The 57,671-nt window shown below is 39.1% G+C and carries 59 protein-coding genes (2 of these 59 cut by a window edge); 34 read left to right on the top strand and 25 right to left on the bottom strand.

All coding sequences use genetic code 11. The features are described 5' to 3' along the window. Positions 1 to 1,982, bottom strand: the 5' portion of a protein-coding gene (rbbA, locus tag LDM93_RS02230; RefSeq protein ID WP_223890375.1) for a ribosome-associated ATPase/putative transporter RbbA. The gene continues 745 nt to the left of window position 1, outside the view; 1,982 of the gene's 2,727 nt are visible here — the first part of the coding sequence; its start codon is at positions 1,980 to 1,982; the stop codon falls past the left edge of the window. Further along, a complete protein-coding gene (locus LDM93_RS02235; protein WP_223890377.1) occupies positions 1,979 to 2,980 on the bottom strand; it encodes an HlyD family secretion protein in 1,002 nt (333 codons plus the stop codon). The genes rbbA and LDM93_RS02235 overlap by 4 nt, the downstream gene beginning before the upstream one ends. A gap of 358 nt (positions 2,981 to 3,338) precedes the next feature. On the opposite strand from LDM93_RS02235, the gene LDM93_RS02240 reads away from it, so the two are divergent. The 4 genes from LDM93_RS02240 to trpB all read left to right on the top strand — a co-directional run bounded on the left by LDM93_RS02240 (position 3,339) and on the right by trpB (position 5,571). Beyond that, positions 3,339 to 3,854 carry a flavin reductase family protein gene (locus LDM93_RS02240; protein ID WP_223890378.1) on the top strand — a complete coding sequence of 172 codons (516 nt, stop codon included), beginning with the start codon at positions 3,339 to 3,341 and terminating at the stop codon, positions 3,852 to 3,854. Between the two features lies 1 nt (position 3,855). Further along, positions 3,856 to 4,056: a hypothetical protein gene (locus LDM93_RS02245; protein WP_223890379.1), complete on the top strand. Its 201-nt coding sequence runs from the start codon at positions 3,856 to 3,858 to the stop codon at positions 4,054 to 4,056. A gap of 28 nt (positions 4,057 to 4,084) precedes the next feature. Then, positions 4,085 to 4,279 carry a hypothetical protein gene (locus tag LDM93_RS02250; RefSeq protein WP_223890380.1) on the top strand — a complete coding sequence of 65 codons (195 nt, stop codon included), beginning with the start codon at positions 4,085 to 4,087 and terminating at the stop codon, positions 4,277 to 4,279. A gap of 83 nt (positions 4,280 to 4,362) precedes the next feature. Continuing rightward, positions 4,363 to 5,571 (top strand): tryptophan synthase subunit beta, encoded by a 1,209-nt coding sequence (gene trpB, locus LDM93_RS02255; protein WP_223890381.1) that lies wholly within the window; start codon positions 4,363 to 4,365, stop codon positions 5,569 to 5,571. Here the strand turns inward: trpB and LDM93_RS02260 are convergent. Further along, entirely contained in the window at positions 5,549 to 6,031 is a 483-nt protein-coding gene (locus LDM93_RS02260; protein ID WP_223890382.1) for an SRPBCC family protein, read from the bottom strand. The two genes, trpB and LDM93_RS02260, sit on opposite strands and share 23 nt — an antisense overlap. Before the next feature lie 143 nt (positions 6,032 to 6,174). Here LDM93_RS02260 and LDM93_RS02265 point away from each other — a divergent pair, with 143 nt between their 5' ends. The 18 genes from LDM93_RS02265 (at position 6,175) to LDM93_RS02350 (ending at position 21,018) form a co-directional block, all read left to right on the top strand. Beyond that, complete coding sequence (locus LDM93_RS02265) at positions 6,175 to 6,942, top strand: SDR family oxidoreductase (protein WP_223890383.1); 768 nt, start codon at positions 6,175 to 6,177, stop codon at positions 6,940 to 6,942. A 10-nt stretch (positions 6,943 to 6,952) separates the two neighbouring features. Further along, the gene (locus LDM93_RS02270) at positions 6,953 to 7,375 is read left to right on the top strand and encodes a nuclear transport factor 2 family protein (RefSeq protein WP_223890384.1); all 423 of its coding nucleotides are present in this window, start codon (positions 6,953 to 6,955) and stop codon (positions 7,373 to 7,375) included. Positions 7,376 to 7,379: 4 nt separating this feature from the next. After that, positions 7,380 to 7,670 (top strand): HNH endonuclease, encoded by a 291-nt coding sequence (locus LDM93_RS02275; protein WP_223890386.1) that lies wholly within the window; start codon positions 7,380 to 7,382, stop codon positions 7,668 to 7,670. Then, the gene (locus LDM93_RS02280) at positions 7,667 to 8,935 is read left to right on the top strand and encodes an MFS transporter (RefSeq protein WP_223890387.1); all 1,269 of its coding nucleotides are present in this window, start codon (positions 7,667 to 7,669) and stop codon (positions 8,933 to 8,935) included. The genes LDM93_RS02275 and LDM93_RS02280 overlap by 4 nt, the downstream gene beginning before the upstream one ends. Positions 8,936 to 8,960: 25 nt before the next feature. Further along, positions 8,961 to 9,380 (top strand): isoprenylcysteine carboxylmethyltransferase family protein, encoded by a 420-nt coding sequence (locus LDM93_RS02285; protein WP_223890388.1) that lies wholly within the window; start codon positions 8,961 to 8,963, stop codon positions 9,378 to 9,380. An 82-nt stretch (positions 9,381 to 9,462) separates the two neighbouring features. Beyond that, positions 9,463 to 9,978 (top strand): lipocalin family protein, encoded by a 516-nt coding sequence (locus tag LDM93_RS02290; RefSeq protein ID WP_223890389.1) that lies wholly within the window; start codon positions 9,463 to 9,465, stop codon positions 9,976 to 9,978. After that, positions 9,975 to 11,210, top strand: coding sequence for an NAD(P)/FAD-dependent oxidoreductase (locus tag LDM93_RS02295; protein WP_223890390.1), 1,236 nt, complete (start codon positions 9,975 to 9,977; stop codon positions 11,208 to 11,210). Before LDM93_RS02290 ends, LDM93_RS02295 begins: the two co-directional genes overlap by 4 nt. Beyond that, on the top strand, positions 11,207 to 11,947 hold the full coding sequence (locus LDM93_RS02300; protein ID WP_223890391.1) for a DUF1365 domain-containing protein: 741 nt from the start codon (positions 11,207 to 11,209) through the stop codon (positions 11,945 to 11,947). The genes LDM93_RS02295 and LDM93_RS02300 overlap by 4 nt, the downstream gene beginning before the upstream one ends. Position 11,948: 1 nt before the next feature. Continuing rightward, positions 11,949 to 13,175 (top strand): cyclopropane-fatty-acyl-phospholipid synthase family protein, encoded by a 1,227-nt coding sequence (locus LDM93_RS02305; protein WP_223890392.1) that lies wholly within the window; start codon positions 11,949 to 11,951, stop codon positions 13,173 to 13,175. Continuing rightward, positions 13,172 to 13,723 (top strand): DUF3833 domain-containing protein, encoded by a 552-nt coding sequence (locus tag LDM93_RS02310; protein WP_223890394.1) that lies wholly within the window; start codon positions 13,172 to 13,174, stop codon positions 13,721 to 13,723. Before LDM93_RS02305 ends, LDM93_RS02310 begins: the two co-directional genes overlap by 4 nt. A 77-nt stretch (positions 13,724 to 13,800) precedes the next feature. Further along, positions 13,801 to 14,283: a glutathione peroxidase gene (locus tag LDM93_RS02315; RefSeq protein WP_223891020.1), complete on the top strand. Its 483-nt coding sequence runs from the start codon at positions 13,801 to 13,803 to the stop codon at positions 14,281 to 14,283. Positions 14,284 to 14,362: 79 nt separating this feature from the next. Next, positions 14,363 to 15,181, top strand: coding sequence for a TIGR01777 family oxidoreductase (locus tag LDM93_RS02320; protein WP_223890396.1), 819 nt, complete (start codon positions 14,363 to 14,365; stop codon positions 15,179 to 15,181). A 78-nt stretch (positions 15,182 to 15,259) separates the two neighbouring features. Then, entirely contained in the window at positions 15,260 to 16,198 is a 939-nt protein-coding gene (hemH, locus tag LDM93_RS02325; RefSeq protein WP_223890397.1) for a ferrochelatase, read from the top strand. Further along, entirely contained in the window at positions 16,198 to 17,619 is a 1,422-nt protein-coding gene (locus tag LDM93_RS02330) for an NAD(P)/FAD-dependent oxidoreductase (protein WP_223890399.1), read from the top strand. The genes hemH and LDM93_RS02330 overlap by 1 nt, the downstream gene beginning before the upstream one ends. After that, positions 17,612 to 18,619 carry a sensor histidine kinase gene (locus LDM93_RS02335; RefSeq protein WP_223890400.1) on the top strand — a complete coding sequence of 336 codons (1,008 nt, stop codon included), beginning with the start codon at positions 17,612 to 17,614 and terminating at the stop codon, positions 18,617 to 18,619. The genes LDM93_RS02330 and LDM93_RS02335 overlap by 8 nt, the downstream gene beginning before the upstream one ends. Continuing rightward, complete coding sequence (locus LDM93_RS02340) at positions 18,600 to 19,295, top strand: LytTR family DNA-binding domain-containing protein (RefSeq protein WP_223890401.1); 696 nt, start codon at positions 18,600 to 18,602, stop codon at positions 19,293 to 19,295. Before LDM93_RS02335 ends, LDM93_RS02340 begins: the two co-directional genes overlap by 20 nt. A 146-nt stretch (positions 19,296 to 19,441) precedes the next feature. Then, the gene (gene proB / locus LDM93_RS02345; protein ID WP_223890402.1) at positions 19,442 to 20,215 is read left to right on the top strand and encodes a glutamate 5-kinase; all 774 of its coding nucleotides are present in this window, start codon (positions 19,442 to 19,444) and stop codon (positions 20,213 to 20,215) included. A gap of 221 nt (positions 20,216 to 20,436) precedes the next feature. Beyond that, positions 20,437 to 21,018 (top strand): hypothetical protein, encoded by a 582-nt coding sequence (locus LDM93_RS02350; RefSeq protein WP_223890403.1) that lies wholly within the window; start codon positions 20,437 to 20,439, stop codon positions 21,016 to 21,018. A gap of 41 nt (positions 21,019 to 21,059) precedes the next feature. On the opposite strand, the gene LDM93_RS02355 is transcribed toward LDM93_RS02350, so the two are convergent. From LDM93_RS02355 to LDM93_RS02370, 4 genes are all read right to left on the bottom strand, one after another. Further along, positions 21,060 to 21,467 carry a PGPGW domain-containing protein gene (locus LDM93_RS02355; protein WP_223890404.1) on the bottom strand — a complete coding sequence of 136 codons (408 nt, stop codon included), beginning with the start codon at positions 21,465 to 21,467 and terminating at the stop codon, positions 21,060 to 21,062. Positions 21,468 to 21,496: 29 nt separating this feature from the next. Then, entirely contained in the window at positions 21,497 to 22,492 is a 996-nt protein-coding gene (locus LDM93_RS02360) for a dihydroorotate dehydrogenase-like protein (protein ID WP_223890405.1), read from the bottom strand. A gap of 2 nt (positions 22,493 to 22,494) precedes the next feature. After that, the gene (nifJ, locus tag LDM93_RS02365) at positions 22,495 to 26,064 is read right to left on the bottom strand and encodes a pyruvate:ferredoxin (flavodoxin) oxidoreductase (protein ID WP_223890407.1); all 3,570 of its coding nucleotides are present in this window, start codon (positions 26,062 to 26,064) and stop codon (positions 22,495 to 22,497) included. A 194-nt stretch (positions 26,065 to 26,258) separates the two neighbouring features. Beyond that, positions 26,259 to 26,492 carry a hypothetical protein gene (locus LDM93_RS02370; RefSeq protein WP_223890408.1) on the bottom strand — a complete coding sequence of 78 codons (234 nt, stop codon included), beginning with the start codon at positions 26,490 to 26,492 and terminating at the stop codon, positions 26,259 to 26,261. Between the two features lie 220 nt (positions 26,493 to 26,712). On the opposite strand from LDM93_RS02370, the gene LDM93_RS02375 reads away from it, so the two are divergent. Both LDM93_RS02375 and LDM93_RS02380 read left to right on the top strand, forming a co-directional pair. Continuing rightward, positions 26,713 to 27,576, top strand: a complete 864-nt coding sequence (locus LDM93_RS02375) for a hypothetical protein (protein WP_223890409.1) — start codon at positions 26,713 to 26,715, stop codon at positions 27,574 to 27,576. Between the two features lie 292 nt (positions 27,577 to 27,868). After that, on the top strand, positions 27,869 to 28,246 hold the full coding sequence (locus LDM93_RS02380) for a hypothetical protein (protein ID WP_223890410.1): 378 nt from the start codon (positions 27,869 to 27,871) through the stop codon (positions 28,244 to 28,246). A 187-nt stretch (positions 28,247 to 28,433) separates the two neighbouring features. Here LDM93_RS02380 and LDM93_RS02385 read toward each other — a convergent pair whose 3' ends face one another. Genes LDM93_RS02385 through LDM93_RS02410 form a run of 6 tightly spaced genes read right to left on the bottom strand, consistent with a single transcriptional unit; the run spans position 28,434 to position 34,614 of the window. Further along, positions 28,434 to 29,576: a hypothetical protein gene (locus tag LDM93_RS02385; RefSeq protein WP_223890411.1), complete on the bottom strand. Its 1,143-nt coding sequence runs from the start codon at positions 29,574 to 29,576 to the stop codon at positions 28,434 to 28,436. After that, positions 29,548 to 30,219: an ABC transporter ATP-binding protein gene (locus LDM93_RS02390; protein WP_223890412.1), complete on the bottom strand. Its 672-nt coding sequence runs from the start codon at positions 30,217 to 30,219 to the stop codon at positions 29,548 to 29,550. The genes LDM93_RS02385 and LDM93_RS02390 overlap by 29 nt, the downstream gene beginning before the upstream one ends. Continuing rightward, positions 30,216 to 31,445 (bottom strand): ABC transporter permease, encoded by a 1,230-nt coding sequence (locus LDM93_RS02395; protein WP_223890414.1) that lies wholly within the window; start codon positions 31,443 to 31,445, stop codon positions 30,216 to 30,218. The genes LDM93_RS02390 and LDM93_RS02395 overlap by 4 nt, the downstream gene beginning before the upstream one ends. Continuing rightward, positions 31,438 to 32,658, bottom strand: coding sequence for an ABC transporter permease (locus LDM93_RS02400; RefSeq protein WP_223890416.1), 1,221 nt, complete (start codon positions 32,656 to 32,658; stop codon positions 31,438 to 31,440). The genes LDM93_RS02395 and LDM93_RS02400 overlap by 8 nt, the downstream gene beginning before the upstream one ends. Before the next feature lie 6 nt (positions 32,659 to 32,664). Then, complete coding sequence (locus tag LDM93_RS02405; protein WP_223890417.1) at positions 32,665 to 33,396, bottom strand: outer membrane lipoprotein-sorting protein; 732 nt, start codon at positions 33,394 to 33,396, stop codon at positions 32,665 to 32,667. A 42-nt stretch (positions 33,397 to 33,438) separates the two neighbouring features. Next, positions 33,439 to 34,614 (bottom strand): YbfB/YjiJ family MFS transporter, encoded by a 1,176-nt coding sequence (locus tag LDM93_RS02410; protein ID WP_223890419.1) that lies wholly within the window; start codon positions 34,612 to 34,614, stop codon positions 33,439 to 33,441. 169 nt (positions 34,615 to 34,783) lie between these two features. Here LDM93_RS02410 and LDM93_RS02415 point away from each other — a divergent pair, with 169 nt between their 5' ends. The 4 genes from LDM93_RS02415 (at position 34,784) to LDM93_RS02430 (ending at position 39,172) form a co-directional block, all read left to right on the top strand. Then, entirely contained in the window at positions 34,784 to 36,655 is a 1,872-nt protein-coding gene (locus tag LDM93_RS02415; protein ID WP_223890421.1) for a bifunctional diguanylate cyclase/phosphodiesterase, read from the top strand. A gap of 88 nt (positions 36,656 to 36,743) precedes the next feature. Further along, complete coding sequence (amrS, locus tag LDM93_RS02420) at positions 36,744 to 37,754, top strand: AmmeMemoRadiSam system radical SAM enzyme (protein WP_223890423.1); 1,011 nt, start codon at positions 36,744 to 36,746, stop codon at positions 37,752 to 37,754. Further along, complete coding sequence (gene amrB / locus LDM93_RS02425) at positions 37,751 to 38,557, top strand: AmmeMemoRadiSam system protein B (RefSeq protein ID WP_223890425.1); 807 nt, start codon at positions 37,751 to 37,753, stop codon at positions 38,555 to 38,557. The genes amrS and amrB overlap by 4 nt, the downstream gene beginning before the upstream one ends. Beyond that, complete coding sequence (locus tag LDM93_RS02430; RefSeq protein ID WP_223890426.1) at positions 38,558 to 39,172, top strand: protein-L-isoaspartate O-methyltransferase; 615 nt, start codon at positions 38,558 to 38,560, stop codon at positions 39,170 to 39,172. A 56-nt stretch (positions 39,173 to 39,228) separates the two neighbouring features. Here the strand turns inward: LDM93_RS02430 and LDM93_RS02435 are convergent, their stop codons facing one another. The 3 genes from LDM93_RS02435 to LDM93_RS02445 all read right to left on the bottom strand — a co-directional run bounded on the left by LDM93_RS02435 (position 39,229) and on the right by LDM93_RS02445 (position 40,618). Then, positions 39,229 to 39,846, bottom strand: coding sequence for a cation transporter (locus LDM93_RS02435; RefSeq protein WP_223890427.1), 618 nt, complete (start codon positions 39,844 to 39,846; stop codon positions 39,229 to 39,231). An 18-nt stretch (positions 39,847 to 39,864) separates the two neighbouring features. Next, on the bottom strand, positions 39,865 to 40,086 hold the full coding sequence (locus LDM93_RS02440; RefSeq protein WP_223890428.1) for a GDCCVxC domain-containing (seleno)protein: 222 nt from the start codon (positions 40,084 to 40,086) through the stop codon (positions 39,865 to 39,867). 121 nt (positions 40,087 to 40,207) lie between these two features. Continuing rightward, the gene (locus tag LDM93_RS02445) at positions 40,208 to 40,618 is read right to left on the bottom strand and encodes a hypothetical protein (RefSeq protein WP_223890429.1); all 411 of its coding nucleotides are present in this window, start codon (positions 40,616 to 40,618) and stop codon (positions 40,208 to 40,210) included. A 114-nt stretch (positions 40,619 to 40,732) separates the two neighbouring features. Here LDM93_RS02445 and LDM93_RS02450 point away from each other — a divergent pair, with 114 nt between their 5' ends. Both LDM93_RS02450 and LDM93_RS02455 read left to right on the top strand, forming a co-directional pair. Continuing rightward, positions 40,733 to 41,551, top strand: a complete 819-nt coding sequence (locus LDM93_RS02450; RefSeq protein ID WP_223890430.1) for a Sir2 family NAD-dependent protein deacetylase — start codon at positions 40,733 to 40,735, stop codon at positions 41,549 to 41,551. 150 nt (positions 41,552 to 41,701) lie between these two features. Next, a complete protein-coding gene (locus tag LDM93_RS02455; RefSeq protein WP_223890432.1) occupies positions 41,702 to 42,133 on the top strand; it encodes a ComF family protein in 432 nt (143 codons plus the stop codon). 90 nt (positions 42,134 to 42,223) lie between these two features. Here the strand turns inward: LDM93_RS02455 and LDM93_RS02460 are convergent, their stop codons facing one another. Then, on the bottom strand, positions 42,224 to 44,956 hold the full coding sequence (locus LDM93_RS02460; protein ID WP_223890433.1) for a cation-transporting P-type ATPase: 2,733 nt from the start codon (positions 44,954 to 44,956) through the stop codon (positions 42,224 to 42,226). Positions 44,957 to 44,979: 23 nt separating this feature from the next. Next, positions 44,980 to 45,450 (bottom strand): phosphate-starvation-inducible PsiE family protein, encoded by a 471-nt coding sequence (locus LDM93_RS02465; protein ID WP_223890434.1) that lies wholly within the window; start codon positions 45,448 to 45,450, stop codon positions 44,980 to 44,982. 402 nt (positions 45,451 to 45,852) lie between these two features. Here LDM93_RS02465 and katG point away from each other — a divergent pair, with 402 nt between their 5' ends. Beyond that, positions 45,853 to 48,027 (top strand): catalase/peroxidase HPI, encoded by a 2,175-nt coding sequence (gene katG, locus LDM93_RS02470; RefSeq protein WP_223890435.1) that lies wholly within the window; start codon positions 45,853 to 45,855, stop codon positions 48,025 to 48,027. Between the two features lie 74 nt (positions 48,028 to 48,101). On the opposite strand, the gene LDM93_RS02475 is transcribed toward katG, so the two are convergent. Then, on the bottom strand, positions 48,102 to 48,530 hold the full coding sequence (locus LDM93_RS02475; protein WP_223890436.1) for a rhodanese-like domain-containing protein: 429 nt from the start codon (positions 48,528 to 48,530) through the stop codon (positions 48,102 to 48,104). 155 nt (positions 48,531 to 48,685) lie between these two features. On the opposite strand from LDM93_RS02475, the gene LDM93_RS02480 reads away from it, so the two are divergent. Then, a complete protein-coding gene (locus tag LDM93_RS02480) occupies positions 48,686 to 49,966 on the top strand; it encodes a nitrate/nitrite transporter (protein WP_223890437.1) in 1,281 nt (426 codons plus the stop codon). Between the two features lie 48 nt (positions 49,967 to 50,014). Here LDM93_RS02480 and LDM93_RS02485 read toward each other — a convergent pair whose 3' ends face one another. Together LDM93_RS02485 and LDM93_RS02490 are read right to left on the bottom strand one after the other, a co-directional pair. After that, positions 50,015 to 51,379 carry a class I SAM-dependent methyltransferase gene (locus LDM93_RS02485; RefSeq protein WP_223890438.1) on the bottom strand — a complete coding sequence of 455 codons (1,365 nt, stop codon included), beginning with the start codon at positions 51,377 to 51,379 and terminating at the stop codon, positions 50,015 to 50,017. Between the two features lie 3 nt (positions 51,380 to 51,382). Continuing rightward, the gene (locus tag LDM93_RS02490; protein ID WP_223890439.1) at positions 51,383 to 52,393 is read right to left on the bottom strand and encodes a rhodanese-like domain-containing protein; all 1,011 of its coding nucleotides are present in this window, start codon (positions 52,391 to 52,393) and stop codon (positions 51,383 to 51,385) included. A gap of 146 nt (positions 52,394 to 52,539) precedes the next feature. Between LDM93_RS02490 and LDM93_RS02495 the strand changes: the two genes are divergently transcribed. Next, positions 52,540 to 52,908: a helix-turn-helix transcriptional regulator gene (locus LDM93_RS02495; RefSeq protein ID WP_223890441.1), complete on the top strand. Its 369-nt coding sequence runs from the start codon at positions 52,540 to 52,542 to the stop codon at positions 52,906 to 52,908. Positions 52,909 to 53,027: 119 nt separating this feature from the next. Here the strand turns inward: LDM93_RS02495 and LDM93_RS02500 are convergent, their stop codons facing one another. From LDM93_RS02500 to LDM93_RS02510, 3 genes are all read right to left on the bottom strand, one after another. Further along, complete coding sequence (locus LDM93_RS02500; RefSeq protein ID WP_223890443.1) at positions 53,028 to 53,819, bottom strand: ABC transporter ATP-binding protein; 792 nt, start codon at positions 53,817 to 53,819, stop codon at positions 53,028 to 53,030. Further along, positions 53,819 to 54,634, bottom strand: a complete 816-nt coding sequence (gene ntrB / locus LDM93_RS02505) for a nitrate ABC transporter permease (protein WP_223890444.1) — start codon at positions 54,632 to 54,634, stop codon at positions 53,819 to 53,821. The genes LDM93_RS02500 and ntrB overlap by 1 nt, the downstream gene beginning before the upstream one ends. A 224-nt stretch (positions 54,635 to 54,858) precedes the next feature. Beyond that, complete coding sequence (locus tag LDM93_RS02510; RefSeq protein WP_223890445.1) at positions 54,859 to 56,250, bottom strand: CmpA/NrtA family ABC transporter substrate-binding protein; 1,392 nt, start codon at positions 56,248 to 56,250, stop codon at positions 54,859 to 54,861. Between the two features lie 158 nt (positions 56,251 to 56,408). On the opposite strand from LDM93_RS02510, the gene LDM93_RS02515 reads away from it, so the two are divergent. Continuing rightward, entirely contained in the window at positions 56,409 to 57,116 is a 708-nt protein-coding gene (locus LDM93_RS02515; protein ID WP_223890446.1) for an ABC transporter permease, read from the top strand. Here LDM93_RS02515 and LDM93_RS02520 read toward each other — a convergent pair. Beyond that, positions 57,113 to 57,671: the 3' portion of a M14 family metallopeptidase gene (locus tag LDM93_RS02520; RefSeq protein ID WP_223890447.1), read on the bottom strand. 473 nt of this gene lie beyond the right edge of the window; only the last 559 of its 1,032 coding nucleotides appear in the window; its start codon lies beyond the right edge, outside the window; it ends in the stop codon at positions 57,113 to 57,115. The two genes, LDM93_RS02515 and LDM93_RS02520, sit on opposite strands and share 4 nt — an antisense overlap.

The raw sequence follows: 57,671 nt of genomic DNA on the forward strand, positions 1-57,671 counted from the left end.
GGCATAGTTCCGTCAATCCATACCCCGATCTCAACAGATTTGCCTCGTTTTAGCTCCCGTCCGAATCCAGGCGGGATTTCAAGTGCCAGAGAGATTTCTCCTTGACGCATTCTTTGATCAAGCTCATAGGATGATCTGATCTCAGTTTGTTCTTCAAAGTAACGTGATCCTGAAAGATTCTGAATATAAGAGCGACTCTGGGGTGTTTGGTCCCTGTCCAGTACAGCAAAATGCAGGTCCTCTACATCCATATTGATCCCATATCCAAGAGTGAACATTAACAAAATGGTTCCAAACAGAGCAAAAACAAGTCTGACCGGATCCCGGATCAGCTCCAAAGATTCACGGTAAGTGTAGCCCAAAAGGCGCAACCAACTAAAAAAACGGTTCTGAGGTTTTGACTGAGGGAATGATGCTTGCAAGTGGGTACTTTTTTGTAATGCCTTGCTCTCTTCCGCCTCTTCAAGGTAGTCAATAAAAGCATCTTCAAGATTTTCCTTATTCCTTGCACGAATTAACGCTTCAGGGGTATCACTGGCCAGTACGCGCCCTTGATGCATCAATGATATCCGGTCACATCGTTCCCCTTCATTCATAAAGTGTGTTGAGACAAAGATCGTTACGCCTTGATTGCGTGAAAGTCCAATGAGCAATTCCCAAAAACGGTCACGCGAGACCGGATCTACACCGGAAGTGGGCTCATCAAGAATCAGTATTTGAGGGTTATGGACAACAGCTACTGCCAAAGAGAGACGTTGTCTTATACCAAGAGGAAGGTCCATAGTATGAGTATCAGCATAGTGTTCCAAATCAAAATGATCTATCATCTCTTCTATACGAGGTTCAACTTCAGTTTGCGGAAGGTGAAAAAGCTGTGCATGCAGTTTCAGATTCTGTCTGACCGTCAGTTCTGAGTAAAGTGAAAATCCTTGGGTCATGTACCCAACCCGATGACGTGTAGAGAGATCTTGAACATCAATGGGCTGACCAAAAAGCCATGCTTTACCTTCTGATGGATTGAGCAGTCCAGTAAGCATCTTCATGGTTGTCGTTTTACCACAGCCGTTCGAGCCGAGAAATCCAAAGATCTCTCCACGCTCTATACTAAAGCTCACATCATCTACAGCAGTAAAATCACCAAAGCGGATCGTAAGTCCCTTTGCGATGATAGCTTCTTCTCCATGCTCATTTATGATATCGGTCCGTGGCGGGACGACAAGAGTTTTATATCCACGGCGCTTTGACTCAGGCAATAAAGCAATAAAGGCATCATCGAGATTATCGGTACTGGTCTTTTTATACAACTCATCCGGCGTACCTGTAGCCAGAAGTTTTGCATCATCCATCGCAACTATCCAATCGAAGCGCTCCGCCTCTTCCATATATGCTGAGGCAATAATAACACTCATTCCTTCCCTACGCTTTCTCATACGCTCCACCAGTTCCCAAAATTGGCGGCGTGAAAGCGGATCTACACCTGTTGTCGGTTCATCCAGAATCAGTAGATCCGGGTCATGAATAAGCGCACAGCAAAGTCCGAGTTTCTGCTTCATACCGCCTGATAACTTACCTGCCGGACGATCACGAAAAGGTGCAAGCCCTGTACTTTCAAGTAACTCATTTATTCTAGCTTGACGCTCACCCCTTCCTTGTCCAAAAAGACGACCGAAAAAATCGACATTTTCTTCCACTGAAAGAGACATATAAAGGTTTTTGCCAAGCCCCTGAGGCATATAAGCAATTCGAGGGCCTATTTTGCTCCGATGTTTTTTAAATCTCATATCTCCATCAAGAACTTTGACTGATCCCTCTTGTATTTTTCTCACACCTGAAATGAGTGCCAATATGGTCGATTTTCCCACCCCATCAGGCCCAATAAGCCCAACCATACAACCATTGGGAATATCTAAACTCACATTATCCACCGCCACTGTATTCCCATAACGATGACTTAAATTAAGCAGAGATGCTATCGGAGTCATGGTCTTGAACCGTTTCTATCTCTCATACGTAGTGAATCTGGCCAAGGCATCGTTTCGTTCAATCGTACATAAGCAACGCCCGGTAATCCGGATTTAATCTTATGTAAATGTCCCAGCAAGAGTTCAGGAGCTATTTTCACCTTGACACGGAACATCAATTTTTCTCTTTCGGTAGCTGTTTCGATCTCTTTAGGTGTAAACTGTGCTTCAGGTGAAATGAAACTTACTTTTGACGGTATAGGAGTATTCGGTAGCGCATCCAAAACAATACGTGCATCCGAACCGATATCGATAAGGCCAACCTGAGAGGTAGGCAGGAAAATAGTTATATATGTATCGATAAGATCAAGCACCACTAAAGCATTGCCTCCGCTTCCTATCATTTCCCCTTCTTCTACCAGACGGTAAAGCACTCTTCCCTTTACAGGAGAATAGAGTTTACTCTCCTGTAGTTGCACTTCTATACTCTCAGCCTGTGCTTTTGCTGCACTTATCGCTGCTTCATAGCTTGTCACTTGTGCTTTGGCTGCCATTAGCGCTGCTTCTGCCCTTTGGTATTCTGTTTCATCATCTTCAAACATAACCAAAGCGATACTCTTACTTTCAAATAGTGCTTTACTTCTTAAAAAATCATTCTCTTGATGTTTGAGATCTATCTCTTTTTGAGAGACTACAGCTTGAGCATACTTTTTATTTTGTCTGGCCTGTTCAACCCCTGCAAGTGCGACCTTATATCGTGCTTCAAGCTCTCTGGTATCAAGCTTGGCCAACAACTGACCCTTTTCAACCATATCTCCTTCTTTGACATAAATGTCTGTCAATCTCCCTCCATGCTTAGCAGTTATATTAACTTGTGTAGTTTCCAGTCTACCATTACCAGAGGCAATACCGTCATATTGGTCAGACTTATCCCAATATTTTGTCAACATAAGAACAGAAATGATCATACCTATAGTCACTACAACAAATAAAATTTTTTTCAACAGATTTATTTTCACTTCTTCTCCTCTGGCATCTTTTTAAATAGAATACACTTAATTATATACTATCTTAATTCCCTAAAAAATGAAAACCTTATAATCTAACATATTTTATAACGTTTCTCGCCGTAGCGACGTTTTCGAGGCATAAATTCTTCATCTTAAATAGAAAACCTTATAAAATGTTCCAATATGGATGGTATTATAAGGTTTTTTATTATGTCTTTAGTCTCTAAAATATGTAACGTATTTTATTGGATTTTAGAGTTTTTATTGGAGTAGACAATAGTAGAGTAGATATCTAGCATGAATCAACAAAAATACCCTACGAAATAATTTTATATCCGTATAAAATATGAGAAAAAATGAGGAAACCATGTTTAATATCTATGATAATTTAGAAAATGCAACACATTCACAACCTAGAGTGACCACTTTACTTGCTTGCCAAGATAATCTTATGCCTGCTTCATGGCATATGCCTATATCGAAGTCACCTTTTCGCTATGCTATAGCTGTACGTGAAGAGAACTACACCCATAATCTTTTAGAAAAACACCAAAGTTTCACACTCAACTTTTTAACATTCGAGTATTATGAGCTCGTCAATATGATGGGAAAGTTACATGGTGATAGCGAAAATAAATTGGCTAAAAGCGGGTTAGAAATAGAAGGTAAAGATATAAATAATAATGTATTACTCAGTGCTTCAGACTTCATCTATGAATGTGAGGTATGCGATACCTACAAAAACGGTGACCATACTATTTTTATAGCTGATGTCTTCAAAATACATGTCAATGAAAAGCAGAGTCAAAAGCCTATGCTATTTTCTGGTCGAGGAAGGTATGCAACATTAGGAAATACAGTTACAGCAAATAAAAGGGTATAGTATGACTATAGAAGAAATTGCATTTGAGTTAGAATTGGCAGGATTGAGGATTGAGGAACAAAGAATGCTACTCTCATCTATTAGAAGAAGTGGTTTTGATGCAAAGATGCTTGATAGAAAACTCATAGGTATGGGGTATGCGCCAGTATTTACCATATATGATGACGAAAATGATGCATATATAAGTAATGTAAAGAAATAAAAGTAAAATATATTAAAAGGAGTACAGTATGACGTTAGAAGAAATAGAATTTGAACTGGAGATGGCAGGATTGAGTAGAGAACAACAGGTGAAATTATTATCATCTGTTAAAATAGGTGGCTATGATGCAAAGGTACTCGATCAAAAACTAAGACTTATGGGATTTCCACCGATCTTCAGTATTTATGATGAGGATGAAGAAGAGAGTGACAACAAGTCTTAATCAGTTATTTATTGTTAACCGTCATAAAAAGACTACGAATATACTCCTAAAGCATTATAATATGCATATCGAAGGAGATATCTATGAAAGCGTACATACCAAAAGAATTTAGTTTTGACCCGGATGAGAGAGGTCACTTTGGAAAATTTGGTGGGCGTTATGTGTCTGAGACACTTATGCCCATACTCATTGAACTTGATGAAGTCTATAAAAAATACCGTTTTGATACAACATTTTGGGATGAAGTGAATGCACTCTACAAAGATTATGTAGGACGTCCATCACCTCTGTATAAAGCACAGAATATCAGTGATGAGATAGGTGCAGAAGTCTATCTCAAACGTGAAGACCTCAATCATACAGGTGCACACAAGGTGAACAATACGATTGCCCAAGGTCTTTTGGCTAAACGTATGGGAAAAACGAAGATCATTGCTGAGACTGGTGCAGGACAGCATGGAGTGGCAACAGCAACTATAGCTGCACTCATGGGTTTAGAGTGTGAGGTTTTTATGGGTGCAAAAGACGTAGAACGTCAACAACTCAATGTCTTTCGCATGAAATTACTGGGGGCGAAAGTCCATGCTGTAGAGTCTGGTAGTAGAACACTTAAAGATGCCATGAATGATGCTATAAGACACTGGGTCACCCATGCCAGAGATACTTTCTATGTCATAGGTACTGCGGCAGGGCCGCACCCTTATCCTTTGATGGTACGTGATTTTCAGGCTATCATCAGTTATGAAGCCAAAATACAACTCTTAGAACAGGCGAATACGCTACCTGATTATGTGTTTGCTTGTATAGGCGGAGGGTCAAATGCTTTAGGTATGTTTGCCCACTTTATAGAGGAAGAAAAAACAGAGTGTATTGGCATAGAAGCAGGAGGTAAAGGATTGCAAAGTGGAGAGCATGGTGCATCTTTGGCTTTGGGAAGACCAGGTGTACTTCATGGACAATTGAGTTATCTGTTACAAACAGATGAGGGTCAGATAGAAGAAGCTTACTCTATTTCAGCTGGACTTGATTACCCAGGTATAGGTCCTGAACACTCTTACCTTATGGAACAAGGTAAAGTGATCTATGACTCTGTCACTGATGACGAAGCGATGGATGCCTTTGTATGGCTTAGCCGTGCTGAAGGGATAGTCCCTGCATTTGAAAGTGCCCATGCTATCGCTTATCTCAAAAAGATGCCCAAAGAGACCATCAAAGATAAAACCATCATCATAAGTCTTTCCGGACGCGGAGATAAAGATATGATTCAGGCTATGGAACTTTTGAAACTGTAAGTGGATTTGTATTATTTGACAGATATGCCTTTGTCTGTGCATGTCTATAGGCAAACATTTGATTCATGTCACGTTTTACAAATGGTACTGCTAGTACACTTAGTGGCCAGAATGGAAGTGAAAAGGTAATTTTATCTTGTAAGATCGAATGTTTCTCATCAATAGCAATAAAATGATGTTCATGTCTAAACATTTTAAATGGAGAACGTGTAGCCACATCTATGATGAGATGAGGGTAGAGAACCTCTTCAAATGTTAATTCCCATACAAAAGACAGAAAACCTTTTTTAATTTTCAAAATGGCTTGGTTTCCTTTTTTGAGAGGTGTTTCGATTTTCACTATATCTACCTCTGTATCTTTAGGAGTGATCAGGGTAAGATTGTGCGTATCGGCATGAAAGTTAAATAGGGTTTCAACATTACATGGTAGAGATGTTTCATAGATTAATGTGTATTTCATAGCTATAAGTATGCCATCTTTTTATCTCTTAAACTATTATGAATTGACAATTTAAGACTACAAAGTTAGACATAAAAATCATAAACTTATAAAAAGTTCATAATTTTGATGTTACTAAATAAACCTCATAAAGGAGGGATAAAATGAAAAAGCGCATATGGATAGTTGGTGGAAGTAGTGGCATTGGCCTTGAACTGGTTAAAATCTGGTTGCAAGAAGGAAACTGTGTAATCTCTAGTGCTAGAAATGCCACTAATTCAAAAGAGCTTTTAGCACTCAAACAAATTTATGAAGAACAGTTGCAGATCATAGATGTAGATGTTACCTCCATTAACTCAGTCAAAAAAGCTGTAACACAGGCTTGGAAACGATTTGATGGTATTGATGTGTGGTTTTACAATGCAGCAGTTTATGAAGTGATGTCTACCAAAGAGTGGAATATCGAATATTTTGAAGCGATGATGCAAATCAACTATATGGGTGCAGTGCGTGTAATGAGTGAAATTTTGCCATATTTTGAGAAAAAGGGAGAAGGAAGGTGGATCTGGAATGCCAGTCTTTCAAGCTACTTTGGTCTACCTCTTGGGGGTGGGTACAGTGCACCTAAAGCGGCATTGCTAAACCTCGCTGAGTCTCTACAGCCTGAGTTGAATGTGAAGGGTATTGAACTGCAGGTGGTCAACCATGGTTTTGTGAAAACAAGACTCACACAAAAAAATAGCTTTGATATGCCAGAGTTGATGACACCAGAAGTAGCAGCACAAAATATTATCAAAGTAATAAAAAAACCATATCGTTTTGAGATACATTTTCCGTTTAAACTCTCTACCTTTTTACAAACATTGCGTTTACTTCCCTATAGGATCTCATTGGTATTGACTAAAAAAATGCTCCCTAAAGAGATTTCGTAAGGAGACTATGATGAACCAAGAGAAGTTGAGCCATTTTTTTGAAACGCTGAATGAAGGCGTTGACATTGAATCCTTTGGGATTATCTATGATGTTGATGTTGTCTTCAAAGATCCCTTCAATAAAGTAAAGGGTATCAGGGCAGTATATGAAATATTTGAACATATGTATCAGGCTCTGGATAAACCAAGGTTTATCATTAAAGAATATATAGACAGAGGAAATGTGGTCTATGTCAAATGGGATTTTATCTTTACATTCAAAGGTGAAAAAAATGAAAACAGGTTTGAAGGTGTAAGTCGCTTGCAAATAAATAACCAAGGAAAGGTTATATCGCATGTTGACTTTTGGGATGCGGCTGAGCATATGTATGAAAAGATGCCTGTAATAGGGACAATTCTTCGATTGATCAAGCGTAAGATTTCGAGAAGTTGACATTATGCAAAACTCAAAAACCTTTGGAACATGTGCCACCTGTTCTCGTCATACGGCATTGACAAAACACCACCTTATCCCTAAAAAGAGACATAAAAAAATCAAAAACAATTCTAGCGATGTATCGCTTGATGCTGTTATTTATGTGTGTCGTACCTGCCATGACGGTGTACATGATCTTTATGATGAACGTACGCTTTCTAAAGAGTATAATACCCTTGAGAAAATTTGTGCGGATGAGAGATTGCGTAAACATTTTATGTGGGTATCAAAATGTAAAAAGGGTGTACAGTGAAACAAGAAAAACTCACATATTTTACCTTGGTCTCCTACGCTTCAACAGCTATACCCCTTGCTATGTTAGGACTTCCACTGTATATCTATCTGCCTACCTTTTATTCACAGAGTGTAGGATTGAGTGTGACCATTGTAGGAGTTATACTTTTTATTGCACGACTCACGGATGTTATCACTGATCCGCTTGTAGGACTCTACAGTGATAGACTTCAAGGTAGATATGGAAAAAGAAAACCTTTCATACTTATAGGTTCATTGATCTTAACCATAAGTTTTTATGCACTGATACATCCACCTAAAGATCAGAATGAACTATGGCTTTTTAGTTTTTCAATATTGGTTTATTTAGGATGGAGCATTGTATCCATACCTTACCTTGCATGGAGTGCTGAGATCACTTCTGACTATCATGAAAAGACCCGTCTGAGTGGAGCAAGAGAGCTTTTTACTATACTCGGTGCATTGGTAGCACTTCTCGTACCTTACCTTTATAGTGTTTCAGAGTCTGCTGATAAAAGTTTGAGTATCTTATATACTGCATTTCTGGTAGCTCTGATTTTGATGCTTCCTCTTACCCTTACGGGTATTAAAGAAAGTAGAGTAAAACCTACCAAGCACATTAGATTTAGAGAGATTAAAACACTCTGGCAGAAAATACCTGCACTTAGCCGGCTTCAATCAGCTTTTACCCTTAACTCTCTGGCGAATGCTCTTCCTGCAACACTCTTTTTGTTTTTTGTTCAGCTTGTCTTGGAAGAAGAATCAAAAACAGGTCCACTGCTTTTACTCTATTTTGCTTCAGGTATAGCAGGGCTACCTTTTTGGACTATGTTAGCCAGAAAGATAGGCAAAAGAAAAAGCTGGCTGGCTTCTATGGTACTTGCTTCCACTGCCTTTGTTTTTGTTCCATTTCTCGGTAGTGGTGATCTTGTATGGTTTGCCTTTATTACTTTTGTTTCAGGCCTCTCTTTAGGTGCAGATATGGCATTGCCATCTTCCATTCAGGCAGATGTGGTACAAAAGTTAGAAAAACAAAAAGCCTCCTATGCAGGCATACTGTTTGGCATCTGGGCAATGTTGACCAAGTTTGCACTTGCACTTGCTGTGGGTATAGGGTTTATCATATTAGGGGCAGTGGGGTTTGATCCCAATGCACCTACACCTATAGCCTTGAGTACACTTGCATTACTGTATGGTGGTGCACCCGTTTTTTTCAAAATGATCGCATTTTGGATCATGAAAGGTTACCGTGAAATATCCTAACCTTAGTCCATCAATTTTATTTGTAATGACATTTATTTCAGGTATGTTTCTTTCATGGATACAACCTTGGAGTCTGACGCTCTATCTAGATGATGAGGTGATACGATTTATAGGGCTGGTTTTACTTTTTGTTAGCCTCATACTCAATATCCTGGCCTACAGAATGTTTAAAAATCATCTCACACCTCATGCTCCCTTTTGCACACCTACAATACTTATCGACAGCGGTGTTTTTACTTTGAGTAGAAACCCTATCTACTTGGCATTGGTATTGTCTCAATGCGGTTTGGCTTTTATTTTCGATATGGTGTGGCCTTTGCCTTCTGCTATGATTTTATGGATTACCCTTCATTATCTGATTGTACCAGATGAGGAAAAGATTTTAGAAAGCCTATTCAAAGAGAGATATACACACTATAAACAGCAGACATGTCGTTGGTTTTAATCAATTGACAAAATAACAATACAAAAAGATTTAAAAACAGCATAAACTACAGTTAGAGTAAAAAACTGTAAAGGAGCTAGAGATGAAACAATGGTTATTTATTTTATTTTCAACATTTTTGTTCTCTACCGCCCCTTTGCCTGTACCTCATGTAGACGTTGAAGAGTTTAGCGGTCTATGGTATGAAGTGGCCAGAACCTATAACAGTTATCAAAAAGATTGTGTTGCATCGTCGGTTGAATATGAATTGCAAAAAGACAGTACTTACAAAGTGTTCAACCGATGTTTTGAAAATATTATAGGTGGAGATATTATCGAGTACAAAGGTACTGCAGAACCTACAAATGGAAACTCTATGTCAAAGATAGACATGACCTATTTTTTTATTTTTACACGTGAATACCGTGTCATTTACTTAGAAAAAGATTACTCTGCGGCAGTGGTAGCAGATGAAGACATGGATCAAGTTTGGGTGATGAGCAGGAAGCCTCAGTTGCCAAAAAGGAAACTTAAGAAGATTCTTTCGAAACTTGAAAAAAACATGGATGTCAAGAGACTGATCTTCACAGCACAAGACAAAAAAGGACGTTACAAATGAAAATTGCAGTACTAGGAGCAGGAATAAGCGGTTTGGGTTCTGCCTATCTGTTAAGCCAAAAACATGAAGTAGATCTGTATGAAAAAGAAGGACGTCTTGGAGGTCATGCACGTACAACCATAGTAGAAGAAGATGGTAAACATTTTGGCATTGATACAGGTTTTTTAGTATTTAACCATGAAACCTATCCGCTTTTGACCAAACTCTTTTCAAAACTAGATGTTAAGATAGAAAACAGTGATATGAGTTTCGGTTTTTGGGATGAAGCATCTAACAATGCGTACAATGGACAGTCACTCAGTGGTCTTTTTTTTCAGAAAAAAAATCTTTTTTCACCTTCTCACTACAGAATGATAGCTGACATTATGCGATTTAATAAAACCGCTAATAGAGATATCGATGAAAACAGTTCAGCACTTGATAGTACCCTTGGAGAATATCTTGAGTCTTACTCTAAAGTGTTTAAAGAACGTTATATCATACCTATGGGCGCAGCTATCTGGTCAACTCCTAGCGAAAAGATGCATGATTTTCCTACGAAAACATTTATACAGTTCTTTAAAAATCATGGACTGCTTGGTGTCACGACACAGCATCAGTGGCTGACAGTAAGCGGTGGATCAAAAAACTACGTAGAGAAGATCAAGGCACATATATCGGGCAATATCATTTTAAATAGTGATGTCATTAAAATAAGACGTGATGTATATGGTGTAACACTGATCCACCGTGATGGTAAAGAGAGTAAATATGGCAAAGTGGTTATGGCAATGCATGCACCTCAAGCTTTGGAAATGCTTGAAGATGCTACGTTAGAAGAAAAGCAGATACTCTCTGCATTTCCTTATAAACAGAATGACGCACTTTTACATAATAACAGCAAGGCACTCTACCCAGATAAAAAGATCTATGCAGCATGGAACTATAAAACAGGTGGAAAAGAAAATGCCGTGACACTTTCTTACTGGATAAATAGGTTGCAGAACCTTGATAGTCAGAAGGAGTACTTTGTCTCTCTGAATGAAACTTCAGAGTTGGAAGATGTGATAGAACAGATCTCCTATGAACATCCCCAGTTTGACAGCAGAGCGATTATGATGCAGTCCAGACGTGAAGAAATCAACGGACAGAACCATACCTACTATGCCGGCGCGTACTGGCGTTATGGTTTTCATGAAGATGGCCTCTGGAGTGCCAATACGATAGCTCGTGAATTTGGATGTGCATTATGAGCCATAGTTTTTTTGAAGGAACGGTCTATCATAAACGTTATACACCAAAGGTACATGAATTTACCTACCCTTTCTACCTGTTAGATATAGATCTGTCACTTTTGGACAGGCTTAAGAACAGACTGTTTTCGTTTGAAGGTGTAAATCTTTTTTCTTTTAGAAGCAAAGACCATTTTGGACAAAGTGAAGATTTTATGGAAAACGTAGAAACTTTGCTTCAAAAGTTTGGTCTAAATTCAAGTGAGAATATGCATTTTGTCACACTGCCTAGAGTTGCTAACTTTGTCTTTAACCCTATCAGTGTATTGATACTTTTCGATAAGAACGTACCGACACATCTTTTTGCAGAAGTGCATAATTACAATGGGGGTAGGGTTGTTTACCCTGTCAAACTAACAGAAAAAGACAATAGAAGCTATCAAGGTGAAGTGATGAAGGAGATGTATGTTTCTCCTTTTCTTGAAACCAGCGGAGAGTATCGTTTTTTCCTTCGATACGATGAAGGAAAGATGTCTCTAAAAGTCGATCTGTATGAAGCAGGAGAAAAAAAATTGACTGCTTCTTTTAATGGTAGCGAAAGGCCTTTTAAGAGTATGACAATAGCAAAATTATTTGTAAGGCACTCTTTTTTAACATTTTGGGTTGTGACAAGAACTTTGTGGCAGTCATTTAGATTATGGCGAAAAGGTTTAACCTTGTATGCGCCTACAAAATTAGATCAAATGAGGAGGTATTAAAATGAAAGGATTCTGGAATAAATTCGGTGATAGGTTTTTAAGTCGTATTGAGCATGGAACATTAAAGGTTGTCTATAGTGATGGAACCCAAAAAATCTATGGGAACGGTGAAGTACCAAAAACAAGTTTGGTCATACACAACAGCCGTTTTTTTAGACGTCTTGCACTTTATGGTGATATAGGGTTTGCAGAAAGTTATATGGATGGTGATTTTGAAAGTACTGATCTAACCAACCTAATCAGTATTGCACTGATTAATTCAAAAGCGCTCTCAGCAAAAAGTGAGGATAGCAGCAGCAACCGTTTAATTAACCTATTGCCTCAAATGAATAAGGTAAAACACTGGATGCGAAAAAACTCCAAAACCCAGTCACAAAAAAATATATCACAGCACTATGATCTCTCTAATGATTTTTTTGAATTAATGCTGGATGATACAATGATGTATTCAAGTGCAGTATTTGAAAGTTCTGAACAATCATTATATGAAGCACAAAAAAGTAAAATTAAGTTACTTGCAGACAAACTTCACCTTAAACCTGGAGCCAAAGTACTTGAAATAGGTTCAGGCTGGGGAGCTATGGCTATACATCTCGCCAAAGAGAGACAGTGTGAGGTCACTACGGTGACACTTAGTAAAGAGCAAAAAGCACTCTGTGAGCAGCGTTTTAAAAAAGAAGATGTAGAGGACCAAATAGAGATTTTACTTAAGGATTATAGAGATCTTGATGGTACCTTTGATGCTATCATTGCAGTAGAAATGTTTGAGGCAGTAGGGAAAGAGTACTTTGATGTTTTCTTCAAAAAATGTGAGTCACTCCTGAAGCCTTCAGGTGTTATGGTTATGCAGATCATCACTATGCCAGATCAGCGCTATGATGCATATAGTAAAGGAACCGACTTTATCCAAAAATACATTTTCCCAGGAGGGCATCTGCCAAGTGTTAGTAAAATACTACAAACAACGACGAAGCATACACGTCTAAATCTTTTACATATGGAAGAGTTTACAGAAGATTATGCCAAAACACTTAGATTATGGCATGATGCATTTAAAGCTAAACTTCATAAGGTCAAAGAACTGGGATTCGATGAATACTTTATACGCATGTGGAAAATGTATCTTTGTTACTGTGAAGCGGCATTTATTACCCGAAATATAAATTTAGTCCAAGTCGCTTTCACACGTGACCAGAACACATATTTAAATAAAGGATTGGTAGCATGAAACTCAAATCATTTTTAACACTAGGGATGTGCGGATTTTTAACAGGCTGTGGTGGGATGCAGATAGATGACTTTGCAAACAGTTCACCGGAATTCATTCCTCAAAAATATTTTAATGGTCCTATGACGGCTTATGGTATGGTTAAGGATAGAGATGGAAAGATCATTAGACGCTTCAAAGGAAAACTCGTCGGAAGCTGGGATAAAAATGGCGTAGGAACACTCGATGAGCAATTTGTCTATGATGATGGAGAAAAACAGACACGTGTCTGGACACTTACTCCTACAGGAAAGAAAACATTTAGAGGTACAGCAGGAGATATTGTCGGGGAAGCACAGATGATTGCAAAAGGCAATACAGTTATGATAGACTATACGATGCGTGTTCCATATAACGATTCGACGATTGATATTAATGTACGTGACTGGTTACATCTTCAAGAAGACGGCGTTATTTTGAATCATTCAAAAATGAAAAAATTCGGTTTTGAAGTGGGAGAACTTGTGATCACTATCATCAAAGATTTCCCTCCACATAAAACAAATTAAAAGGATAGGGTATGTTAAAAGCTATTTTTTCTTTATTACTTATTTTAACTCTCAATACTTTTGCAAAGGATGTACAGATGAAATCGATCTATGATATTAAAGTCAAAACCATTAATGGCGAAGAGACAACACTGGAACCATACAAAGGCAAGGTATTGCTTATCGTTAATGTTGCCAGTAAGTGCGGGTATACCCCTCAGTATGATGGGCTTGAAACACTCTACAAAAAATATAAGGATGAAGGGTTAGTCGTACTCGGATTCCCCTGTAATCAGTTTGGCTCTCAGGAACCAGGTTCTGAAGCAGAGATACAAAATTTTTGCCGTGTAAACTTTGGTGTAACTTTCCCTATGTTCTCCAAGATCAATGTCAATGGTGAAGAAACACATCCACTGTACCAGTATCTGAAGTCTGAACAACCAGGTATTTTAGGTACGGAAGCGATCAAATGGAACTTTACTAAATTCCTTATTGATAAAGAGGGTAAGGTTGTGGAGCGTTTTGGTTCATCTACCAAACCTAAAGAACTCGAAGAAAAAATAGAACCGCTATTAAAATAGACCTGATCTGTATGATCTATGTATTATTGCACACGGAGTACATAAGAGATACTCTACAATAATAAAAAGGAGGCAAGTGATGAAAGTAGCACTAACTGGAGCTAGTGGCTTCGTTGGGACAGCTTTGCAGAGTCATTTTAAAGAGTCTGTTGTCATAGACAGGAAAGATGATGCCTCTATGATAGTGAAAAAATTAGAAGACGTTCATGTTGTGATTAATCTTGCCGGTGCTCCTATTATCAAACGCTGGAGTGATCCTTATAAACAAATTCTTCTTCAAAGCCGTATAGACAGTACAGAACGATTGGTAAAAGCTATCAATCAAAGTCATGTGAAATATTTTATTTCTACTTCAGCCATTGGTATCTATCCTGATGATCAAAAGTGTGATGAAAGCTGTACCCAGATCGCAGATGATTTTTTGGGTGAACTTGCCCATCAGTGGGAAAAAGAAGCTATGTTGTGTGAGAAACCAACCACTATATTACGTTTTGGTGTGATACTTGGCAAAGAGGGTGGTGCATTGGCACAGATGCTTACCCCGTTTAAATGGGGTGTTGGAGGCATTATCGGTAATGGAAAGATGATGACCAGTTGGATAGCGATAGAAGATCTTGTACGTATCTATCAGTTCCTCATAGATAAACAGCTGACCGGTGTTTTCAATGCTGTTTCGCCCAATCCTGTGACAAATTATGTTTTTACCAAAGCATTAGGAAAGGTTTTACATCGTCCTACTATCCTTCCTATTCCTGAATTTGCCTTGCGTATCATGTATGGTGAAGCCAGTTCTGTCCTTACAGGTTCAAAAGAAGTCTATCCCACTGCACTTCAGGAACAAGGTTTTGTCTTTGAATATACAGATATAGAAAAAGCGCTAAAACACCAGTTAACCTAGTTTTTACAACGAATTGACATTATGAGGCTACGAACAGAAATCCTTTCTTTGTAAAATAAACAAAAAAGTGAGGTTCTTATGAAACGAGCTGTTGTATTATTGAATATGGGTGGTCCGAATAATTTGGATGAAGTTGAAGTTTTTTTGAACAATATGTTCAATGATAAACGTATTATCTCTGCGCCTAAACCGATTCGAATGATGATTGCCAAACTCATTACATGGCAACGAAAAAAAGAAGCTAAAAGCAACTATGAAGCTTTAGGTGGCAAATCTCCTTTGGTAGGGTATACAAAAAAACTTATGTCGAAACTTGAAACAGGGATTGATGCGACTGTACATATGGCTATGCGTTACACTCCTCCTTATTCACGTGATACACTTCAAGGACTTAAAAATGTAGATGAGATCTATGCGATTCCTCTCTATCCCCATTACTCAAGTACAACGACACTTTCAAGTATAGAAGATTTCGAAGAGAGTATCAAAAAACAGGGTATTCATGCTAAAGTAAAAACACTTCATAGTTATTACCGTCATCCAGACTATATCGCTGCAAGTATAGAACGGATCAAGGAGACACTTGGAAATGATGATCCTGGTGGTTTTGAATTGGTTTTTTCCGCACATGGATTACCTCAAAAGATCATAGATAATGGAGATCACTATCAGCGTCATATCAAATACAATGTATATCATGCACGAAAAGCATTGCTGGAAGCAGGTATCAAATTTCATAAGACACATCTTGCCTATCAGTCACGTCTTGGACCACTGAAGTGGATACGTCCTTATCTTGAGGACAAACTCAAAAGTCTGAAGAAGAAAAAGGTTATTATTTACCCTATAGCTTTTACAATCGATAATTCTGAGACAGAATTTGAATTGGATGTAGAATATAGAGAGATCGCTGATGAGGTCGGTTTTGAGGAGTATCGTGTGGCAAAAGCACCAAATGACCATCCATCATTTGTAAAATGTATCACAGATATCTATGAGAGTATGAAAGCTTTCTGATGATAGAGTATGCAGTAGTGGGTTCGGGTATCGGTGGCAGTAGCATAGCTGCATATCTTGATGCCAAAGGGTATGAGACTATTTTGTTTGAAAAAGAACCCTATCTTGGTGGATGCAGTTCAACATTTCAGCACAGAGGTTATTTATATAATACCGGTGCCACAACACTTGCAGGTTATGAAGAAGGGCATATTGTAAAATCAATGTTTGACAAAATAGGTTTTACTCCTGAGCTGATGGTCACTGATCCTACAATTGTCATTATACAAAATGGAAAAATTACACCTCGTTTTTCAGACTTGGAAGATTTTTTGGAGGTGCTTGAACAAAACTATCCTCATCCTAAAAACCGTGAATTTTGGACACTGGTTCATAGACTTGGAAAAGAGTTTTATGTTTTGCATGGGCACTACTACTCTAATCGTTCACTATGGCATAAACTTATTTCACTGACAAGTTTTTTGCCTTTATTAGTCAAATTTCAACGTTTCTTACGGACCAATGCCTATGATTTTATCAACGATTTTTATGGAGATATTTCGGAAGAGTATCAAAAATTTCTGGAAGCACAGATCCTCATTGTCGCACAGGCTCATTCAAAAGAGATCAACTTTTTTACTGCAGCACTCTCTTTGGGATATTCTTTTAATGAAACACATTATGTACCTGGTGGATTCGGAAGATTGTTTGATCAGATGACAGCAAAGATGAAGCATGTCAAACGTAATACACAAATAGAAAAGATTGAACGACACAGTGACCACTTCATACTTCATACCAAAAATGAGTCTCTAAAAGCTAAAAAAGTGATACTGAACAGTACTATTTATGACAGCGAAAAACTTTTTAATGATGAAAAAATAAAGAACTATTATCAAAAGTATGAAACACTCAACAATCACCAAAGTTCCTTTATGCTCTATATGACCATAAAAAGTACGAAGAAGTATGAACATCATTATCAACTAATACAGGATGAACAATATACACACAGTATATCTAATGCTGTTTTTGTCTCTTTTTCAGATATAACAGATAACATGCTTACACCTGAAGGGCACTATAGTGTGACCGCATCTATACATACAGACATTAGGTTTTGGGAAGACAAGAAAACCTACAAGGACAAAAAAGAAGAACTTCAACGCCAAATGCTAAAGAGTATCTGTGATATACTTGATATCAACGAAAGCGAAATAGTACATCAGTTTGCAGCAACACCTAATAGCTTTAAACATTATATCAACCGTGCACAACTTGGAGGAAATGCTATCACTATGAAAAATTTCCTGCCAAAATTACCTTCAAATGATACTTCTATAGAGGGTTTATACCATGTAGGTGATACTGTTTATGCAGCACAGGGGTGGCCTGGAGTCATGTTGGGTGTCGAAAATCTCAGAGGATTATTGGATGTATAATATCGCTTTACGTATCAAGGTCCTTGACTGGCTTTACATTTTACTCATCGGCGTTCTTTTTGCGATGTTGCTCTCTTCTCTGGGATACGTGCTTTTAGGTCTTGAATGGATCCAAGGTGCGTATTTTGGAGCGATGCTTGGTTTTTCTATTACACTTTTCTCGCTTTTGTTCATTACATTTATGAATCAAACCATTTTACCAAAGATCTCAAAAATATTTTGGCTTCCATTAGCGATATTTTTCTCATTTCTTTCTGGTTTTCTAGGTACTTTGTTAAGTATCAACATTGCAGAACTATGGGATATAACTCTCATACCTCTGTTTCATACACACCATGTCCAGATAGCAGTTGCCATAGGTGTCTTAACGTATATTGTAGGTGCTTTGCTTTATCGTTTTGTAAAGATGCGTAATGAAAAAGAAGAGGTTGACCATCATTATGTGCAAAGCCGACTTCGCTCACTCGAAACTCAGCTCAATCCTCACTTTTTGTTCAATGCTTTGAATTCAATAGCTGAGCTCATTCACCAAGACCCTAACAAGGCTGAAACAGCGATCTTAAAAGTGTCTACCTTTCTACGTAATACGATGGATGAAAAAGCACTTATACCATTGAATGATGAACTCAGAAATGTCCGTGATTATGTGGAACTTGAGAATATTCGTTTTTCAGGTAAGATCCATATGCATATTGATCATCCTATGCCTAAAATAAAAGTACCGAAATTTTCTGTTCAATTACTTGTGGAGAATGCTATAAAACATGGTTTTATAGACAAAAAAATGTTGGAAATATTTCTATCCTATGATCAAAGTCAAAATAGACTTATATTGAAAAACAATGGTAAAGCAATGAAGAATACAGAATTCGGAACTGGCTTAACGAATTTAGCTCAGCGTCTCAAGCTTCTCTGTAAAGGAAAGATAGAAATAACAGAGAAAGAAAACCCCACTTTTACTATCTATTTAGGAGATTGTCATGAAAATACTTATCGTTGATGATGAGGCTTTAGCACTTAGCAGACTGAAAAGAATGCTTAACACACTTGGATATGAGGATATCATCGAAGTAGACAGTGCAACAGGTGCACTTGAGGCGATCAAAGAGAATCATTTTGATCTGGCACTATTAGATATTAACATGCCTGGAAGTAGTGGACTTGAACTAGGGTATGAACTACGTTATCATCAGGAAGACATAGCGATCATCTTTCAGACAGCGTATGATGAACACGCGCTTAAAGCTTTTGATATCGGTGCTATAGGGTATTTGGTCAAACCTTTTAGTATAGAACAGTTAGAACAGAGTATAGAACGTGTCAAATTAGAAAGTAAAAGCAGTAATGATCTTCGTTTGATGAGTAAGACGGGTGAGAGCTATTATCTACTTAAACCAGAGGAGATCTACTATGTCAAAGCTGACCTAAGCGAAGTGATGTTGCGCTCTTCGAAGGGGTTCTCATACTATGCACAGAAGATCTCTGATCTTGAAAAAAGATTACTGGCTTATGATTTTGTACGTATCCACAGATCTTATTTGATCAATATTAACAAGATCAAAGAGATAGAGACCATTGAACAAAGCAAACTTCGATTTTCATTCCAGGATATCTCTGATCAGATAGAATCTAGTAAAGATGGAGCAAAAGCATTTAGAAAACAATTTTCTGTCTGACACTCTTTCCTTCACAGATAGTGAAAATCTTGTATAATCTATACAATGTATAGCACAGTGCTTGATGTAGTCTATATCAGACTAATTTACTCTTAAAGTTATTTTGTTATTATCCAATACTACATCCTAAATACATTAAGGTTACTATGAATCCATATACCAGAATCGTTATAAAAGTGGGAAGTTCTGTGTTAACAGAGAAGGGTGAGATCGCAAAAGAGCGTATGGTTAACCTTGTTTCTTTTATCGTAGAAGTTCGCAAAAAATATGAGGTTATATTTGTAAGTTCTGGTGCAGCAGCAGCGGGGTATACAGCTTTAAAGCTAGACAAAAGAGAACATATCAGTAAAAAAGTTCTAGCTGCTGTTGGACAGCCTATACTCATGAGCTCTTACAAAAGAAAGTTTGATATATATGATACGGATATTGCTCAAATTCTTTTAACCGAAGATGATTTTGACTCTAGAAAATCTACAGAGATCTTTAATCAGATCATTCATACATCATTGAAAGAAGATATTGTCCCCATCGTCAATGAGAATGATATTTCAAGTACACCTGATCAGATCTTTGGTGATAATGATCAGCTTGCTGCAAGAGTAGCACATCATACAGACTCAGATCTTTTGGTTATTTTGAGTGATATAGACGGTTACTATGACAGTAATCCAGATGAAAATCCTCATGCACAAATGCTAAAAGAAGTGAATAGCATTTCAGAGGATGAACTAACTGCAGTCTATAGACCTAATAATGAATTTACATCAGGCGGTTTATATACTAAGTTGGTTACCGCAAATTTCCTGATCGATAAAAAACGTGACATGTTCCTATGTAGCGGATTTGACCTTACTGCTGCCTATGATTATCTCATGGATGGTAACCATACGAAAGGAACTCTTTTTAGAGCAAAGAACTAGCATATTCTGATCATACAGGATTGTCAAGATCCTGCCTATCCTCTAGAACCCAACTTTTTCGTACTTTAATCCAACAACGTATAATAGTGACGCTTATAAACTATTTCTGAAGCTTAAATCCTGGGCTATAACTAAATAATCTATAGTCTCAATATAATTATTGAATTATCTATGTATAATAGACATAATATATAGAGTTTGAATCATAAAAAGGGTTATGAATGAATGATAAGATCAGAGAGATTATAGAAGAGATAGACACCATGAAGTTAAAGCTGGCCGAAGAGATCGACAAGCAAGAGAGTCATATCTCTTATGAGATCAAAAATGGTTATGTAACATTTGAAAAAGAGGTGTTAGTCAAACAAAGAGAGAATATGAAAAATCTTTTGACCTGGTTCAGGGAAGTGCCTCTTTTACATCTGCTTACGGCACCCCTTATCTATGCGATGGTCATACCTGCCATCATCTTTGACGTGTTACTCTTTGCCTATCAACAGATAGCATTTAGAGTTTTTAAGTTTGAGTTTATCAAGCGAAGCGACTACATGCACTTTGATCATCATTATCTTGGTTATTTAAATCTCGTTGAGAAGCTTAACTGTCTTTATTGCTCCTATTTCAATGGTCTTATGCTGTATGCCTCAGCTATTGCGGGCAGAACAGAACTTTATTTCTGTCCTATAAAGCATGCAAAGAAGGTCGTGTCTCAACATAAGTTTTATGAAGAGTTCTTATCTTATGGGGATGAGGAAGAGTATCAAAAAAAGTTAAAAGAGCTTCGTAAATATTCTCAAAAGTAGTAAAAGGACGTTCTCTCAAAAGAAAATAGAGAATCATACAACTATACCACTAAGGGACGTTGTTTTACTTTTGAGCGTAATTTATTGATAGCTTTTAGAATAAAGGGATGTTTGATAATCCAGATCTCGACTTTATATTTGTAGGGGAAATCCATGATAATAAGTCCTATGAGGATGGTAAGTATTCCCTGACCGGGTAAAAGTAGTAGAGCGATACCGCCTAGTACAAGAATAACACCCAATATATTTTTAAGGAATATAAATAGTAAGCGTATAATTTTTGGTTTTTGACAGCATAGATATCTTTGACGTTTAGGGTGTGTAAAATAATCTGAGGGTATTTGAGTCACTATCCAGGGGATCAATAGTATCGAGGCAATAAATCCAATAAACGAACCTATGGCTAACCATAGTAATACATTTTCATGGTCATTAATAAAGTCCATCATTGGAAGCTTTCTATTCCTTCATTTTCTTTTTAACGGCGATACTGCTGTAACGCATACATATACGAGTTACGCTCATAAGCAGAAGGGTTGTCGGTGTGTGTGAGAGAGATACTCCCCTTCATCTGAGAAATAGAGTCATATTCGTACTCTTGCATCCATTGTGTGATCTCATTGAGTATCACTGCTGCTTCAGATTCCCCTTTATTCAGTAGTACGGAAGCAAGTGCCACTGCATCCGCTCCGCTCATGATAGCTTTGAGCACATCTTCCGCACTGTGGATCCCCGTACCCGCACATATAGAGCAGGAGAGCTTTTGATAGAGGATCGCGCACCATCGTAAGGTTTCACTTACATTGGCTGAATTGGTGATATTGGCACGCTGCAAAGGGGTGAGGAGTTCAAGATCCACATCGACACGGGTAGGGTTGTCAAAAATGGTGAGACCATTGGCACCGACTTCGACAAAACGTTTGGCCATATTGGCAGGACTGGAAAAATAGGCATTCATTTTGACATTGAGGGGGATGGAAATATGCTCTTTCACTTGTGTAACCGTATCGATATACATTTGTTCTACGACATGCCCCTCCATATCAATGGAGGTGGGGATATAGGTGATGTTAAGCTCCAAAGCATCTGCACCGGATTCCTGAAGTTTTTTGGCGTATTTCACCCATCCTCCTGCAGAGACGCCGTTGAGACTTGCAATGATCGGGATCTCGACAGATTCTTTGATATTTCTGATCTCTTCAAGATACTGTTCAGAATGGAGATTGTCAAAATCCACCTCACTTGGCAGATACGTGGTCGCTTCAGCATTAGCGTTGCTGTGTATATGTAAAAAGTGGTCGATCTGACGAATTTCATGGTTGATCTCTTCTTCGAACAGTGAATGCATTATGACTGCAGCAATGCCATTATCTTCGAGTTTTTTGATGCTATCGAGTGATCCAGTTAAGGGTGAAGCACTGGCAATAAGGGGATTTTTTAATGCCAGTCCTAAATGTGTAGTCGTTAGTTCCATGGTCAGACCTCCTTCTGAGTCGGTTGATAATATTCATACAGGTTTTGGTACCTTTTGTAGAGAGATTGTGCAGTGTGAGCCGCTGTTTTGAGGTAAGATCCTGCAGAGTCAGCATTCATTTTCTCTACCATTTTAAAACGGGTCTCACGGTACATAAAGTCCTTGACATCTATTTTAGGGCCTTTATAATCAAGTTTCATCGGATTTTCTCCCTCTTTGATCTTATCGGGGTTAAAGCGGAATATCGGCCATAAACCACTATCAACAGCACGTTTTTGCTGATCAAAACCATATTTGAGATCATAGCCGTGTGCGACACACTGTGAGTAGGCGATAATGATGGAGGGACCGTCATAACGTTCCGCTTCAACAAAGGCTTTGACCGTGGCTTTGTCGTTTGCACCCAATGCGACTTTTGCCACATAGACATTTTCATAATTGATGGCCATTGCAGCGAGATCCTTTGGCACTCCTTCTTTCCCGTCTGCAGCGAACTTGGCCACAGCACCGGTTAGGGTGGCTTTGGACTGCTGGCCACCGGTATTGGAGTAGACTTGGGTATCGAGCACTAAAATATTGACATTTTTTCCGCTTGCAAGCACATGATCCAGACCACCATAACCGATGTCATAAGCCCATCCATCACCACCAATGATCCAAACGGATTTCTTGACAAGATAATCTGCTATTTTCAAGAGATCTTTTGCTTCGCTGCCTTCAAGTTTTGCAAGAGCAGATTTCAGTGACTCAACCCGTTCTCTTTGTTCGTTTATTTCTATTTCATTATCCTGAGAAGCACCCAGTATCGTATCGACTAGAGTTTTGTCTAGTTTATTTGTAAGACCTCCGAGCAAGTTTCTAGCATGGTCAATGTGGTTATCTATCGCAAGGCGGAAGCCAAGTCCAAATTCCGCATTGTCCTCAAAGAGAGAATTTGACCACGCTGGTCCGCGTCCTTGATCATTTTTCTTCCATGGTGTCGTTGGAAGATTCCCTCCATAGATCGAACTACACCCAGTGGCATTGGCAACGATCATTCTGTCTCCAAAAAGCTGTGAAACAAGTTTGATATAAGGGGTTTCTCCACACCCTGCACATGCACCGCTGAACTCAAAGAGGGGTTCCAGGAACTGGGATTCTTTAATGTCATCATGGTCGAGTTTTGAACGCTCGATCTTCGGTAGGGAAAGAAAGTAGTCCCACTGTGCAATCTTTTGCTCTTTAATGGCGTCAAGCGGTGTCATATTGATCGCTTTGAGGTTGGTCTGTGATTTATTTTTAGCCGGGCACACTTCCACACAGAGTGAACAGCCGGTACAGTCTTCTACCGCTACTGAGATATTGAAAAGATCGTTTTCACCGAATTTTTTCCCTTTGGCCAATTTAGAGACAAATCCTTCAGGTGCTTCATGCATAAAGGAGATGTCAAAGACATTGGATCGTATGACCGAGTGCGGACAGGCTGAAACACATTTGTTGCACTGGATACAGGTATCAGGATCCCAGACAGGCACTTCATGGGCAATGTTTCGCTTCTCGTACTGTGTAGTACCTGTCGGCCAGGTTCCGTCATCAGGGATCTGAGAGACTGAAAGTTCATCTCCTTTGTATACGGTCATTTTACCTATCACTTGCGAAATGAAAGGTGTCAGTACCCCTTTGAGTGCAGGCTTAAGCTCTTGGGTACTTTCAGTTTTGGCAGGAACATTGACTTCATAGAGATTTTCAAGTGTATTGTCCACGGCGGCAAAGTTCATCTCTACGATCACATCTCCTTTCTTTCCATAGGTTTTTTGAATGGAATCTTTTATCTTATTGATCGCTTCTTCTCTCGGAAGAACACCGCTGATGGCAAAGAAACAGGTTTGCATAATAGTATTGATCCGGGATCCCATTTTACTTTCCCGTGCCACAGAATAAGCATCAATGATATAAAACTTCAAACCTTTGTTAATGATATGCTCTTGCGTTATACGAGGAAGGTGTTGCCATACTTCCTCTTTTATGTATGGTGTATTAAGTAAAAAAACGGCACCTGGCTTAGCTTTCTCAAGCAAGTCGAGTTTTTCTAAAAATACAGATTGGTGTACACCTATAAAATCGGCTTCTTGTATCAAGTAACTTGAGTGGATCGGGTCAGAACCGAAACGAAGATGAGATGTTGTCATGGAACCGGATTTTTTTGAATCATAGACAAAATACCCTTGTGCGTAATGATCTGTTTCTTCACCGATGATCTTGATCGTATTTTTATTTGCGCCTACCGTTCCATCTGAGCCTAATCCATAAAAAAGAGCCTGAAATTGGTCAGGATTTTGTAAAATGAAATCATGATCATAGACCAGTGATGTATGGGTGACATCATCGTCTATACCGATGGTAAAGTGATTTTTTGGTGATTCTTTGGAAAGTTCCTCGTAGATCGAAAGGATCATAGCAGGAGTGAACTCTTTGGAGGAGAGACCGTAGCGTCCACCGATGATATTTGGCATTTCAAAAGGCAGTTTTGAACGTTGTTCAAACAGTACACTCACCACATCATGGTATAGCGGTTCACCAAGGCTTCCTGACTCTTTGGTTCGATCCAGCACGGCAATGGACTGTACTGATCTTGGAAGTGCATCAATAAATGCTTCGATGGAAAAGGGCAGCGCCAAACGTACCTTTATCATGCCTACCTTTTCACCTTGAACGTTCAGGTAGTGTACGCTCTCTTCTACGGCTTGGGTACCTGAACCCATCAATACGATCACTCTCTCAGCATCCTCGACACCGACATAATCAAAAAGCCGGTAGAACCTTCCAGTTAATTTGGCAAAAGCATCCATCTGCTCCTGTAAGACCTTTGGCAGTGCCTGATAATACTTATTGACACTTTCACGCCCTTGAAAATAGACATCGGGGTTTTGTGATGTACCTCTAAGCACAGGGCTATCAGGTGTCAGACCTCTTTTATAATGTGCTTCGACCAGATCAGTATTGATCATGGACTTGAGTACATCATCAGGAAGTTTTTCGATCCGACTCACTTCATGTGAGGTTCGAAACCCATCAAAAAAATGTAAGAAAGGTATACGTGCATGTAGGGTCGCTGCTTGTGAAATAAGAGCAAAATCATGTGCTTCCTGTACTGAACCGGAGGCCAGAAGAGCAAATCCGGTTTGTCTTACCCCCATAACATCCTGATGATCTCCAAAGATGGAAAGCCCTTGAGCAGAAAGGGATCTGGCGGCAACATGAAAGACCGTTGAAGTAAGCTCTCCGGCGATCTTATACATATTGGGTATCATCAGCAGCAGTCCCTGAGAAGCGGTAAAGGTTGTGGTCAGTGCACCTGCCTGCAATGCTCCATGAACAGCGCCGCTTGCGCCTCCTTCACTTTGCATTTCATACACTTCAGGAACCGTACCGAAAATATTTTTCTGCTTTTTAGCACTGTAGAGGTCACTGAATTCACCCATAGGTGAGGAGGGTGTGATAGGATATATGGCGATGACCTCGTTGAGCTTGTGGGCTACAAGGGCAACGGCTTCATTTCCATCCACAGTTATAGTTGAACGTTCTTTCATCATTATATTCCTTTATTTATCGTTAAAAAAATTCATATAATATATTGTAGATTCAAGGGTACAATATAAACGCATTAAAGACTGTTTTAAAGATGACTCTTTAGGTCATTTTAATATTGTAGCGTTTATCAGATGTAGAGTTGGTTAGTAGAATAATCTTAAATGCTATATAGGTTCTATTTTTGAATAGATCAATTTTATAACACTTTTCTTCTAAACATCCACGAAGCAAACAAGAGTGCTATGATTCCCAAAGTGAACATTGGGACAATCAGTTCTATGGCTATATCAAAAGAGATATCTTTTAAAAATACGCCTTTTAAAAGCAGTAAGAAATATTTTAAAGATATAAAATCTGTTACAGGTATGAGCCATGATGGCATATTTTCCACAGGGGTTGCAAGACCTGACATCAAGATATAGGGTACCACTAAAACAAATGCACCTAGTATATCTTACTGTTGTGTAGAGGATATGGATGATATAAATAAACCAAGATCTATGATCGATAATGGTCTCTTCTTGATTTTTTCTGTAATTTGTTTACTTGAGTACTATTTTAATCAACAATATCCTTTATATTCCCAACTTTACTACTTAATTAAAACTTATATTGTTACAATGTAATATATTGTTTGTGGGAGGCAGTAAATGGATATAGGCGAAGAGACTATAGAAGATACCTTTAATATCAACAAAGTGCTAAAAACTTTGTTTTCTTCTGTAAAAGAAATTGCAAATGAAAAGCGTATCGAACTTATTTATGAAATGGATTCGACAATACCAAGAAAATTACGGGGTGATTCTGAATCCCTGTTATTATTGCTTAGTAAAATACTCACTTTTGTTTTTCAAAATAGTGATAGAAAGGAAATTGTATTATCTCTTTCTTCTGTTGAAGATTTTTTGTATGAAGAGTTTATATCTTTTAGGATTCAAGAGACCAATATTGAAAAAGAAAAACTTCTGGCATTTTTACAAATACACGCAAGTAAAGACATTGAAATGCTTGGCGGTAAGATCGTTGATGATCATGAAAATATTTCAGACATACACTTAAGTATACCTTTTAAGAATTTTGAATTGGGCTTTAGACGTCATTATAGACTCCCAGATAAAAATGTAGTTGGGAAAAAGGTCTTACTGCTCTGTTCAAATGATAAAACTGGACAAAGCCTTAAAAAGATGTTTAAATATTTTCATTATGAAGTTGATGTAGGAATGGAGGAATTAAAGAAAAACGGTAATGATCTGGGGTTATATGATATCTTGATCGTAAGTGAAACAATTTTTACTGAAAAAATCAAAGAGACGATTTCTAAAGTCCAAGAACGAGCACCACTCAAATATGCATTACTTAGAGATCACGATGATCTAGATGATGATATAAAAACAGACTCTGAGCATTTTATCAAACCTATTACACAAGAAAAGATATTTGATCTGATCATGTCCCTTTATGATGATAAACCTAGTACAGACAAGAGTGATACAGCTAAGATAGAAAATGCATGATCTTAAAATAGAAACCTTATAAAATTATATAATTTTATAAGGTTTTGCAAACAGGACATTTTGTCCGATATTGCCAGGTATCAACAAATAACAGAATACTTTGTCCAAATAATTGCTATTTACAGCCTAAAAAAACATAAGTAATTATTATAATCTTATGAATAACTAGAAAAATATACAAATTCTACCTATTTTCATTAATATCAAGACATATTTGATATACTCTTAATACTGAAATATCGTAATAAAAGGACATTATGTTCTTTGAATAAATAGTTAGCCAAGGAATTATATGAACGAAGAACCCGATACTATTAGAGCATTAATCCAACACGAAAACGAGATGACAAATCATCGCATGAACTGGTTCCTGATTTTGCAGGGGTTCATGTTTGCTGGTATTGCCTTCGCATGGGATAAGAGCACGGCGCTTTGTGTTGTCTTCTCTATTGTAGGCATTCTCAGTTCGATTTCAGTTGGAATTCTCTTACGATATGGAATTCAGGCGATTAGAGACCTAGATCGGAAGTCTCGAGACACAACAATCGGGAAAGGTAGCGAGGAAATAGCCCCGTTTATGCATTTCTTGCTTCCTTGGCACTTCTTGCCATTTACGATGATTGTGGCATGGACGGCGATGATTATCATTAAGTTGGCGAAGATTGTCTAACAAACGGGTCGAGTTCGACGCATAAAACCTAGCGGTTTTAGCGCGTCTCACCCAAAACGTTACACACTTTTCATTTCATTCCCTAAAAACGAAAACCTTATAAAATGTTCTATATAGGAGGTTTTATAATGAAAACTATAAAAGAAAACATACACTCTAAAGAGTTTAAGAAGTGAATGGAAAGAGATCAGTATGTAGCTTTTAAACGTAGATAATAGCTGTTCTCTACACTCCCAAATTCACTCTCATTATTTCCGGTATACAGCATAGCACCTACGGCTATGGATGCATCATCACTGATACTGTATTCTATTAGGGGGGAGATAAAACTACTTTGGTCTTCTGGATTATGTATTACACTTACAGCACCGCTATAGAGCAGGTTGAAGTCATAATAGGCTGATGCTCCTACATAATCAGAAGAGAAGTGACGGTTATAGCCTAGACTGCTTTCTTGGAAGTTGAGTATCTCATCAGCCGTGTAGGTTTTTGAAGAGTGGAGCCATTCAGTCATGACTGTAAGTCCATTGACAAAGCCATAGTCAGCCCCCACTATGGTCTGGTAGAACTCCTTATCTAAAAGTTTATCTTTGTAGAAACCTCCTTCGCTTCGCCACTCTATACCGGTATCAAAAAGATTCCCCTCTATCTCATAAGCTATCATTTGGGCATCATTGCTTGAGTAGACATCCAGTGCTACATCACCAATAGCAACATTGCCTTTGACCCTTCCTGCATACTTGTAACTGTTATCTTCTCGTTTTGCAACCACTCCCATTGCTTGACTCAGCTCTCCCAGTGCATAGGTATACGAAAGGGCAACATTACCGTAGATCTGATCGGGTTCAAGTGCAAGGGGGTTTCTGGGATTGAAGAGATCAGTAGGTGTCCATATCCTTCCCACACCCATCGTGATCTTTTGCAAACCAAAGAGCAGGTTATGCTTTGCATCGCCATAACCGACATAAAAACGGTGAAGTCTTCCGAACACTTCGCCTTTTTCATAATCTTTGGCATTGGTTTCTATGTTAAAGGGCGTATCCGCATTGATAGAGCGTAAGAACTGGTATTCAAAACTCTCTATATACGTTTCACCGTAATAGTTGTCTATATCTGCGATGATAGTGGCAAACCAGTTTCCCTCTTTGATCTTATCCGTTATTCGAAGTCTGTTGTAGTTATAGAGGGTTCGATCATCTTCAGCATAGGGTATCTTGGAGATTGTATAATTTGTGTTCTCTATGGTAAGGTCATGATCTACGGCCATGAGTGGTACCGTTAGACAGAGTAGTGTGAGATAGTTAACGATCTTCAACGACAACTCCATCATCTAGTACTATGATACGTTTTGACTGTTCCAGCACATATTTGTCATGAGAAGCGAAAATGACGGTAACTTGCTCTTTTTCATTGAGTGTGCGTAGCATATTCATAAGGCGCGCACTGTTTTTGGAATCCAGGTTTGCTGTGGGCTCATCTGCAAGTATCAGTTTGGGACGTGAAGCGACGGCACGGGCTACTGCTACACGCTGCTGCTGACCACCGCTGATCTCACCGGGAAGTTTGTCTAGTAGATCCTCTATCTGTAAGATCTCTGCCAATTCCACAGTACGTGCATCGATCTCTTTTGTATCAAACTTGAGCAGTTTCATGATGAAGCCTATGTTTTCTCGAACCGTGAGTACATGTATGAGATTGTAGGCTTGGAAGATAAAACCGATATCATGCAGTCTCAGCTTTGCCATTTTTTCTTCACTGTAAGCCGATATCTCTTCCCCCTCAAAAAATATCTCGCCGCTTGTAGCAGAATCAAGCCCGCCTATAATATTCAGAAGGGTTGTTTTACCAGAGCCTGACTCACCGCTGAGTGTGGTGAACTCTCCTTTTTCAAAGGTAAGATTGATATCGCTCAGGGCTTTGACCTCTTTTGGAGTATCAGGGTAGAATGTTTTATAGACATGGTTGAGTTTCATAACATTTTTCCTTGTATGACCTGTATAGGTTTGATCTTTTTAAGCTTTCTTAGAGGCCATATCACTGAAAGCAGGGTAGCAAAAAATACAGCAAAAAAAGCTTGAAAGAAATAGTAGAGATGCATATTGGCATACATGACAGCACTATATCCATAGAGTTCTAATCCTGCTTCAAAAGAGCGCATATCTACACCTTCAGTTGACATATACAAAAGGAAGATCCATCCCCCAAAAGCGCCTGCAAGATAACCAATCAGACCTAGAAAGGAGGCTTCCATAATGATCTGGTTTCTTACAGTTGTGTAGGGAGTTCCGATAGCTAGCATGATACTGAACTCACGTATCCGCTCTAAAACAGAGACAAGCATCACACCGAAGATACCCAGAGCAGCGACAATAAAGACGATCGCATATGAGGCTAGATTGAAGATATTCATATACTCTTGCATCTGTATCAGTAAAGGATAGAGTTCATCCCAGCGAAGCACATCGATATCAGGAAAGTGTTTTTTCAGTTCCTGTTGCACTATAGGGATATGCTCGGCATCTTTCACACGCAAAGCTATCTGGGTGGCACTTTGATGTACATGTAGAAATTTTGACATCTTTTCCATGGAGATAAAAACAGTATGGTCATCAATAGAAGGGTTGCCTGTTTTGAGAATACCGCTGATTCGAAAAGAGATAGCGTTGATCTCACCTGTCGCGTCTTGTGCCGTAAAGATCACACGGCTTCCTATGTTCAGGTTGAATTTTTTAGCTAATGCCGAACCGATCAGTGCGTTTTGATTCTTTTCCCCAAAGCTATACTCTCCTTGGGTGATGAAGGAATCAATCCCACCGAAATTCTGTTCATTTTCCAAAGAGATGCCTTTGAGGACGGCTCCAAGTGATTTGTGCGCGGTGGCAATGAGACCCTCTTTTTCCAAACGTACCGAGTAAGCTTCAATGGCATCGATCTTGGAGAAAGCCTCTACATAGTTTGAAACAGGAGTGAGTCTGTATTCCAGACTTTTGTTCAATCTATACTTTTTATTGTAGAGAGATATCTCTCCTGAGTCACTGCGGATGGTTGTATTGATCAAATGGAGGATCATACCATCATAGAGTCCCTGCAGTCCAAGCAGACCGCTAAGACTTAAACCGATCATCATGATCACCATCAAAGAGCGGGTCTTACGCCTCCAGATACTCAGCCAGGCAAGGTGTTTTGCTATTTTAAACATATCGCATCGCCTCCATTGCAGTAAGTTTATTGACCTTGAAGATCGGATAGAGTATGGCTGCCAGATTGAGTATAAAGATCGTCAGCGCATTCCATGTTATGGTAAAGAGATCAAAGTTCATAGGTATTTCATCACTGACCACACCATACTCTTTATAAGTCTCAGCGATACCCGATATCACGATAGGATTGAGTTCAAAGTAGTAGGCGATGGAAGCACCGATGAGGGTACCCAGGATGATGCTGATCGCAGCAAGGATCAGGATTTCAATAAAAAGCATTCTAAAAATATCTTTAGATGTCAGCCCCAAAGCACGCAATAGGCCTATTTCACGTGCCCGCGTATAGATACTGACATAGGAGAATATCATGATCACAAAAAAGATCACTATAAAAAAGATGGAGATGGAGATATATCCGAAAATGGAATCCACCAACATCGCTTGTACCAGTGCTGTGAGAAGTGTTTTCCAGTTGACTGCTTCATACCCTGAAGGGAGTGATTTTTGTAGATCTGTGGTCATTTTATCTATCTTATCATTGTTATGGAAGTCAAGGGTAAAATAACTGGCTATATTTTCACTCATCATCACGGTGTCAAGATAGGATTTGTTGACAAAGGCCGATTGGGAATCAAATTCGAAAAGACCCGTTTTGAAGATTCCTTTCACGGTAAAAAGATCCGCAGCGATGGAGTAATCGACGGAAGAACCAACCAGTGCTATCTCGCTGCCTACATTCACTTTAAGACGTTCGGATAGTTCAGACCCAATGTAGATGGCATTGGTGTCCGTATCTTTAAGGTATGCACCTTTGACAAGTGAATCGTGCAGTTTACTCAGCATTTTTTCGCGGGAAGGAATGATTCCTCCAATGAGACTTCCTATAGCTTTTTCCTCTCCAGAGAGCAGCGCATAGGTTTCAAACCTGGGACTATAGACTTTGATAGAAGAGTCTTTTGCAAGTATTGCATCAATACTATCAGCATCTTCGATGAGATGATCATAGCCACTTTCATCTCTATATCCATCAAGGTTCACATGTGCATACCCCGTATAGATCTCCACAGAGCTTTTGATGATCTGATGATGCGAACCATCCATCAGTGCAACATAGCTGATGAAGAGAATGGTGCTGAAGGTACTCAGAAGCAGTGTGGTAATACTTCTGCCCTTGGATTTCACAATATTTCTAAATGCAAGCGAATAAAGCATATATCACTACCTCGAATAGCGCTTTAACGCCTGTTTCGTAAAATAAGAAGGATCTATTTTGGTGTCAAAATTGACCTTCTCAAAGATCACTTTTGTACGATTCTTCTTTTTATTTGGATCCAGAGGTTTTAGTTCCATGACCATAGGGATCCTGTGTGAACCATGCTGTTCTATTTTAGAGAATGTCATGATCCTTACTTTTTCCATCAAGTCATCATAAAAAACCTCTTTGATCGGTACAGCATTTTTGAGGTCGACATCGATGATGATCTTTCCCCAAACCACAGCAGCGTTGGGTTTCGGGATCAGCTCTAATGTAGCGTCATTTCCCTGTTTTGAGAGAATTTTCGCATTGTAGTCTTCTTCCAAAGAACTCTCTTTGACCATATCGTCATTGGTAAAATCACTGCCCATCCAGCTTTGCAGCATCATAGATGGCGGTATTTTGATGGTACGCTCTATCTTGGGAATATACTGCCACATTTGATTGTCGATCTTTAAAAAGGTAATGCCCTTGTCTTTTTTGGGGTAGAGTATTTTGATAAAACTCTTGTCGTTCCCTTCGGACCAGCTTTCTATCTTGACTGTGCGTTTGCCACGCTTCGAGGTAACGATCATACTCATAGTGGAGTACATGTAGTCACCACGGAGATTTTTTTCAAGTTTTTTGATGATGGCCTGAGCTTCGTTGGCATTCAGAAAGAGGGTAATAAAAAGTAAAGAGACCAAAGATTTCATATAAACCCCTTTCTTTTTATTATAGCAAAATAGTAAACAGGTTTATTTTAGTTTTTCAATTCTCTTGGCATACAGTAAAAACACTATGCCAACAAACACGATACATGCTGTCACATAGAGTGTGGAGTGATAGTTTCCAAAATAATCGATCAGAGCGATACTGTATAGTGGTGCACCCACCTGACCTATGCCATAAGCAGCAGTCATGGATCCCATAAGTACTACCGGATTTTTACCGGCCAGGTGACCTCCAAGATTTAAAAAGAGTGCCACAAGACCTATGAAAGTACTGCCATAAAGTGCACCGCTGAGCAGGTTCAGTAGGATGTTGCTACTCATTGCGGGTATCAGAATACCTATGATCTGTAGAGCCATTGCGATGATAATGACATTGACACTGCCATAGGTATGAGCGAGTCTCATCCAGAGTATGGAAGAGGGGATACCTGCGATACCTACTATAAGCCAACCAAGGTTTCCATACCCTTCCAATCCTTCAAGAGAATTAATAATGTCTGGTAAAAAAGTACCTTGTACGACAAAGCCGACACCCTCGGTGAAATAGGCCAATATCAGAAGTATCACATAGGGAGAGAATATTGACTTTGAGAGCGGGTGTTTGACCACTTCTTGTTTGACCACTGTATCAAAAGATAAAATATAAAGCGTATAAAAAGTAAGGATAAAAGCAAACAGGGATAAAGCAAGCCAAGCATCAGCCCATGTGCCTTTTTTCAGCACATACTGGCTGAGTAGTTCTGAAATGACTATAGCAAAACCAATACCGCTGAAGTGTATGCCCATAGCTTTTGTTTTACTCTCAAAGTTCAGTTTGACCATGACGATGGCACCACCTACGATAAGGACCATGGCAGAGCCGAAACCAGCGATAATTCTTGAGATCAGCCACAATGTTTCATTGGTAGTAGTTGCCAGCACAAGTGTTGTAAGGATACTTAAGATCATACCTATCCTAAAGTACTTTACTTTTGTGTTGATGTCTTTGATAAATATAGAAAAAACAGCACCAGCCAGATAGCCTGCAAAATTACATGATGCCAATAGACCGGCATAGGTGAGGGACAAGAAGTCTTCAAGCATAGATGGAAGAAGTGAAGTAAAGGCAAACCTTGCTACACCTACACCTACGACGATAGCGAGTATACCAGCCAGGAGTATAGCAGTGTTATTGTTCTTATCGAAAAGCGTCTTTATCATAGTTGTCTTTTTTTTCGCATTATAGTAACAGTAGACTTAATAAGGAGTCGTAAAAATGTCATACATGAGAAGAAATTGTTTCATGGTTTTGTCTCCTCATAGTCTATGGTATAGATGAATATGTATATTTTAATCTCATGTTATAAAAAATCATTATAGAATAATCATTATGAAGAAACAAAAATTCTATGGTTTTTTACGAAAACAGATTTTACTGGTGATAGGATTTTCTTTTATACCTGGTTTAGCATACCTTGGACTAGGTTGGATGAATGATACTATGATGCCGGCTTTGATCTTGAATAGCTTAGTCATAGTGGTATCATTATGGGGGTGGAAACTTTATAGAGACTTTGAATTTGAAGAGATGGATAAAGAAGAGTTAAAACATTGGTATCGAAAACTCACATTCTTTTTTTATATCATCTTTGGCTTATGGACCCTTGCCTTTCTTGTATATTCCCAAGAAGTAGAGAATAAACTTCATTATATTGCCATTTGTACGCAAATCAGTATTTCAATCGTAGCATCTATCTTGCTCTTTTCAGATAGAAAACTTTTTTTCCCCGTTTTATTGATCCTGATTTCACCATTGATAGTATATTCTCTCATGATAGGGGAACTCTATGGTGATGGTCTGGCTATATTTTCTCTCATTTTCCTGGGAGTACTGATCTACGCATCAGATAACAGTTATAATCTGATCCAAAAAACATATTATCAGGCACAACATGATGCATTGACAGGTTTATATAACAGTCGTTATTTGATCAATTATATGGATTATATGATCAAGAGAACACGTTCTTCTGAAAAATGTGCCTATTTATTGCTTATTGATCTTGATCATTTTAAAACGATCAATGACTCGCTTGGTCATGAGCTAGGAGATAAAGTGCTTCAAGAAGTTGCAAAACGTATTAGAGACTACTGTGAAGATACACATACCATTGCCCGTCTTGGAGGAGATGAATTTGCCATCATCAGTGATCAATTTTATGAGGATGGAAATTGTCAAGAAAGCGCCTACACTTTTTCTGTGGAATTGTTACGGATACTGAAGGAAACGTATGTGGTTGATCGTCATCATCTCTATATCAGTGCAAGTATCGGTGTGAATAGTATAGGCAATGCATTCACAGAAGCCGGACAATTCATTAAAGAAGCAGATATTGCAATGTATCAGGCAAAAGCACAGGGCCGTGATGGGATTATTCTATTCAATGATGAATTGGCAAAAGAGGTTGAGTATAGGCTGGAAATAGAACGCAAACTCTATTTTGCTTTGGAAAATAATGAAATTGAATTGTGCTACCAGCCACAGTTTAACAGGGCGCAGAAGATCATTGGCTGTGAAGTGCTTGTTCGGTGGAACAGTCCGGAGCTTGGACTTGTATCACCGTTTGAATTTGTTTCGATCTCGGAAAAAACAGGGTTGATCATTGAATTGGGAAATTATATTATTGAAGAGGCTTTTAAAACACTTCAGGCATGGGAGATAAAGGGCTTAGATTTAAAACAGTTTTCGATCAATATCAGTGTAAGACAATTTTTTCATAGTACTTTTTTAGATGAAGTGAAACGATTAGCTGAAAAGTATCTCTATGAAGAGACAAGAAAAAAAATAATTTTTGAAGTGACAGAAACGATTCTGATTGAAGATATATATAGAATTACTTTAATCATCAATAAGCTTAAGTGTTTGGATTTCTCATTTTCCATGGATGACTTCGGAACAGGATACTCATCACTCAGTGCGCTACGTGAAATGCCTATAGAAGAGTTAAAAATAGACCGTTCGTTTGTGATTCATTTAGGTGAGCGTAAATCTGATGAATTGATGATCACCACGATTCTTTCTCTGGCAAAAATATATAATCTGAAAACTGTAGCGGAAGGTATAGAGACTAAAGAACAATTTATTTTTTTATTGGAAAATGGCTGTGATATGTTTCAAGGATATTATTTCTCAAAACCATTATCAAAAGATGATTTTGAACTTTTTTATAAAGAAAGCTTCACTAAACAATTAAGTATATAAAAAATTTATTGACATTTATAATATCCTGTGATATGATTGAGTATAGTTGAGTCAACTGTGATGAGGCTGACTCATTAAAGGAGTCAACATGACATCTAACAAAGATATGAAATATTATACAAGAGAAGAGGGTAAAGACAGGATCATATGTCTGCTCTGTCGCCACTCCTGCAAACTCAAAGAGGGGCAGGTAGGTTTCTGCGGTATCAACAAAAATGTAGAAGGAGAGCTTAAAACACTTGTCTATGGCCATCCTGTCGCAGTACATGTGGATCCTGTAGAGAAAAAACCGCTGAATCATGTAATGCCTGGAACTACAGCACTTTCCTTTGGGACAGTAGGATGTAATTTTAAATGTCCATTTTGTCAAAATTGGGATATATCTCAAGAGAAAGAAGTGAATGAAGATATAAATGTCAGCCCTGAAGAGATGGTGGAACTGGCACTTTCACATGGTGCTGAATCCATCGCCTATACCTATAATGAACCCACTATCTTCTACCCCTATGCCAAAGACATTGGGGTTATTGCTAAAGAAAAAGGGCTCAAAAACCTTTTTGTCAGCAATGGATTTGAAACACCAGAGGTCATTGAGGATATGGCAAGTTGGGTCGATGCAGCAAATATCGATCTAAAAAGCTGGGATGCTGCCTATTATAAAAAGGTACTCAAAGGTGGACTTGATGAGGTAAAGGACACTCTTAAAAGAATGATAGCTGCAGGTATTTGGGTTGAAGTGACAACACTGATTATCCATGGCGAAAATGACAGTGACAAAGATATAGAAGAGATGGCAGCATTTATAGCCAATGATCTTGGTAAGCATGTGCCATGGCACTTAAGTGCGTTTCATCCGGATTATAAGATGCTGGATCATGAGAGAACAAAAGTAGAAACGCTAATGCGTGCCAAAAAGATAGGAGAAAAAGCAGGGCTTTATTATATTTATCTGGGGAATGTACCGGTTCATGCCGATACACATTGCCCTCAGTGTGGAACGTTGCTGATCGACCGTAGTGGATATGATGTGACGGTGAATACCTTAGAAAATGGGCATTGTCCTAAATGTCACAGAGCGATAGAAGGAGTATGGTCATGAGCACAAGAGAAGCAGCGGTTGCCGGACAATTTTATCCATCCAGCCCGGATGAGATACATGCCATGCTGGAACACTACAATGAAATCCTTGATACACATCTCAAAGAGAAGGATGGTATATTACACCTTAAACCCAGAGCGGTCATTGTACCGCATGCAGGGTATGTATATAGTGGTTTCACTGCGAACATAGCATTAAGACTATTATCTAATTCAGATATCAAGCGTGTTGTGATCATTGGCCCTAGCCATCGAGTCTATCTCAATGGAACAAGTATTTCTGAATTTGATACGTATCATACACCTCTTGGTGCATTGCTCATCGATAAACCATTGGTATCAGACCTGAAAGAGCGATTTGAGTTAGCGTTTGTACCTGAAGCCCACCATGAGCACAGTACGGAAGTACAGATACCCTTTGTCAAAAATTATACACCGGATGTATCAGTGGTTGAGTTGGTTTATGGTGATGAGTCTCCTGAAAAGCTGGCGGAAGTGATCGAGTATCTTCTTGATGATCCTGATACCGCAGTGGTGATCAGTACGGATCTGAGCCACTATTATGATATCAAAAAGGCCAATACACTCGATAGCATCTGTTTGGAAGCAGTGAAGGAACTGAGTACAGCCGAACTGCATGAAGGATGTGAAGCCTGTGGTAAGATCGGTGTGGAAGCGATACTGCTTGCAGCAAAAAGGAGTGCTTTAAGATCTGTGCTGTTGGATTATCGTACGAGTGCAGATGCCAGTGGAGATGAATCACAGGTAGTAGGGTATATGAGTGCAGCATTCGTGGAGCAGTAGATGAAAACGATGGATAGACTTGTGGATGATATGATCTCATCAAATATGCTGAAAAGTCCACTGATCATTGATGCCTTTAGAACTATCGACAGAAAATATTTTGTACCTGAAGAGTACGAGGAAGATACCTATGCAGATATGCCTTTACCCATTGGAGATTACCAAACCATATCCCAACCTTCTACCGTAGCCTTTATGTTGGAACGTCTTGAGCCTCAAGATGGAAACCAAGTATTGGACATTGGTTCAGGCTCAGCATGGACCACAGCACTTCTTTGTTATATCGTAGGAGACAAAGGCAGTGTAACGGGTGTCGAAAGGGTCGATTCATTGGTGGAGCAGGGAAGTGAGAATCTTGCCAAATTTCGTTTTCATACTCCTTGTCACATAGAAAAAGCAGGAGATAAACTTGGTCTGCCCGGTAAACAGTTTGACAGGATACTCGTTTCTGCATCAGCGGATGAAGTTCCAGAAGAACTTTTTCCACAATTGAAAATAGGCGGCATATTGGTGATACCCATAGGAGAATCCATTTTTAAATTTACAAAGGTATCAGAAACAGAGATTGAAAAAGAAGAATTTTACGGATTTGTCTTCGTACCGTTGATCTACTGACTTTTTACAGGCTCAATATATACATACATTTTTCGTGTATCAAAATGAACAGATGATTAGCTGCAACTCTCTGAATGTACACGCTTTTCATGATTGGCATCCTTGATAATATCTATACCCCCACGAATGACTATGATAGAGATGATCATACCAACAATGAGATCCGGGAACCTTGTCTCTAATAGATATACAAATCCACCACTAATAATAATACCTACATTAGCGATCACATCATTTTTTGAAAATATCCAACTGGCACGCATATGAACCTCACCTTTTTTGTATTTTGAAAGCAGGATCAAACAAATAATGTTTGCTACTAGAGCTGCCATTCCAACAAAAATCATTAGGAGTGACTCTGGTTCACTTCCATAAATCAATCGGCGTATAACATCTGCAAAAACCAATACTCCCAATAATACTTGAAAAATACCGCTTAAATGTGCGGCTTTTATTTTTACAAGCGGTGATTTTCCAACTGCATACAGTGCTATACCATAGACTGTTGCATCAGCCAACATATCAAGAGAATCTGCTATGAGGGCTGATGACTCACTCAGGATACCAAGTGTAATTTCAGCCATAAACATAAAGGCATTGATACTCAAGAGGATTTTTAATACCTTGCCTTCTAAACGATGATTGATTTCCATGTCAGATTCACAATTTGCCATTTGTATTTCTTCTTATGCCTATGATTGACAACAAGAACCTGAATCTTGCTGCATAGGAGGACAGGGAACTGTACCATATGAACAAAAAACACAGCAATCACCTTTTTTAGGCTTAAGAATTGCACCGCAATTCTCACACTCATAAAACCATTGACATGTATCAGTTGGCATAGTTTCCATTTTTTTGTGACCACATTTCGGACATTTGATCTCAGATTTTAAAATAAGTTCTTTTTTCATTGTTTATCTACTCATTTTTTATGTATTATTTTAACCATGACTAACATATAGATTCTTGGCTCCATTTGTTGAAAGTTAACACTATAATACCCAAATTTTCCATTTACATTCTTCCTTTATTTCACAATATTTTTTTGATTTTTGCTACTAAAAGCGGTGAAAATAAACTAACAATTAATACAATGATAAACAGGTCACCCTTCATGATATCGAATACTTGTAATAGACTGAACCATGACTTCCCCATCACATAATGGCCAAAGATGAATTCAAATAGGAGTGTCATTAAAACCCATTGAAGTCCAATAACAAAGTAGGTAGGAGCATGATGTTTTCCAAATAGTGGAAAAGAGACATAAGTAACGATCAATACGATCATGGAAAGTGTGATACCACTCACCGGCACTGCCATGTTTGGACTAATCATGCCAACTAAAATATTTTCTCTAAAGAAACCGTTTACGATGGCCAGGAGAGCTATGATAAACCAGATCATGCTTGTCTTAAGAAAAAGATTGAACGTCATATGCATGTATCTCCTCTTGATATATAGGAATATTATCTCTCATTATGGCTTTATTTTAGTATAAGAATGATACGAACAGTGGCATAAGCGGAACGATAAATTGTATGCTATAATCTTCGCATGAATATTACTGATAACCTACAAAAAGCCAAACAATTGTTAGAAGAGTCAGATGCACTATTTATCACTGCAGGTGCAGGGATGGGAGTGGACAGTGGATTGCCTGACTTTAGAGGAGTGGAGGGCTTTTGGAATGCCTATCCAAAGGCCAAAGAGTTAGGCCTTCAATTTGAGGAGATGGCCAACCCGGAGTGGTTCGAGTCTGACCCTCGGTTGGCATGGGCTTTTTATGGTCATAGATTACACCTTTATCGTGATACAGAGCCTCATGAAGGTTTTAGAAAGCTTCTGGAACTATCTAATACTAAAAAATATGGAGCTCATATTTTCACGTCAAATGTCGATGGACAGTTTCAGAAATCAGGCTTCAAAGAAGAACAAATCATGGAGTGTCATGGTTCTATTCACCACATGCAATGTATCGATAATTGTCAGGGAATGCTTTGGAGTGCCGATAATACGTTTATAGAGATAGAAGAGGGATTTAAAGCCAAGGAACCTTTACCCTCCTGTCCTTTCTGTGGGGCTATGGCACGCCCGAATATTTTAATGTTTGGAGACTTCGGATGGGAGTACGCCCGTACGAATGGACAAAGAGAAAGACTAAGTCGTTGGATGGATACTTTGGAAGAGCAGGGTGCGAAACTAGCCATTGTAGAAATGGGAGCAGGAACCGCCGTACCAACGGTACGAAATACTTCTGAGCAGATAGCCAAAAGGTTTGATGTTCCTTTGATTCGTATCAACCCTAGAGAGAGTTTTGGAGCAGAGATCGAACTGCCTATGGGTGCTGTCGAAGCACTTAATGGGATCATTTGATCTATGCGCTGTTTTTCATGTTCAAAAATAAGTTTTAAGATTATTTGTAAGAGATGTTTAGAACAACTTTTTATACCTACCGTAAGTACACGAAAAGTAGGAACACTGGATGTCATTAGCTTTTTTAAGTATTCCACTCTTGAGACACTGTTGCATAGTAAACATAAACCAGAAGGGTATCGCATCTACAAAGCTTTAGCAAATATGACCATGAAACCGTTCATTGAAGAATTTGTTGAATCTGATGACAGAGATGTGTACATCGTAGGGATAGATGAATATGTCAAAAGCGGCTACTCTCATGTGGCACTTCTTACACGGGCGATGAAGACAAGGAACTCGATACCGCAATACAGCTCACTCATGGCACAAAACAGAGTGAATTATTCGGGTAAAGACTTACAGTTTCGTTTGGATAACCCTAGAGATTTTCTCTATAAAGGCAAGTCAAACATAGATGTGATACTCGTAGATGACATCATCACCACGGGAATCACACTACAAGAGGCACAAAAAGTACTTATGTCTCATGGAGTAAATGTACTCTTTGCTTTGACATTAGCGGATGTAGAGGAATCCTAATCTAATTAAACAAAGCGATAAACGTTATAAAATATGTTTGATCATAACGTTTTCATTTTGAGTCTCAAACTTATGAATAGCATAGAGAATTCACTTCTGGCCATTACTTTTGGTTTTATCCCTGTATCGTACAATATACTTTTCAAGCTCTACAAGGAAGAGTACAGAAGATGCAACTACTATAATGCGCAACCATATAGTAAAGTCTATTGCCGTACTTCCAAACAGAGACTGCATTGGTCTAAGATAAGTAAAGCCAAGCTGGAGTATGATAAGTATAGCAATAGCGATCAATACATAACGGTTTCCAGACAGACCTTCCCAGTTGAAGACCGAATCTGTAATATAACGGGAATTGAACAGATAAAAAATCTCAAACATGATCAGTGTGTTTACAGCTACAGTTCGTGAATGCTCAATAGTGGCATGCTGATCCATTTCCCAAAGAAAAAGCCCGAAGGTCCCACCCATCAAAATCATGGAGACATAGGCAACGCGCCAAATAAGATATGCTGTAAGTATAGGCTCATGGGCATCGCGTGGGGGTCTTTGCATGACATTTTGTTCAGGTGGCTCAAATGCCAGTGATAACGCCAATGTCACAGCGGTGACCATATTGACCCAGAGGATCTGTACGGGTATCAATGGCATTTGATGAAAACCAAATGCGATAGCTGCAAGAATGATCAGTGCCTCACCCCCATTGGTCGGAAGAATAAAAAGTATGGCTTTTTTGAGGTTATCATAGACGGTACGGCCCTCTTCTACAGCATGTGTGATTGAAGCAAAATTATCATCTGCAAGTACCATTTCGGAAGCTTCTTTTGCAGCTTCTGTACCATTGTGTCCCATCGCAGTACCTACGTCTGCCCGCTTGAGTGCAGGTGCATCGTTCACACCATCGCCTGTCATTGCTACGATCAAACCATGCTCCTGTAATAATCTTACTAAACAAAGTTTATGCTCAGGATTCACACGTGCATAGATATCAACATCCAGCACACGTTGGCTTAATACCTCTTCACTCATCAACTCAAGTTCTTTTCCTGTAAGCACATCCTGGGTATTAACAAGTTTGAGTTGTTGCGCGATGGCACGTGCAGTTGCACCATGATCACCTGTGATCATTTTTACTCTAATACCGGCCCTGTCACAGATCTGCACCGCTTCAATCGCTTCCTCCCGCGGTGGATCGATCAAGCCCAGCATGCCCAGAATGACCAGATCATTCTCCAGATCACTGAATTGAAGTTCTTCCTGTTTAGGATGTGCCCTCTTGGAGGCAATGGCCAATACCCGCTGCCCATGCCCTGCCAACGCTTCAATACGCTCCAGCCAGTAATTTTTATCCAAAGGTCGGTCATCATTGAGGCTTCTTTGATAGGTACACATCTCTAATATCTGCTCCGGTGCACCCTTGAGAAAAATAAAAGTATCACCGGCATGATCATGGTGAAGTGTTGCCATAAAGCGGTGTTCTGATTCAAAAGGAATAAGATCGGTACGGGGGTACTGTTTGGCTTCCATTTCCATATCCAATCCAGCCTTTAAACCGGCTACCAGCAGTGCTCCCTCCATCGGGTCACCATGCACAAGCCATTCACCGTTCTTTTGTTCCAGTGATGCATCATTGCAAAGCATCGCAACCCGTACCACTTCCTCTAAAAGTGGTCTTTCTTCTGTATGAACATCTCTATCTGACACACATATCGCTCCATGTGGATCATAACCTGTTCCAGTGAGTTCAAAGAGATCATTGGCAGTCGCGATTGTAGAGACGGTCATTTCATTACGGGTCAAGGTACCTGTTTTATCAGAGCAGATCACCGTGACGGCTCCGAGTGTTTCAACCGCTGGCAATTTGCGGATAATCGCATGACGTTTTGCCATTCGCTGCACACCTATGGCAAGGGTGATCGTCATGATGGCAGGCAGTCCTTCCGGAATTGCAGCGACTGCCAGACTAACTGCGGCAAGAAACATTTCAGACGCAGCATAATCCCTGACCCATAAGCCAAAGGCAAAGGTAAGGAGAGAAATACCCAAAATAGCTATCGTAAGCCAACGGCCAAACTGGGCCATTTGTCCAAGCAGAGGCGTGGTCGCTGATTCCACTTCCGATACAAGGCTGCTGATACGACCTATTTGTGTTTGTGAACCCGTGCCTATGACGATGCCGCTACCTTGACCATGTGTCACAATCGTACCTGAATACGCCATGCAACGCCTATCACCTATCACACTCTCCTTTGCCACAGGATCTAAGGTCTTTTCTACTGCTATCGACTCACCTGTCAATGCTGACTCCTGAATTTGCAGTCCCTTGACGCGAAACAGTCTCAAGTCTGCCGGTACCTTATCACCGGATTGCAGCACAACGATATCACCGGGCACCAGATCTTCTGCCTGAATGGTTACCTGTCGGCCGTTACGTATCACGATTGCATGAGGAGAAAGCATCTGTTGTATGGATCTCAAAGCATCCTCTGCTTTACCCTCTTGTATGAATCCGATCACTGCGTTGAGAAGTACGACAGCAAAGATTACACCGGCATCGACCCAATGCTCCAATATGGCAGTCACCATACCCGCAACAAGGAGCACATAGATCAATACATTATGAAACTGATAGATAAAACGTAGGAATATACCGCGTGTCTGTGCTTCAGGAAGCTGGTTTGGGCCGTACTGAGAAAGTCTCGTCTCTACCTCTTCTTGAGTAAGACCATCTATGGATGTTTCAAGTAAATTTAACACTGAATCTGTGCTTTTTGTATGCCAATCTTCTGATATCAAAACTGATCCATCTATGTGGTTCTTCATAGGTATACCTTTCCAGATAGTTATTAGGATTCTTTAGTGATAAGCCAGTATGTTATCCCTAAAGCCAAGACAACAGCTGCTGTGCTAAGTACAAAAAGAGGTGTGATCGTCCCAAAATCAAAAATAATCACTTTACGTGAGATTGCCATTAATGCAGTTGCAACAACCAGCCTGACGGGTATCACATTGGTTTTGAGATAAAGTGTAATGTTTATGAAGATCTCTATAGCGATCAGTACGGCAAGGAAGGCACCAAAAGTTGCTAAGATATCATTGATATTTAAGAGCATAAATGGTGGGGATAAGAGACGCTGATATAATACATAAATGACATCACCGATACCCCAGACAATAACCAAAACCATTAAAGTTGCCAAAACTTTTACTGCCATACGTATGATCTTGTGAAGAAAATCTATAAAGGGATCTTCTAATTTATCTGTCAATTCATGACCAATTTCTACAAAAGGATCCTTTTTGTTTTCATTACCCATCCGCTTATCCTATCTTTCATAATGCTATCGGCCCTGTTCTTCATACATAAAGAACAAGGCACCTCTTGAAAATTATATCATAATTGACCGCTATGGAATCATTCTCGATTTCATAGTGACTGCTTAGTATTACTATACACGTATGAGTTAAACGCCAATCGGGAAGCCAACCGAACAGTGTTATAATATTAATTTAATTATATATTATAGTATTAAATAAAATAATATAAAAGGATAATTTTTTTCTCTTCGTTAAGTTTTCTTGCACTATAATATAAATGATTAGTCATATATAAATAGAAGCATTTTAAACGTAATATCTCTACTGTTCTGTTCGTCAAATGGTTTAGATGCATTGCATAGTATCTTTCAATCACATTCTAACCAAATAAGGAGTATGACATGTTTGATAACAAAAAATTTATGCAAGACACTTCTGGAGGTGGTAAGTCAAACGAAGATTGGTGGCCTGACCAGCTAAAACTCGATATCTTACACCAACACTCTTCTCTATCCAATCCTATGGGTGATGATTTTAACTATGCAGAAGCATTTAATAGTCTCGATCTTGAAGCTGTAAAAAAAGATCTATTGGAGTTGATGACTGACTCACAGGATTGGTGGCCGGCTGACTTTGGCCATTATGGTCCATTATTCATTCGTATGGCATGGCACAGTGCCGGTACTTACCGTAGTGGTGACGGAAGAGGTGGGGGAGGAAGCGGAAATCAGCGTTTCGCACCTCTTAACAGCTGGCCTGATAATATCCATCTCGATAAAGCCCGTAGACTGATCTGGCCAGTCAAACAAAAGTATGGCCAAAAAATTTCCTGGGCTGACCTGATGATTCTTGCCGGAAACGTCGCGATGGAATCGATGGGCTTCAAGACCTTCGGTTTTGGTGGCGGACGTGAGGATATCTGGGAACCGGAAAAGGACATCTACTGGGGGATGGAAGGTACCTGGTTAGATGACAAGCGTTACTCTGGTGATCATGAGGAACTAGAAGATCCTCTAGCTGCAGTTCAAATGGGTTTGATCTATGTAAATCCGGAAGGTCCCAACGGTAACCCGGATCCTATTGAAGCAGCCAAAGATATCCGTGAAACCTTTGAACGGATGGCGATGAATGATGAAGAGACAGTTGCACTGATAGCCGGTGGGCACACTTTCGGGAAATGCCATGGAGCAGGGGATGCAGCCCATGTCGGTCCTGAGCCTGAAGCAGCCGGTATCGAGGAGCAGGGATTAGGATGGAAGAGCAGTTACGGTACAGGGAAAGGTACTGATACGATCGGTAGTGGACTGGAAGTCACCTGGAGCTCTACACCGACGCAATGGAGCAGTAACTTTTTAGAGAACCTTTTTGGTTATGAATGGGAGCTGACGAAGAGTCCTGCTGGTGCGTATCAGTGGAGAGCGAAAAATAGTGCTGATACGATACCTGATGCCCAGGACCCATCAAAACATCATGCACCAACCATGCTGACCACAGACCTTTCTCTTCGCTTTGACCCTGTGTACGAAAAGATCTCACGATATTTCTTAGAAAACCCTGCTGAATTTCAAGATGCATATGCCCGTGCATGGTTCAAGCTGACCCATCGTGATATGGGACCACGAACACGCTACCTTGGTCCTGAAGTGCCTGATGAGGATCTTATCTGGCAAGATCCTATTCCTGCTGTTGACCATGAGCTTATCGATGAGACAGATATTGCTTTACTTAAGGCTCAGGTTCTTGATTCCGGGCTCTCTGTCTCGGAACTGGTTTCAAATGCCTGGGCGTCTGCTTCTACCTTCCGTGGTTCTGACAATCGCGGCGGTGGGAACGGTGCACGTATCCGTCTGGCACCGCAGAAAGATTGGGAAGTGAACCAGCCAGATCAACTTTCAAAAGCGCTTTCCATACTTGAAGGCATCCAGAACAAGTTTAATGATACACAGTCTGGTAGGAAGAAGGTTTCAGTCGCTGATCTTATTATACTGGCAGGCTGTGCAGGTGTTGAACAGGCAGCAAAGAGTGCGGGGCATGATGTGACTGTTCCCTTTACACCAGGCCGTATGGATGCATCACAGGAACAAACCGATGTACATGCATTTGAGATATTAGAACCGATCGCCGATGGTTTCCGTAACTATCTGAAGACAAAATATTCCGTTTCGGCTGAAGAATTACTGGTAGATCGGGCACAATTACTAACACTCACTGCACCTGAGATGACGGTTCTTCTTGGGGGTATGCGTGTTTTAAATACCAATTTTGGTCAGACACAGCATGGTGTCTTCACTCAGCGGTCTGAGTCGCTTACCAACGACTTCTTCGTCAATCTGCTTGATATGAGCACAACATGGAAGGCAGTTTCAGATGATAATGATATATTTGAGGGAAGTGATCGTGTGACAGGTGAGCCCAAGTGGACTGCTACACGAGTTGATCTGATCTTTGGTTCAAATTCCCAGCTACGTGCTCTGGCTGAAGTCTACGGTAGTTTGGATGCACAGGAGCGCTTCGTACATGACTTTATATCTGTATGGACCAAGGTGATGAATCTGGATCGGTTCGACCTGGACTAGTAGTTTCGATGTAGCGTTTAAAAACAAACTGCTACATTTGAAATGCCAATGTCCTAGAAACCTTATAGACTATATCACCTTACAATCTCTGCATCATTACGCATTAAGTCTATGATACCGCCTTCAACATTAAGGGGTGTAAAGCCATTTTTTTCTAAAATACGCGATGCTTTAATACTTCTACTCCCTGACCGGCAATAGACAATAATACGTTGATCCTTCACTTTTTCCAGTGTGTTTAGGCTACTGTCAAGTCTTTGAACCGGTATGTTTATAGCATTTTTTAGGTGCTTATCTTCATATTCTCTTACAGTTCTTACATCGAGCAGAGTGATGTTACTGTCATCTGATAGAAGTACTATAGCTTGTTTTGCATTGATAAACTCAAAGTCTGCGAGTATCCAGCCTTTGGAGTAGGCAAAGGAGATAAATAAGGCTGCCATTGCTATCCAATAAAGTATCATAGTAGAAATAAAAAAAATGATGAGTCGTGTGATTCGCATATTGGCTCCTTTTCTCGAAAATATTTATATTAAAGTATAACTAATATTTGTATAGTGTATAAACACTCATATGTACAATATTTAATCACTATATGTTTAATACTAGAATAATTTTTATGTATACTTGATATACTATTTATACTCAAGGAGTAAAGATGATAGGTTTTAATCGTTTAAAAGGTGAGGGGAGTCCCGCTACCTTATTTGCAGCATTTTTGTATTTTGATTTTAGTTTTATGGTCTGGACAATGCTTGGACCACTATCTACAGAGATCGCAGACAGTCTGGCCAATTATGGATTTTTGATGACAGCTTCTGAGACAGCGACATTACTTTCGGTTCCTATACTTGCAGGGTCACTGCTGCGTATCGTACTTGGTTTTTTTGTGGGTAAGATCGGTGCTAAAAAGACTGCTTTGGGTGCACAGGCTATTGTTACATTTACTTTATTCTATGTGGCATCGTTTGGGGATCATATTTCTTATGAAGAGTTGTTGTTCGTGGGTATCGGACTCGGCTTCGCTGGAGCCTCATTTGCAGTGGCCTTACCACAGGCAGGGCAATGGTATCCACCAAGATTACAAGGTGTTGTACTTGGTATCGCAGGTATAGGGAATATGGGTGTTGTACTTGGTTTTCTTTTTGCTCCTAAGATCGCTGAGATTTGGGGATGGCAATCCGTATTTTTAGTGGCTGCAGTTTTATCTTTACTCGTTTTTATCACTTATGTTTTAATCGCAAAAGATGCACCCAAAGAGGTGTATGTGCCAAGACCAAAACATTTATCTGACTATGTAAGACTGTTAAAAGACAGAGATACATGGTGGTTCAACCTATTTTATGCCGTAAGTTTTGGTGCTTTTGTAGGATTTGCTATGTATATGAAAGTGTATCTTATGGCAATGTATTTTGATGAGATGGAAGTATTTGGATTAGAAGTATTAAGAGAAGAGAACATACATGTCGTTGCGGGTTATTTTGCAGCATTTTGTATTATGTCTGGTGCACTTCTTAGACCTATAGGTGGAGCTATCGCCGATAGAATAGGGGGAATCAAATCACTTTATATTTTCCTTACAAGTGTTGCAGTGCTTATTTTCATCAATGCCTTTATAGGATTGTCATTTGGATTTGCTATTTTGATCATGTTCCTCATTATGGCAAATCTTGGTATGGCAAACGGCGCTCTCTTTCAGCTTGTCCCACAGAGGTATTCCAAAGATATAGGTATTATGACAGGAATTATTGGCGCAGCCGGTGCACTTGGAGGTGTAGCTATTTTAGAGATACTCGGAGCATCTACATTGATATTTGGGGATTATACTATAGGCTTTATGTTCATAGCTGCCAATGCCTTGATCGCTATAGCAGGAGTAAGTTTGGTAAAGAGCAGATGGAGAACCACATGGGGTGTCAAATCAGGAGGAATTATATAATTCTTTACTGCCCCATAAGAAGTATGTTCCATAATAGAATGGCCTCTCTTAAATCTTCTTGATCACAAAAGAACTATATTTTTGCTCACTATTTTTCGGGGTGATATGTATAAATTCATTATAGGCTATTAAAGATAATCCTGATGGTAATTCATGAAGCATTCTTGTATCGTTGTATGGGACTATATCCAGTCCGGCACATTGTTTTTCTCCATCAACAGAAAACGTATTGATGATCGCTATACCGTCTGGTATTAAACTCTCTTGCAATACTTCAAAATATCTCTTTCTCTCTTTTTCTAAAAGTAAAAAATGGAAAACGGCTCTATCGTGCCATACATTAAACTTTTTTGTTGTTGTAAAGTGCATAATGTCTGAACATATATAGTTTGGAATGTCAGATTTATCGGAGAGTCTTTTTTTTACAATCTCAAGACAGGTTTTTGACGTGTCCAGTAGTGTAATGTTCTCATATCCATCAGCAATTAACATATCTACAAGAAGTGATGCCCCACAGCCTACATCGATGATATAGTCATCTTTTCTTGCATAGTGTTCTATCTGCATTAATGAAGTGTTTGGCGTTTCCTGATGCCATAATACTTGTGTATAATCCTTTGTCTTAAAGAGCGTATCCCAATGCTGCTCTCTTAATACATCAGAGGGGATTTTAGTAGCTTTGAAGGTTGCACCCTGGGTTGTCTCTGAGGTAGTGTAGTGAGTAAGCCCTGTACACTCGACATCTTTAAATCCAGCGTTTTCTATGATTTCTATCAGTTTATCCTGTCGTAAAGTGCCAGCAACACAATTGGCCCAATCTTCTTCATCGCTAGTACCACAAGATGCATTTTTTTCCATAGAACAACAGCTGTCTTCTTCAACAGATATATCGATCATATCTGCAAAAAAGAGTTTACCATGAGGTTTTAAAACCCGATATATTTCGGAAAATACACTCTCTTTGCAAGAGGTAAGATTGATCGCACCGTTAGAGATAACAACATCCACAGATTCATCGTCAACATCTATAGTATCAAAACTGCTCTCTAGTATCTTAACATTTGAAAAACCTGCGAGGTTCGCATGATAGGTGGCTTTTGTAACCATCTCTGGTGTTATATCTACACCAATCACGTTACCCTGATCACCAACTAAAAGTGCAGAGATCATAAGATCAACGCCTGCACCACACCCAAGATCTACAACCGTATCACCTTTTTTGATATCACTTTGGGTAAAAGGATTTCCCACAGCCGCACAGTATTGCCAAACCTGGGATGGAATAGCCTCTATCCATTCCTGTTTGTATCCATGTGACTGTGCATTGCTTAAGCCCTTGTCCCAGCCAAAATCTTTATCAGGGTTTTGTGCCAATTCTGTATAAAGTTCAATGATCTGTTTATTCTCTGCCATGACTTAGATTTCACTCTCTTTTTTAGTTACAAGCTCATCCTCTTCCATAAAAGGGTATCCAGCTCTTGCCCAACCTTTAAGCCCTGCTGATAAGTTGTAAACATACTTATATCCTAGCTGTTTTAAAGTTTCAGCAGCCATTAAACCTCTAAATCCATTACGACAGAAAGTAATGACAACAGCTTCTTTACTATCAATCATTTTATGTATTTGTAGCTCCAGGTTTCCTCTTGTCATACTATAGCTTTCATCATCAGTGGGAATGGTAATTTTATTCTTGTGAGAAGGTTCTCTTACATCTAAAAGAATGATCTCTTCACCTTCATCCAACATCTTTTTTAGAACAGCGGGACTCATCTCTTCAACGGTACTTTTTGCTCTTTCCATCATACCATCTACAGCGGCTATCCCAGATCCTGAGCATGCAACTTGATTACAAGCTGTTGGATGTAGTTTTTCCTCTTGCATGTATTGAAAAACAAAGAGTGCATCTGCATCAACTTTGTCAGAAATAGATGTTTCATTGGTATGGTTTGAGTTTTTTGAGCTACTTGTACAATTTGATTTTGTTTTACAAGAAGAAGTGGCTTTAAAACTTTGAACAGCAATTGTTTTGTGTGACGCTTTTTTCTTTGTCAAGTTGGTATCACATATACCGCTAGCACAACTTTCAGCACTTGGTGCAGCATCAAATACTTTATTCCCCCATTGTGGAAATGAAAGCATAACAAGTGCAAATACTGTTACAATCGCTAAAAAAGTTTTACTCGAAAAAAATCCTTCTTTCTCTTCACACGCACATTCTAACTCTTTAGATGGTTTTAATTTGTCATACCATGCATAGAGTAAAACAATAATAGTAAATATGACCAAATAGTTATGATATGGGGCTAACCATGAGAACGAAGTGGCAAGTGTACTAGACCCTGCCAAAAGAGCTAAAATAGGTGTTACACAACATAAAGATGCAGCTATGGTTGCACCCAGGACAGTAAATATTTTTTTATTTGCCATTAGAGACCTTCAGTTAATCTATTTAGCCTATTTGCTAAATTAATCCAAGATTCTACATATTGGGGACTTAAAAGAAAGTTAATTGTCTAAATTGCTAAATAGTTTTCCTTTTGTTATAATAGGTCAAAAATAAACAAGGTCGTACTATGCTTGACATGGATGATAAGATTAAAATTTTTAAAGCATTGGGAAATGAAACCCGCTTTAAAATCTTTAAAAATATATTTACAGGAGGATACGCCTGTTCCATTGATGAGAAACAACCTAAAGATGACTTAATCGCACAGGCGACTTGTGTCACAAGTATTGCAGAGCATTTTGATTTTGCATTACCGACGATATCGCGTCATCTTAAAGAGTTGAAAGATGCACAGATCATTACCATGACAAAGAGTAAAAATAAAATCTACATTGAGCCAAATATAGAAACGATGAAAGAGATAGCGGAATGTTTTAGCGTTTTGGTTGATGAGTATGAAAAAGGAACTGTATTTCAGTTTGATAACACTAAGTAATATCTTTTTTATTTCTATTTGTATAGTTTCTAATACTTACATAGTCAAACCCCTATATACTTTTAAGAGGTTTTACTATGCATCAGTCATACTATGAGGATGATAGAAAAAGAATGATGCTATTCATCTTCTTTGGCAAATTTTTCATACAGGAAGCTTAAGATGGCTTCTCTACACCTGATATACTCTGGATCGTGTTGAAGTTCTACTCTGTTTCTTGGACGCTCCAGATTGACTTCGAGTATCTCTCCAATGGTTGCTTCAGGGCCATTGGTCATCATGATGACTCTGTCACTAAGGAGTACCGCTTCATCTACATCATGGGTAATGATGATCACTGTGTTTTCAACACTTTGCTGTATACGCATGAGATGTTCTTGCAGATTGGCTCTGGTCAATGAGTCAAGCGCCCCAAAAGGTTCATCCATGAGCAATACTTCAGGTTGTATAGAAAGCGCTCTGGCTATACCTACACGCTGTTTCATACCGCCTGAAATTTCGCCTGGAAGTTTGTCTTTTGCTGGCTCCAAGTTTACCATGGAGACAAATTTTTCCACACGTTCACGTAACTCCCTTGCATCAAGCTCTGGCATCACTTTTTTGACAGCCATCTCAATATTCTCATACACGCTCAACCATGGAAGCAATGAGTGGTTTTGAAATACCACAGCTCTGTCTGGACCTGGGCCTTTAACCTCATGTCCGTTAAGAATGATATCACCTTGAGTTTGTCCATCAAGACCGGAGATCATATTGAGCAGGGTTGACTTACCGCATCCACTATGCCCGATGATCGCAATGATCTCATTCTTTTTAATTTCCAGATCGACATCTGTTACTGCGATGTAATCTTCTTTTCCCGGAATTGGGAATCGCTTCTCAATATTTTTTAAACTTAAAAATTCACTCATTATGCTCTACCTTTTTTTGTATAATCAAAGAAGTCTGCTATTTTTCCCATCATTAGATCTAAAATAAATCCGATTAAACCAACGAGGATAATACCTATAATGATGTGGTCATAGGCAAGATTGTTATACTCATCCCAAATCCAAAATCCTATACCGATACCACCCGTCAACATCTCAGCCGCAACAATAACCAACCAGGCGATTCCCAATGACAGTCTCATCCCTGTAAAGATGTATGGTACTGCAACAGGTAAAATGATCTGTACTACTTTTTCAAGTGGTGTAAACCTTAATACCTTTGCCACATTCATATAATCCTCACTTACACTACGTACACCTAATGCCGTGTTGATAATGATCGGCCAGATGGATGTGATGAAAATGGTTGAAATCGCTGTCATATTAATATCCTGGAAGATAAAGAGTAACAGGGGTAACCATGCCAATGGTGATATAGGCTTAAATATTTGTATAAACGGATTAAAGGCATACTGTGCATTCTTGCTCATACCTATAAGTAATCCCAATGGGATCCCAATGATCAGTGCCAAAGAAAATCCGCCAAATACTCTTTTAAGCGATTCTACGATCTGCCAGAAAACACCTTTATCATCTTCATTTTCTATATAAAAAGGATCAGCCAGAACACCCTCTACTTCATCCCCTTCAGCATCTTCACCGCCAAAAGCAGCTACATAGGTATTAGCAGGGGTAGGGAAATCTTCCACCACACTTGCAATACCGCTCCATACACCTAATATGGCGATAAACACCAACAGTGGCAATACGATTTTTTTTACAAGTTCAATATTCATTTTTTCTCCTTCAATGTAAACTCTTAAAAATCCTGATATTTTTGACATAGTTGTGGCCTCTATAGAGTCTACAACTATGCGTCATGGAGATTTTTAAGAGTTGACATCTTTGTATTTACAGGTACCTGAAGTGATATAAGAAGAGATTACATCGTATTCATAAAGGAGGTTTTAATTCACTTCAGGTACCTGTAAATACAAAGCATTATGCTTTGTATTTACGTTTATTTTTTAGTGACAAATTTAGGATCTGCACATCCAGCAGGCCCGTAAGGACAAACATACTCTGGCTGTTTAGTTTCAACTGTCCAACTATTTGCTTTAAGTAACTCTTCTTTACTTACTTTTGAATTTACTACCTCTACATCAAAGATATAATCAACGGCTTTGTTAGGATCCCAGACTTTCCCATCTATGAATTTGTTGTATTCATCTACGCCATCTTTTTTCCATGCACTTGGTGGTAATGTATATCCTACTTCTTTAGCTGCTTCAGCAAACAGGTCAGGTCTATAGACAGATTCGATGACTTCTTTCATATCTATTGCCTTGTCAATTTGTCCCCATCTGTACATCTGTGTCATAAACCACATACCATGTGAGTAGAAGGGGTATGATGCATAATAGTTAGCAAATGTATTAAACATAGGGTTAGAACTGTCTACACCTTTGTTATAGAGGAATGTACCACTCATGGATTTTCTCAGTACACTTTTTGGTGCTTTTACATAATTCTTTTTTGCCAGATATCCAATCGCTTCTTCTCTATTTTCCCATGATGCATCAAGCCACATTTGTGCTTCAATGATCGCTTTCATCACTGCTTTGGTTGTCTCAGGATTCTTTTTGATAAAATCAGCTCTGGCCTGAAGTACTTTTTCAGGGTTGTTGTTCCAAATATCATAGTTTGTCACCAGTGCTGAACCTTTACCTTTAAGAACGATTCTTGAGTTCCATGGTTCACCCACACAATATCCCTCGATGTTACCTGCGATCAGGTTTGAAGGCATAGTCGGTGGGGGAAATGGTTTGATCGTACAGTCTGTATCAGGAACGATCCCCGATGCAGCCATCCAGTACCGCAACTCATAGTTATGCGTAGAGACTGGGTGAACCATACCAAAGCTTAGTGGTTTATAGCTGTCACCTTCTGCTTTATGTTTAGCATCAATGTATTTTTTTAAACTTGCTGCAGAAACAGGTCTTTCTGTTTTATCCAAACCATACTTTTCCATCTCTTTGATAATTTTGTTACCATAGGTGATAGCATTTCCATTAAAATCTAACGACAAAAGTGCCTGAAGGTGTGCATTACCATTGATACCTATCGTCGCTGCAATAGGCATACCTGCTAGAGCGTGTGAGAAATCATACTCTCCAGAGATCACTTTTTGTTGGATCCCTGGCCATCCTCCACCTTCTTTTGCTACATGCACATTTAATCCATATTTTTTAAAGAAACCTTTTTCTTTCGCTACTACGATCGGTGCACAATCTGTCAATGCGATAAATCCAATCTTAAGGTCCGTTTTTTCCAATGCTGCCATCGAATAAGTCGTTGCGATACTTAGACCAAGTCCAAGATTTATGACTTTTTTCATAATACTTTTTGCCATTTAATTCCCTTTTTTTATGTTTGTGATGCAAGTATAACAACAATAGAGTATTATATAAACATACTATTGATTAAATTTTAATCAATAATGGATCAGGATAAATCTTGCAGTAATTCTGTAGATATTGAGGAGTCAATGTGAATTTGCTATAATAAAATATGAATACATCCATATATAATATCTCACTTTTAAACCTTTTGTGGGTGATGGTCCCCGTTGCTATAGTGATCGTGATCTATATACGCTGGACGCAAGACAAGATGACACTTTTTTATGCACTGTTCAGGATGTTGATACAATTGATACTCATAGGATATGTGCTAACATATATCTTTAATGTCGATTCTCCTTATCTTGTACTGTTAATACTTTCTGTGATGCTCATTGCTGCAAGTATCATTGCTATGCGGCCTGTTGAAAAACGACTCAATGCATTCTATCTTTATGCTTTTATCGCTATTTTTATCGGTAGTGTGTTTACCTTGTTGATGGTCGTGTTCGGTGTACTCAGTCTTGAACCCTGGTATGAACCCAGATATCTTATTCCGCTTGCAGGTATGATCTTTGCCAATGCGATGAACGCAGTAAGTATCGCTGCTGAAAGATTGGAAAGTGAGATCGACAGTGGGAATACGTACATCAATGCCAGAGTCATATCATATAAAGCAGCTCTTATCCCCAGGATCAATATACTTTTTGCCGTGGGCCTTGTCTCTTTACCTGGAATGATGACCGGTCAGATACTTTCAGGGGTTGACCCTTTGATCGCCGTACGGTATCAGATCATGGTCATGTTGATGATCCTGGGTTCTGCGGGTATATCGGTTGCGATCTATTTGATGTTTTTAAAAAAACGATACGCTTAATGTAAGAGTAGATCTCTATAGTCTTCGAGTAGATAACAGAGGCAATCTTGTATGATGATTCTTTTATCCAGAGTGATCATCGCCGGTATGAGAGGTTTTTTAAGAGAGATGGCCCCGTTATTATTGGATATCAATGCATCCGTTAAATCCGTACCATCTTCTGCGGTTGCAATGAGAGGTTTCTCCAGGGTGGTATGTGCAAAGACTTCAGAGATGTTGAGTTGCGTGAAGTTATGACGGTCAAAGTTCTCTACCAGCGTAAGATCAAAACTTCCTTCCTCATCCTCAAATCCGAAATTCACCCCTTTGGCTATTTTAAGCACGGCACTGTTTTGTACCAACTGCAGGTCATGAGCGGGAAGTGCTTTATCGGGAAAATGGTCCATATGCATCAGATCATCCAACAGCGCTACGGCTTTGTCTATACCCAGCTGATTACCAGGTGTAGAACACTCGAGTGTAATAGCAGGACAGATATCATCAAAGGCCATTGTTGAAACCCCTTTTGGTGTATGAAACACCATGGCAATATGGTGAAAGAAACTGCTTAAGTAC

Source organism: Sulfurovum sp. TSL6 (assembly GCF_019972115.1).
In the GTDB taxonomy this organism is placed as follows: Bacteria; Campylobacterota; Campylobacteria; order Campylobacterales; family Sulfurovaceae; genus Sulfurovum.

Excerpts from the sequence above, each read along its gene's own strand:
- LDM93_RS02465 (WP_223890434.1), bottom strand. The coding sequence starts at position 45,450 with ATGGGTAATGAAAACAAAAAGGATCCTTTTGTAGAAATTGGTCATGAA.
- LDM93_RS02430 (WP_223890426.1), top strand. The coding sequence starts at position 38,558 with ATGAAAACGATGGATAGACTTGTGGATGATATGATCTCATCAAATATG.
- LDM93_RS02515 (WP_223890446.1), top strand. The coding sequence starts at position 56,409 with ATGAATACATCCATATATAATATCTCACTTTTAAACCTTTTGTGGGTG.
- LDM93_RS02265 (WP_223890383.1), top strand. The coding sequence starts at position 6,175 with ATGAAAAAGCGCATATGGATAGTTGGTGGAAGTAGTGGCATTGGCCTT.
- LDM93_RS02295 (WP_223890390.1), top strand. The coding sequence starts at position 9,975 with ATGAAAATTGCAGTACTAGGAGCAGGAATAAGCGGTTTGGGTTCTGCC.
- LDM93_RS02385 (WP_223890411.1), bottom strand. The coding sequence starts at position 29,576 with ATGATGGAGTTGTCGTTGAAGATCGTTAACTATCTCACACTACTCTGT.
- LDM93_RS02330 (WP_223890399.1), top strand. The coding sequence starts at position 16,198 with ATGATAGAGTATGCAGTAGTGGGTTCGGGTATCGGTGGCAGTAGCATA.
- trpB (WP_223890381.1), top strand. The coding sequence starts at position 4,363 with ATGAAAGCGTACATACCAAAAGAATTTAGTTTTGACCCGGATGAGAGA.
- proB (WP_223890402.1), top strand. The coding sequence starts at position 19,442 with ATGAATCCATATACCAGAATCGTTATAAAAGTGGGAAGTTCTGTGTTA.
- LDM93_RS02400 (WP_223890416.1), bottom strand. The coding sequence starts at position 32,658 with ATGCTTTATTCGCTTGCATTTAGAAATATTGTGAAATCCAAGGGCAGA.
- LDM93_RS02500 (WP_223890443.1), bottom strand. The coding sequence starts at position 53,819 with ATGAGTGAATTTTTAAGTTTAAAAAATATTGAGAAGCGATTCCCAATT.
- LDM93_RS02435 (WP_223890427.1), bottom strand. The coding sequence starts at position 39,846 with ATGGCAAATTGTGAATCTGACATGGAAATCAATCATCGTTTAGAAGGC.
- LDM93_RS02315 (WP_223891020.1), top strand. The coding sequence starts at position 13,801 with ATGAAATCGATCTATGATATTAAAGTCAAAACCATTAATGGCGAAGAG.
- LDM93_RS02275 (WP_223890386.1), top strand. The coding sequence starts at position 7,380 with ATGCAAAACTCAAAAACCTTTGGAACATGTGCCACCTGTTCTCGTCAT.
- LDM93_RS02395 (WP_223890414.1), bottom strand. The coding sequence starts at position 31,445 with ATGTTTAAAATAGCAAAACACCTTGCCTGGCTGAGTATCTGGAGGCGT.
- LDM93_RS02260 (WP_223890382.1), bottom strand. The coding sequence starts at position 6,031 with ATGAAATACACATTAATCTATGAAACATCTCTACCATGTAATGTTGAA.
- LDM93_RS02310 (WP_223890394.1), top strand. The coding sequence starts at position 13,172 with ATGAAACTCAAATCATTTTTAACACTAGGGATGTGCGGATTTTTAACA.
- katG (WP_223890435.1), top strand. The coding sequence starts at position 45,853 with ATGTTTGATAACAAAAAATTTATGCAAGACACTTCTGGAGGTGGTAAG.
- LDM93_RS02410 (WP_223890419.1), bottom strand. The coding sequence starts at position 34,614 with ATGATAAAGACGCTTTTCGATAAGAACAATAACACTGCTATACTCCTG.
- LDM93_RS02290 (WP_223890389.1), top strand. The coding sequence starts at position 9,463 with ATGAAACAATGGTTATTTATTTTATTTTCAACATTTTTGTTCTCTACC.
- nifJ (WP_223890407.1), bottom strand. The coding sequence starts at position 26,064 with ATGATGAAAGAACGTTCAACTATAACTGTGGATGGAAATGAAGCCGTT.
- LDM93_RS02495 (WP_223890441.1), top strand. The coding sequence starts at position 52,540 with ATGCTTGACATGGATGATAAGATTAAAATTTTTAAAGCATTGGGAAAT.
- LDM93_RS02485 (WP_223890438.1), bottom strand. The coding sequence starts at position 51,379 with ATGGCAGAGAATAAACAGATCATTGAACTTTATACAGAATTGGCACAA.
- LDM93_RS02445 (WP_223890429.1), bottom strand. The coding sequence starts at position 40,618 with ATGCATATGACGTTCAATCTTTTTCTTAAGACAAGCATGATCTGGTTT.
- LDM93_RS02460 (WP_223890433.1), bottom strand. The coding sequence starts at position 44,956 with ATGAAGAACCACATAGATGGATCAGTTTTGATATCAGAAGATTGGCAT.
- LDM93_RS02405 (WP_223890417.1), bottom strand. The coding sequence starts at position 33,396 with ATGAAATCTTTGGTCTCTTTACTTTTTATTACCCTCTTTCTGAATGCC.
- LDM93_RS02335 (WP_223890400.1), top strand. The coding sequence starts at position 17,612 with ATGTATAATATCGCTTTACGTATCAAGGTCCTTGACTGGCTTTACATT.
- LDM93_RS02475 (WP_223890436.1), bottom strand. The coding sequence starts at position 48,530 with ATGCGAATCACACGACTCATCATTTTTTTTATTTCTACTATGATACTT.
- LDM93_RS02245 (WP_223890379.1), top strand. The coding sequence starts at position 3,856 with ATGACTATAGAAGAAATTGCATTTGAGTTAGAATTGGCAGGATTGAGG.
- LDM93_RS02305 (WP_223890392.1), top strand. The coding sequence starts at position 11,949 with ATGAAAGGATTCTGGAATAAATTCGGTGATAGGTTTTTAAGTCGTATT.
- LDM93_RS02360 (WP_223890405.1), bottom strand. The coding sequence starts at position 22,492 with ATGGAACTAACGACTACACATTTAGGACTGGCATTAAAAAATCCCCTT.
- amrB (WP_223890425.1), top strand. The coding sequence starts at position 37,751 with ATGAGCACAAGAGAAGCAGCGGTTGCCGGACAATTTTATCCATCCAGC.
- LDM93_RS02250 (WP_223890380.1), top strand. The coding sequence starts at position 4,085 with ATGACGTTAGAAGAAATAGAATTTGAACTGGAGATGGCAGGATTGAGT.
- LDM93_RS02480 (WP_223890437.1), top strand. The coding sequence starts at position 48,686 with ATGATAGGTTTTAATCGTTTAAAAGGTGAGGGGAGTCCCGCTACCTTA.
- LDM93_RS02240 (WP_223890378.1), top strand. The coding sequence starts at position 3,339 with ATGTTTAATATCTATGATAATTTAGAAAATGCAACACATTCACAACCT.
- LDM93_RS02350 (WP_223890403.1), top strand. The coding sequence starts at position 20,437 with ATGAATGATAAGATCAGAGAGATTATAGAAGAGATAGACACCATGAAG.
- LDM93_RS02340 (WP_223890401.1), top strand. The coding sequence starts at position 18,600 with ATGAAAATACTTATCGTTGATGATGAGGCTTTAGCACTTAGCAGACTG.
- LDM93_RS02510 (WP_223890445.1), bottom strand. The coding sequence starts at position 56,250 with ATGGCAAAAAGTATTATGAAAAAAGTCATAAATCTTGGACTTGGTCTA.
- LDM93_RS02375 (WP_223890409.1), top strand. The coding sequence starts at position 26,713 with ATGGATATAGGCGAAGAGACTATAGAAGATACCTTTAATATCAACAAA.
- LDM93_RS02355 (WP_223890404.1), bottom strand. The coding sequence starts at position 21,467 with ATGATGGACTTTATTAATGACCATGAAAATGTATTACTATGGTTAGCC.
- LDM93_RS02440 (WP_223890428.1), bottom strand. The coding sequence starts at position 40,086 with ATGAAAAAAGAACTTATTTTAAAATCTGAGATCAAATGTCCGAAATGT.
- LDM93_RS02270 (WP_223890384.1), top strand. The coding sequence starts at position 6,953 with ATGAACCAAGAGAAGTTGAGCCATTTTTTTGAAACGCTGAATGAAGGC.
- LDM93_RS02320 (WP_223890396.1), top strand. The coding sequence starts at position 14,363 with ATGAAAGTAGCACTAACTGGAGCTAGTGGCTTCGTTGGGACAGCTTTG.
- LDM93_RS02300 (WP_223890391.1), top strand. The coding sequence starts at position 11,207 with ATGAGCCATAGTTTTTTTGAAGGAACGGTCTATCATAAACGTTATACA.
- LDM93_RS02285 (WP_223890388.1), top strand. The coding sequence starts at position 8,961 with ATGACATTTATTTCAGGTATGTTTCTTTCATGGATACAACCTTGGAGT.
- LDM93_RS02490 (WP_223890439.1), bottom strand. The coding sequence starts at position 52,393 with ATGGCAAATAAAAAAATATTTACTGTCCTGGGTGCAACCATAGCTGCA.
- LDM93_RS02415 (WP_223890421.1), top strand. The coding sequence starts at position 34,784 with ATGAAGAAACAAAAATTCTATGGTTTTTTACGAAAACAGATTTTACTG.
- ntrB (WP_223890444.1), bottom strand. The coding sequence starts at position 54,634 with ATGAATATTGAACTTGTAAAAAAAATCGTATTGCCACTGTTGGTGTTT.
- hemH (WP_223890397.1), top strand. The coding sequence starts at position 15,260 with ATGAAACGAGCTGTTGTATTATTGAATATGGGTGGTCCGAATAATTTG.
- LDM93_RS02390 (WP_223890412.1), bottom strand. The coding sequence starts at position 30,219 with ATGAAACTCAACCATGTCTATAAAACATTCTACCCTGATACTCCAAAA.
- amrS (WP_223890423.1), top strand. The coding sequence starts at position 36,744 with ATGACATCTAACAAAGATATGAAATATTATACAAGAGAAGAGGGTAAA.
- LDM93_RS02380 (WP_223890410.1), top strand. The coding sequence starts at position 27,869 with ATGAACGAAGAACCCGATACTATTAGAGCATTAATCCAACACGAAAAC.
- LDM93_RS02450 (WP_223890430.1), top strand. The coding sequence starts at position 40,733 with ATGAATATTACTGATAACCTACAAAAAGCCAAACAATTGTTAGAAGAG.